Source organism: Paenibacillus catalpae, from assembly GCF_900112695.1.
Classification (GTDB): Bacteria; Bacillota; Bacilli; order Paenibacillales; family Paenibacillaceae; genus Pristimantibacillus; species Pristimantibacillus catalpae.
In genome coordinates, this window is sequence record NZ_FOMT01000011.1 from 1 (window position 1) to 55,767 (window position 55,767).

Here is a 55,767-nt window from a genome sequence, read left to right on the forward strand (position 1 = left end):
TTCTCTTTTATGAGAGCCATTAGCTCAGTTGGTAGAGCACCTGACTTTTAATCAGGGTGTCGAAGGTTCGAGTCCTTCATGGCTCACCATTTATTTAAACGTCCAACCCGCAGACTTCGGTCTGCGGGTTTTTTGATTCTTTCTATATAGAAACTAAAACAAGAAAAGCTTGAAGGACCATAATCCTTCAAGCTCTTTATTATTACTTAAGTTTACGAATACGAAGCTCTTCGACAATCTCGGCAACTGATCCGTCCAGGCGTTGTTTAAGCTCATCGTTCAGCTCGAATTGGGATTCGCCAACGCCGGCATCTACACGGGCGATCTGTGAATCAATTGCGTATACACCGCTGCCGAAATGCTTGGCATTCAAAGCAGATAGAACAGGTTTAAGCGAGTAATCAATGGACAGCAGATGGGCGATCGAACCGCCAATGAACAATGGCGTTACGAACTTGTCGGAAAGTCCCTTTTGCGGGAGAAGATCAAGGAATGTTTTGAGTACGCCGGTGAAGGAAGCTTTATATACAGGGCTTGCAATAATGACAATATCTGCGGCTTCTACAATAGAAGCTGCCTCTACAATGGCAGGGCTGTCGAATCGTGCATGGATAAGGTCTTCAGCTGGAAGGGAAGCGACAGTAATATGGTTGAAGGAGATGCCTTGCTCCGAGAGATGCGCTTCTACATATTGCGTAATACCTGTTAAACGTGAACCGGGATTAGGGCTGCCAGACAAAATAACAACTTGAGACATCATTATCCACTCCTTAATTATCTTTAATTCCGATATGTTAACTTTGAATTAATCCTAACATGAACGTTTTCAGTCGTCAAACACATTATAACGCCGTCGCCGAAGATTTTAATCATTTTTTTCCTCATGGTAGGGAACAATGTTGAACAGTTATAACAAATGATGTGACTGACAAAGGGGAACATTCGAATGACGTATTGGCTGGCTGTTGGAATGAGTGCTGTTTTGACGATTTTATTTGTGCCCGTTATGCAGAAGATTGCTCTTAAATACGGAATTGTTGACCGCCCAAATTGGCGCAAAATCCATAATCGTCCGATCCCGTTAATGGGCGGCGCGGCATTGTATATCGCTTGTATCCTCACGATTATCGCTTTTCAGGGGATAACCTCGCTTAGCTTATGTATTATGGTTGGCGGAGCGCTGCTTGTGTGTATCGGATTAATGGATGATGCATCTAAGGCGAAAGGAAAGGACTTTCCGGTATGGCCAAGGGTTATTATCTACTTAGGGGTATCCACTATCCCACTCTTATTCGGTATTCATATGGACGGCGTGACGAATCCGGCTAATGGTCATTTTTTCGGCTTTCCAATATGGTTTGATGCGATCGGAACAATTATATGGGTATTTGCCCTTATTAATATGATCAATTTCATTGACGGGGTAGATGGACTGGCTTCCGGGGTATGTACGCTGTCGTCCCTTACCTTGTTTGTCACGGCCCTTATCAAGGGTCAGGCGGATATTGGAGTGACTGCGATTATTATCGGCGGCGCTTGTATCGGGTTTCTGATTTATAACTTCCACCCTGCGAGAATTTTTATGGGTGATGCCGGAGCAACGTTTTTGGGTTATACGCTTGCTGTGATTGCAATAGATGGTGCTTTCAAAAAAGCGACGTTTATTACGATTCTGGTTCCTTTGCTCGCATTAGGCTTGCCGATTCTTGATACGGTTATTGTTATGCTTCGAAGGCTTGCTACGGGGAAGGGGCTTCATCAGGCGGATAAGCTCCATACCCATCATGCCCTAATGCGATGGGGGCTTACTCAGGTGCAGACGGTCTCCTTCATGTATCTCATTGCGGCGCTGTTCTCCCTGCTGTCAATTCTGCTGCTTGTCATGAAAGGCTGAAAGGAGCAGCCGTTTTGTGATACAATGACGAAAAAAAAGCGTCATTCTTTGAGCTGGAGATTGGAGTAATGTAAAAATGAGCACGACAGATTGGTTAACCCCGCTGCAGCACATTTTGAACTGTCAGGTTCGGTTCATTACGTTCTCATTATCGGATTGGAAGGGCCTTGTTCAGCAAGCGGATACAACGTGGGCTCACGACGATAACCGCGATAAGATTACGGAAGGCAATCGCGCAGCGAATAACGGAAAGACATGGATCGTAGCCAGGGTGACGGGCAATGAACTGGAAGCGATCGAGATTGAAGGAGAGCTGAAGCAGGCAGAAGCAGAGTTGCTTACATGGACGCTGCAATGGAATCAAGCCCAACAGCAGGCCGTTAAGCCAGGTGCATTGTCTGAAAGTGAGTCATTTGCTTTAAAATTAAGTGAATGGATTCAGCAGCAGCTTGAATCCGAGGAGCCTTCTTATTCGATTCCTGATCATCTTACTGCCGGCGGCAAGTTGTTTGCAGAGATGATTCCTTTCTTATTAGTGACAGAGTATACGAATGGCAAGCAGGCATCATACCCTGAACTGGAAAAGCTTCTTCGCTCCTTCCTGGCCGAGGATATTTTGCTTATTCCGCTAAAGAACCAAGAGTGGCTCATTTGGGGACCTGTCTCCTTGTTAAAAGAAGCCGACAGCGAATTTATGGATGATGAAGATGAAGAAACGGTTGAAGACAGCTTGTCATCAATCTGTCATGGCCTACACGAGATGCTGGCAAGTGAATGGATCGGCGAATGCCATCTGGCTGTCGCTCATCCGGTATGTCCGGCCAAAGGAATTGTGGAGACTACCGTACTGCTGCGCGAGACCATAAATCTTGGCCGCAAATTCCATGTCGGGACAAGTATTCATCTGCCTTGGATGCTTCAGCTCGAGCGGCTCCTGAATGCGATTCCGGAAGTCCAGCGTTCCCGTTATTTGGAGCATGCGCTAAAACGGACTGAGCTGTTCGTAGAGTCCGAAATGCTCGCCACACTGGAGACATTCTTCTCTCTTGACTGTAATGTCAGTGAAACGGCAAAGAAGCTTTATATCCATCGGAATACATTATTATATCGTTTAGATAAATTAAAACAGGAAACCGGACTTGACGTCCGGCAGTTCCGAGATGCTGTATTAGTCAAAATTATTTTACTATTGTACAAAGTTACGAAAAGGAATTAGTTTTTTTGTAAAGTTTGTGCATAGTCACAAACGAGCCCGTGAGATAAGATATACCCATAAGAAATTTTCTTTTAGGGGGACATTCAAATGGCAGGCGTACGTTTAGAAGGCATTTACAAAAAATACCCGGGTTCCGACAAAGCATCGGTAACTGATGTTAACCTTGACATTAAGGACAAAGAGTTTTTGGTACTGGTAGGACCTTCCGGCTGTGGTAAATCGACGACTCTTCGTATGATCGCAGGTCTTGAAGAAATCTCCGAGGGCAAGCTGTACATCGGCGACCGCGTCGTAAACGACGTAGCACCGAAAGACCGCGACATCGCGATGGTATTCCAATCCTACGCGTTGTATCCTCACATGAACGTTTATCAAAACATGGCATTCGGCCTTAAACTTCGTAAATTCAAAAAAGCAGACATCGACAAACGTGTTCGTGAAGCTGCTAAAATTCTTGATATCGAGCATCTGCTGGATCGTAAACCAAAAGCTCTCTCCGGCGGTCAACGTCAACGTGTAGCTTTGGGACGCGCTATCGTTCGTGAACCACAAGTATTCTTGATGGACGAACCACTTTCCAACTTGGACGCTAAACTTCGTGGTCAAATGCGTGCTGAGATCAGCAAGCTGACTAAACGTCTTGAAACAACTACAATCTATGTAACGCATGACCAGATCGAAGCAATGACAATGGGTGACCGTATCGTTGTTATGAAAGACGGTTTCATTCAACAAACAGCTTCTCCTGAAGAGCTGTACAACCACCCAGTAAACATCTTCGTAGCTGGCTTTATCGGCGCACCTTCGATGAACTTCATCACTGGTACGCTTACTGACCAAGGCGGCACAATGAAATTCAAAACAACTGGCGTTGACGTTGCAGTACCAGAAGGTAAAGCAGCTTCCCTTCGCTCCAAAGGTTACCTTGGCAAAGAAGTAATCCTGGGCATTCGTCCGGAAGATCTTCACGAAGAGCCGGTGTTCCTGGAAGCTTCCCCGAACACTATCGTTAATGCTAACGTTGAAGTAGCTGAGAACCTGGGTCATGAAATGTACCTGTACCTGAACGGTATCGGTTCTGACACAGTAATCGCTCGCGTTGACGGTCGTTCGACTCTGCGTGACGGTTCCACTGTTAAGCTTGCTCTCGACATGAACAAGGTTCATATGTTCGACAAAGAGTCCGAGCTGAACATCTTCGAAAACTAATCCTTACATTTACAACAAGGCTGTCTTCCGATAGGGAGGCAGCCTTTTTTATGTTTCTATAAATAAAAAAACCGAAATGGCTGATGCGGCGTCTAATACATAACGAAGTGTCTGGAATGGAATTGGAGGGGGATATGGAGAGGGACGAATATGCTGCGGCTGCTATAAAAGGGGACGACGATGCGCTTATTATGCGCATCCAGATGGATCAAAGCCGCCTATACGGCATTGCCTATTCTTATTCGCGTAATGAGACGGATGCGCTCGAGGCGATTCAGGAAATGACATTCCGGGTTTGGAATAAGCGCCGTTCTTTGCGTGATCCAAAATTTTTTACGACCTGGATGACACGGATTCTTATCCGGGTCTGTCTGGATGAGCGGAAAAAGCGGCGTCGTGAACAGCCACTTACCAATGAGCTGATGGAGAGGGATACGCTGGCAGCTACGGAAAATGGGATAGACAGAATGGATATGGCTGTTCTGCTGCAGAAGCTGCCCTCAAAGTACCGGATGGTCATTGTACTGAAATATTATCGGGACATGACGATTCCGGAGATTGCTGAGCTCCTGGAGAAGCCGGACGGAACGGTAAGGACCTGGCTGCATCAAGCCTTGAAGCGATTAAGGAGTAACGATTCATATGGAAAGGAGGGGATGAAGATTGAGTGGGAATAGATCCGAATTTGAGCAAGGACTGGCGGAAATGTTGTTGGAGGATAAGGAAAACGTACAACGGGTTTTGGAAAGTGCGTCAGAGGAATCTATTGCCTCAACGATCCGAATGGGTGTGGAACAAGGACGACAGCAGGTAAGGAGAAGAAAAAGCAGACTGGCTGTTCATATGACAGCTTCAGCGGTTATCGTGCTTGTTCTACTTACGGCATGCATTCGGGTATCCCCTGCCTTTGCGGAACTTGTGCGTGAGATTCCGGGTCTAACCGGGGTCGTGGAATTGATAAAAGGCGATACTACGCTGACAAGTGCAATCAACCATGAGTTTATACAACCGGTGAATAAGTCAGTTAGCAAGAACGGCTATACGCTCACAGTCGATGGCGTAATGGCTGATCAGCAGCGAATTGTGATTTTTTATACAGCAGACGGGCAAGGCGTAAGCGAGGATATGGACATTACGGATTACAAGGTTACCGATGGATATGGGGAGCCTTTGGAAGCCCTGATCGGCAGCAGCTATTATGCTATCGGGCATACGGAGTTGGAGAAGGATGACGCGACAAGTATCCATGATATGATGGATATCATGTTAGGTGAAGGTGTTCCAGTGCCGGGAGTGATCAGGTTCAGTCTTAAGTTAGGCGGCGAGTGGCATGAGGTTGATATTCCGGTTGATCATAGCCGGTTTGAAGAGTTAAGGGAAGAAATTACGCTGAACAAAGAATTCGAGGTTGGAGGACAGCGTTTCCTCATAGAGAAAGCTCTTGTTACTCCGCTGCAAGCGTCTGTAACAATCCGAAGGGAACCGGACGCAAGGATACGTGCCAATTCTTTTATTAAGCTGGCACTAGTGGATGAGAAGGGGCGGCGATGGGAGACAAAAGGCGGTTTTGGCATGCTGGATGACGGAACGACGACGCTGACATTCCAGAGCAATTACTTCGAGAAGCCAGAGCATCTTCGTTTGGTAGCCGATGGGCTGCTATTATCGCTGAAAGACCAGAAATTTGTTATTAATACCGAAACGGGAGACACGCTTGAAACACCCGATGATCGGATTCGATTAACGAATGTCCAGTCAAGCTCGTCAGCTATTGAATTGTCAATTGAAGCAACGCGGCTGAATGAGCTGGAACAGTTTTATGGCTATTGGTTATTTGACCACAAGGCGGTATTCCATGACGCTTCGGGGACGGAGTATACGCTTCTAGACCATGATGGTACACAAAGCACTTCAAGGGGGGATGCAGACGGTTCGGGTTTCATGTACGAAGCTTACTACTCGATTCCGAACAAACCGTACAAACAACCGCTAACCTTTGAGCTGTATCAGTACCCGGGATATGTCGAAGAACCGGTGAATGTGGTTATAAAATGACGAAAAGCGCTGAGCGACGGAGAAACGTTGCTTTCGGCGCTTTTTTCCTTTACGATGAAGCTATTGGTAATGGATTACACCCTTCATATAACTTAATTGGGAATGCAAGTGAGGAGGCCGTTCGATGGCTAAAAAAGTGAAAGTATCGGAGCTAGTGCAACATTTCTCAATGGAGATCGTATCCGGCGAGGACGGCTTGAAGCGTTCTATTCTGGTTGATGATCTGTATCGTCCGGGCCTGGAGATGGCAGGATATTTCGATTATCATCCGCATGAGCGCGTACAGCTGCTCGGCAAGACGGAGCTTACCTTCATCAGCACGCTGACGAGTGAAGAGCGCAGATGCCGTTTTGAACAGCTGTGTCACGAGAACACGCCTTGTATTATTTTGACTCGCGGACTGGATGCTCCGGATGAGCTGGTCGAGTACTCGAATAAGGCACAAATTGCAGTGCTGCGCAGCAATGTGGCGACAACGATTTTACAGAGCCGGATTACGGACTTCCTGGAGAAAAAACTCGCTCCAACCGCTACGATTCATGGTGTTCTGGTTGACGTCTATGGCGTGGGCATGCTGATCACCGGCGGAAGCGGAATTGGTAAAAGTGAGACTGCCCTTGAACTCGTTAAACGCGGCCATCGTCTTGTAGCCGATGATGCGGTTGAAATTCGTCAGACATCGGATGGACAGCTGTTCGGCAGCGCGCCGGAGCTGATCCGTCATCTGCTTGAGATCCGCGGCCTCGGGATTATCAACGTAATGACGTTGTTTGGTGCGGGTGCAGTACGTACAAGTAAGCGTATTACGCTTGTTATCAAGCTCGAGAACTGGCAGCAGGACAAACAGTATGACCGTCTTGGACTCGATGAGGAGAAGACGCGGATTATTGATACGGATGTGCCGCTTGTTACGGTACCGGTTCGCCCTGGACGAAACTTGGCAGTCATTATCGAGGTGGCAGCGATGAACTTCCGTCTGAAGCGTATGGGTTACAACGCGGCTCTGCAATTTACGAATAAGCTGACGGAAACGATTGCCGAGGATACAGATGATTTTGATTGATCGTTATAGGCATGGAATGCAGGAATAGACCTACTATAGAAGGAGCACGGAACAATGAATCTGTTGATTGATCCAACGGCATTTTCCATTGGGGATATCCATGTACGTTGGTACGGAATTATTCTGGGTACGGCCGCGCTGGTCGGCTTGCTTCTGGCGGTACAGGAAGGGAAAAGATTCGGTATCAAGCCGGAGTTTTTCATGGACCTGCTGCTGCTTGGCGTGCCGTCAGCCGTTATTTGCGCGCGTATTTATTATGTGGCGTTTACTTGGGATGAGTATAAAAACAATTTGGTGGACGTCTTCAAAATTTGGAATGGCGGGATTGCCATCTATGGCGCCTTAATTGGGGCTTTTTTATGCGGGTACTTCTATTTCCGTTATAAAGGATATCCATTCTGGAGGCTGGTAGATATTTGTGCACCGGGTCTGCTTGCCGGCCAAATGATTGGCCGCTGGGGGAACTTCATGAACCAGGAGGCCTACGGCGGTCCGGTGGAAGAGAGCTTCCTGCGGAATACGCTGCATCTGCCTGATTTTATTGTAAATCAAATGTATGTTGCGAGCGAAGGACTCTATCACCATCCGGCATTTTTGTATGAGTCGCTGTGGAGTTTGGTTGGCATTATTATACTGCTGGTTATCCGCCGTCAGAAATTCCTGCGGGCTGGCGAGCTGGTTGCAATCTATTTCATCTGGTACTCGATTGGACGCTTCTTTATCGAAGGTATCCGTACAGACAGCTTGGCTTTTGAGGGTCCGGGCGCACTGGGTTCCCTGATGGATGCTCTATGGACACCGATGACCTGGTTCGGCTTCGAACAAGGTTTCCTTGACCCGGCTTACGGCGATGTGCGGATTTCCCAGCTGTTGGCGGTTCTGCTGGTTATCGCGGCCATTATCTTTATCGTAGTACGCCGTACAACAGGAGCGGCATCTGTGCATTACAATGATCCGATTGTATCCACGAAGGAGACAGCAGCACCTGTGACGGATGCTAAAACGGACAACCTGTAAGTCTTAACAGCAGTAGGAGTGAAAGCCAGTATGACAGGCAATATACGAACGATGCTGTTCGATCTGGACGGCACGATAATGGACACCAATGAGCTGATTATTCGCTCGTTCATGGAATCGCTGAAAGGCCTAGTACCCGAGGACTTCGGAAGAGAGCATATTATTCCGAGCATGGGACTTACGCTTCAGGCGCAATTTCAGAATTTTACGGGCCTTGCGGATGTCGATCATCTTATAAAAGCCTACCGCACGGTAAATACAAAGCTTCATGACGAGCTGCTCCGGCCGTTCCCTTATACGAATGAGGTCATGAAGAATTTGCATGAGCAAGGTATTCAGATCGGCGTTGTGACGACCAAGATCCGGATGTCGACGGAGCGGGGTATGAAGTTTTGCGGGCTGTATGATTATGTCGATGCGTTTGTCACGGTAGATGACGTGGTTAATCCTAAGCCTCATCCTGAGCCGGTGCAGATGGCTCTCGAAAAGCTTGGTGCGGATCCGGCAACAACGATTATGATTGGCGACAGCACAGTCGACATGATCTCTGCCAAGGAAGCGGGGGTAATCCCCGTTGGCGTTGCCTGGTCACTGAAGGGCAAGCAGCTGCTGATGGAGAGTGGTGCTCAGTATATCATTGATGATATGCGTGAGTTGTACGCATTCGCAGGAATGGAGCGATAGCCTTAATGCGGAACGTAGAGCGTTATCCGGTTCAGGGGCCAAATGCACTATGGCAGATGTACCGAACGGTAAGCCGGTTCAAGGCGGTGCGTAATTTTATCGCCATCCAGCTGGCCCGGTACTGCCCGGAGCTAACGGTGAAGAATTGGATTTACCGCCGGATTCTCGGCATGAAGGTCGGGAAGCAAACGGCTTTTGCATTGATGGTCATGGTAGATGTATTCTTTCCGGAACGGATTGAAGTCGGGGATAATACGATAATCGGCTATAATACAACAATCCTGACGCATGAATATTTGATTAAGGAGTACCGGCTTGGGGATGTGAAGATTGGCTCAAATGTGATGATTGGCGCCAACTCCACCATTCTGCCTGGTGTAACGATAGGAGATCATGCGGTTATCGCGGCAGGTTCTATCGTCCATAAGGATGTGCCGGCTTACACGTTTGTAGGCGGCAATCCGATTCGGGAGATCAGGCGGACGGATGCCGGGGAGCAAAAGGATGACGATAAGTCGGTCCATCTGTTGAAATCATAAACAGCAGGTTCCCGTTAACGATCCAAGAGGAAAAGCCTCACTATTCGCGCTCGCCAATGAGCACGGATAGCGGGGCTTTCTTGCTGAAATCAAACGGCTGGAAGACAAGCCCAGTTATCTTGACGGAAACGAATGTTCATGCTAATATAACGACTAACTCTTTATTTTGTTAGTATGGTAACATGGTAGTACTTTAATATACTAAAGTATCTGAAGGTGAATAGTGATGTCCAAACCAAAAGTTTTTGAGAAGCCGATTGGCGTTAAAGATTATCTTCCGGGTGCAGTAGCGAAGCTGCGCCATATTGAACGTGATGTGCTCGCCTGCATGAAGGGCTGGGGCTACGAACAAATTATTACACCAACGATGGAATACTACGATACAGTAGGTGTCGCGAGCTCGACATCGGATCAGAAGTTATTCAAACTGCTCAACAACCGGGGTACAACGCTTGTGCTGCGTTCGGATATGACAGCTCCGATCGCACGCGTAGTGTCTTCGCTCCTGAAGGAATCGCAGTTCCCGCTGCGCCTGTCCTATCATAGCAACGTGTTCCGTTCCATTGAAGAGGAGTCGGGGCGTGAGGCGGAGTTTTTCCAGACTGGTGTAGAGCTTGTTGGTGATGCGTCTGCTGAGGCTGATGCGGAAGTGGTAGCACTCGCTATCGCTTCGCTAAAAGCAGCAGGTGTTGACCGGTTCAAAATCGCAATCGGCCATGTGGGATTCCTGAACGGCTTGTTCGAGGAGACATTGGCTGGACGCGAGGAAGCGCAAGAGCAGTTGAAGGCTTGTTTGCTGAACCGTGACTATGTCGGTTACCGGGAAAGCCTTCGCGAACTTAAGCTCCAAGAGCCGGTACAACGCGAGTTGGAGGGCATTCTCCGTCTGCGCGGAGGACAGGAGATTTGCGAGCAGGCGCTGCAGCTGAGCGCCGATGCGACAGCGCAGAAGTCGATCCGCCATCTGTGCGAAATTTGGGATGTGCTGAAGGCATACGGCGTATGTGAGCATGTGCTGATTGATCTGACGATGATTGGCGATTTCTCGTATTACACAGGCATGACGTTTGAGGGCTATGCAGCGGACCTTGGGTTCCCGGTGGCGAGCGGCGGACGTTATGATAATCTGCTCAGCCAATTCGGACGTCCTGCGCCGGCTACAGGCTTTGCGCTTAAGACAACGCGCATTCTGGAGCTGGTAGGCGCTGAAGAGGATACAGAGGGCAATGAGCGGGTCCTGATCGGTTATGACGGCGTAGGCCGCGCAGAAGCGCTGGCAGCGGCACAGCAGCTTCGTGAGCATGGTACAGCGGTTGTTACCGAGCGTATGACGGCAGAAGACTGGAATGGGCTTGAAGAAGGCTCGTTTACTTATAAAGGCGTGGCGTACACGAATGGACTGCCGTTTATCAGCGGCGTAGAGAAGAGAGCAGGAGGCATCGGACAATGAGCGAAGCAAAAAAAGACATTTTAAAAGTTGCGATGCCGAAAGGCCGCATCTATAAGCAGGCGTCTAAGCTGTTCCGCGAAGCGGGCCTGCCGATTCCAAGCGACTTTGACGATACACGCAAGCTGATTATCGAGCTTCCTGAGGTCGGCATGGAATTCATTATGGCAAAGCCAGTTGACGTTCCAACGTATGTGGAATACGGCGTTGCCGATATCGGGATTGTAGGCAAGGACGTGCTGATGGAAGAAAACAAGGACGTCTACGAACTGCTGGATCTTGGCATTGCAAAATGCCGGATGTCCGTTATTGGTCTGGGCGACTGGAAACCGGTTATTAACCCGCGGGTAGCGACGAAATATCCGAATGTGGCATCGCAATATTTCCGCGAGCTGGGTCAACAGGTGGAAGTCATCAAGTTGAATGGCTCGATTGAGCTGGCACCGCTGATTGGTCTGGCTGACCGTATCGTCGATATGGTGGAAACGGGTCAAACGCTGCGCGAGAACGGTCTTGTAGAGATGCAGTCGATCTTCCCGATCACAAGCCGCCTGATTGCGAACCGCGTCAGCTACCGGATGAAGAACGAAGCGATTCAAAGTCTATGTGACCGTCTGCAGGATACGATTGCGGCAAAGGTATAACACGATAGACTGAAGTGATAAAGGTGAGGAAGGGGACTTTAGGCTTATGCGGATTATGAAGGCGGAGCAGTTTGGGCTGCAGCGCGAGGTGGAGTACGGAACACCGGAGCAAAACGAGACGGTACGTCAAATCGTGGAAGCGATCAAGGCGGAAGGGGACGCGGCGCTGCTGCGATATACGGAGCAGCTGGACCGCGTCCAGCTTGAGGCGTCATCGCTGCGCGTGACGCAGGAGGAGATCCAGGCGGCGTATGAGAAGGTCGACGCCGAATTCCTCACGGCGATCCGCGAGGCAGCCGTGAACGTCCGGGTATTCCACGAGAAGCAGAAGCGTAACTCGTGGATGGATCTGCAGCCGGACGGTACGATGCTCGGGCAAATTCTCCGGCCGCTGAAGCGGGTCGGCGTATATGTGCCCGGAGGTAAGGCGGCGTACCCGTCGTCCGTGCTGATGAACGTGATTCCGGCACAGGTAGCCGGCGTGCCGGAGATTGTGATGGTAACGCCGCCGGCAACAGGAGGCAAGGCAGGCATCGACCCGTATATTCTTGTAGCCGCTGCAGAAGCGGGCGTGAAGGAGATGTACCGGGTCGGGGGCGCACAAGCAATTGCCGCACTGGCCTACGGCACAGCTTCGATTGCTCCGGTCGATAAGATTTGCGGTCCGGGCAACATTTATGTGGCGCTGGCGAAGCGCTCGGTATTCGGCGCTGTTGATATCGACAGCATCGCCGGACCAAGCGAGATCGTTGTGCTGGCGGACGAAGGCGCGAATGCTTCTTTCATCGCCGCCGATCTGCTGTCGCAAGCGGAGCATGACGAGATGGCATCCGCGATTCTCGTAACGCCTTCCGAGACGCTTGCAGAAGCGGTTGCAGCAGAGGTGGAGCGTCAGCTTGCTACACTGCCGCGCGAAGCCATTGCGCGCGCTTCGATCGACAGCTACGGCGCTGTGCTGCTTGTTGACTCCATCGAAGCGGGTATCACTGTCGTAAATAAGCTGGCGCCGGAGCATCTGGAAGTGCTGACGGCTGATCCGATGAGCCTGCTGGGTCTTATCGAGAATGCCGGTGCGATATTCCTAGGACCATACAGCTCGGAGCCGGTAGGCGATTATTTTGCCGGACCTAACCATATTATCCCGACAAACGGGACCGCGCGTTTCTCCTCGCCGGTGAACGTGGATGATTTCCTGAAGAAGTCGAGCCTGATCTACTACAGCAAGGAAGCCCTGTTGAAGAACGGCAACAGCATTATGACGCTGGCGCGCCATGAGGGGCTGGAGGCGCATGCCCGCGCGATTCAGATCCGTTTGGAGCAGGAAGGCAAGTAAAAGGCAATAGAAAACCATTCATTATAGAAAGAAGGAATTATAAGTGGCTGAACGGAAAGCGGAAATTGCGCGTAAAACAAATGAAACAGACATTAAGCTTAGCTTTGCGGTAGACGGTACAGGCGAAGTGAAGCTTGAGACGGATGTACCATTTCTGAATCATATGCTTGACCTGTTCACGAAGCATGGCCAATTCGACCTGACGGTTGAAGCACGCGGCGACATTGACATCGATGATCACCACACGGTTGAGGATATCGGCATCTGCCTCGGTCAAGCGTTGCGAGAGGCGCTTGGGGACAAACGCGGCATTAAGCGTTATGCGAGCGTATTCGTACCGATGGATGAGGCACTGGCGCAAGTCATCGTCGACGTCAGCAACCGTCCGCACTTTGAATACCGAGCAGAATATCCTTCGACGCAAGTCGGCAGCTTCGAGACGGAGCTGGTGCATGAGTTTCTGTGGAAGCTTGCGCTGGAAGCGCGTATCACCCTGCACGTCATCGTTCACTACGGCAAGAACACGCATCATATGATTGAAGCGGTGTTCAAAGCTTTGGGACGTGCGATCGACGAAGCAACAAGCATCGATCCTCGTGTACAAGGAGTGCCTTCAACGAAAGGAGTGCTGTAGCATGATCGCGATCATCGATTACGGCATGGGCAATCTTCACAGCGTCAGCAAGGCGGTAGAACGCCTTGGCTATGAAGCGGTGGTAACGGCTGATCCGGCCGTTATTGCATCGGCAGACGGCGCGATTCTACCGGGTGTCGGCGCGTTTGGCGACGCGATGGAAAACCTCCGCGAGACCAAGCTGGATGAGGCAGCAAAAGCCTATGCGGCTTCCGGCAAACCGCTCATGGGCATTTGCCTTGGTATGCAGCTGCTGTTCAGCCAAAGCGAGGAGTATGGCGTAAACGAGGGACTTAACCTGCTTCCGGGCAAAGTCGTCCGTTTCCAAGGCGATTACAAGGTACCTCATATGGGCTGGAACAAGCTGAGCTTCCTGCAGACGGACAGCCCGCTGTTCAAGGACCTCGAGGAAGGCCATGTGTACTTCGTGCACTCCTATCATGTAAAGCCAGAGATGTCTGGCGACCTTCTGGCTACAACGGATTATTATCAGCAGGTGACGGCCATTGTCGGCCGTGACAACGTATACGGCATGCAGTTCCATCCCGAGAAAAGCAGTGAGCTCGGTATGCAGCTGCTGGGCAACTTCCTGGCTCTGACGGGAAGTCCGGTTGTGTAGCGATAAATAAATAGATCAGATTTTTAGCGTATGAACGAGAGGGGAGCGTGCACGAAATGCTGGCGAAACGTATTATTCCATGTCTGGACGTAAAGGACGGGCGGGTTGTAAAAGGAGTCAACTTCGTGAACCTGCGCGATGCGGGGGACCCGGTTGAGCTTGCGTCCACTTACGATCAGGAGGGCGCCGACGAGCTGGTCTTCCTCGATATTTCGGCTTCGGTCGAAGGACGCGCAACGATGATTGAAGTCGTGAAGCGGACGGCCGGAGAGATTACGATTCCGTTCACGGTTGGCGGCGGTATCTCCCATGTCGACGATATGAAGCGTCTGCTCCGCGCAGGCGCGGACAAAATCGCCATCAACACGGCGGCGGTTCTGAATCCGTCACTTGTCAGGGACGGTTCCCGCAAATTCGGCTCGCAATGTATTGTTGTAGCCATTGACGCGAAGTACAACGAAGCATGGGGCGAGTGGGAAGTATTCACCCATGGCGGCCGCAAGGAAACCGGCATTAAAGTGCTTGAATGGGCGCGCGAGATTGAAAGCCTTGGCGCAGGGGAAATTCTGCTGACGAGTATGGATGCGGACGGTACGAAGGACGGCTTCGACCTGAAGCTGACCCGTGCGGTATCGGACTCCGTAGGTATCCCGGTTATTGCTTCCGGGGGAGCGGGCCGCATTGAGCATTTCTCCGATGTTTTCGCGGAAGGGCATGCGGACGCAGGCCTTGCGGCGACGATTTTCCACTACAAAGAAATGACGATCCGCGAAGTGAAGGATGATCTCAGACAGAAAGGCGTGGAAGTGCGATGACGGAATTGGCAGAGCGCATCAAGTGGAGCGAGGACGGCCTTGTTCCGGCCATTGTACAGGACGCGCAGAGCAAGGAAGTGCTAATGCTTGCTTATATGAACAAGGAGTCGCTGCAGCTGTCGGTTGAATCGGGCGTAACCTGGTTCTGGAGCCGCTCCCGCAATGAACTGTGGAATAAAGGGGCAACCAGCGGCCATACACAGCAGATCCGTTCCATGTCGTATGACTGCGACGCTGACACGCTGCTGGTCCGTGTGGATCAGAAGGGGCCGGCCTGCCATACAGGCGCCTACTCCTGCTTCTTCAATGAGATTGAGGTTGCGGACGCGGATAAGGACGACGCTGGAGCCAGTGCATCCGCGGGCAACCGCTTTGCGATTCTCGGCGAGCTCGAGAGTGTAATCGCGCAGCGTTATGCGGAGCGTCCGGAAGGGGCTTATACCACGTATTTGTTCGAGAAAGGTCTCGATAAAATATTGAAAAAAGTCGGGGAAGAAGCGACCGAAGCGATTATCGCTGCCAAAAACAACGATAATGACGAGCTGCGCTCGGAAGCTAGCGACCTGCTGTTCCATCTGCTTGTGCTGCTGCGCGAGCGCGGCTTGCCGCTTGACGATGTCATGGCTGAGCTGCAAGGCCGCCACGGCAAACCTGCTGCGAACAATGCGATGAGAAGAGAGCAGGCAGGTAAATAATTTTTTATAAGAAAGGCCGGTATGCAAATGTTTATCGATTATCATACCCATCATGCCCGCTGCGGACATGCTGTCGGCTCGCTGGAGGAATACGTGCAGAAGGGGATAGAGATCGGTCTTCAGCAGATCGGTCTTTCTGACCATATGCCGCTGCTTCATGTGGATCCGGCAACGTATTATCCGGAGATGGCCATGCCGATGGAGGAGCTCCCGCGGTATGTGGAGGAATGCCTCGCTCTGAAAGAGAAATATAAAAGCCAAATTGACATCCGAGTTGGTCTTGAGGGCGATTATATCGAAGGCCAAGAAGAAAAAATTGAAACGATCATTAACGCTTATCCGTTTGATTATGTGATAGGATCCGTGCATTTCTTGGGAGAATGGGACATTACGGACTTCCGTCAAACCCATGGCTGGGAAGGCAAGGACCGGATGAAGGTCTATGAGCAGTATTACGACGCGGTGGCGAAAGCGGCAGCAACCGGCTTTTACGACTACATCGGACATATCGACGTCATCAAGCGGTTCGGCTTCAAACCGGGTGGCGATGTTACGCATCTGGAGGACGCCGCGCTGGAAGCGGTGAGGCGCCACGGCATGGCGATCGAGCTGAATGCATCGGGGCTTCGGATGCCGGTGGAAGAGATGTTTCCAAGCCGCAGAATGCTCGAATATGCCAAACAATTGAACATTCCGATCACGATTGGTTCGGATGCGCATTCGCCTCAGCGGCTGGGACAATACTTAGATCAAGCGCGTGCGATGTTGAAAGATGTCGGTTTTTCTCAGCTGGCGACGTTTGAACGGCGAAAATTGGTACTAGTCGATTTTTGAATTATGGTAAATTAGATGTATAATGATATGGAACAAGCATGGCGCGGTATGAAAGCGTCAGGCAATTGACTGTAGGCTTTGCCTCGCAGCGAAGTCAGGAATTCATGTCAAATTATTGGTTTAAAACGCTCAGGAGGGTATCATGTTTAGCGACAAGTTGCGTATTTTTTCGGGTTCGTCCAATCCAGCATTGGCTCAAAAGATCGCCGGTGATCTGGGATTGACACTCGGCGCCATCAAAATGTCCCGTTTCAAGAGTGGGGAGATTTACGTCCATTATGAAGAAACCATTCGTAACTGTGATGTATTCCTCGTTCAATCGTTCTCGCATCCGATCAACGAGCATTTTGTCGAATTGCTCGTCATGATTGACGCAGCGAAGCGGGCATCCGCGAAAACGATCAACATCATCATGCCGTATTACGGCTACGCGCGCCAAGAGCGCAAAGCAGCTCCGCGGGAGCCGATCTCCGCGAAAATGGTGGCAGACGTACTCACTACGGTTGGCGCAAACCGAGTCATCACGATTGACCTTCATGCGCCAGCTATTCAAGGCTTCTTCAATATTCCGGTAGACCACATGACAGCGCTGGATCTGATCAGTGACTACCTGAAGTCGAAGAACATTCAGAACCCGGTAGTCGTATCTCCGGACGCTGGCCGTGCATCTACGGCAGAAAAGCTTGCAAATAACCTGGACACATCGTTTGCTATTATGATCAAGAAGCGCCCTGCGCATAATGAATCTTCGATTACTCACGTAATCGGCGATGTAGAGGGTCAAACCGCTATCATTATCGAGGATTTGATCGATACAGGCAGCACGATTGTCAATGTTGTTGAGAGCTTGAAGGAGCGCGGAGCGGCAGACGTCTACGTATGCGCAACTCACCCGCTGTTCTCGGGCAATGCCATTGAGCGTTTGAATCATCCTCATATCAAAGAAATTATTGTGACGGACTCGATCTCTCTACCAGAGGAGCATCCGGAGAAGTTCACCGTATTGTCGGTAGCTCCGCTTCTGGCGGAAGCAACCCGCATTATCATTGAAGGCGGTTCGATCAGCACCCTCTTCAAGACGAACGGCGGCGTTTAATCGAATAGGCAATGACAGAAAATCGCGGGCGTTTTACCTAACGTTCGCGATTTTCCCACATATTCTTTCGTGTTAGGATAGGCATTGCTATGGTATAATCGTAGAAAATCAAGTTCCGGGAGGTGCCTTGCCAGGTGAAAGAGAAGAAACGTGAAGCCATAGAACAGACAGCCAAGATCATACCGATACAATGGGACGCCACTTTCTTTTTCGAGCGGGCAGTTCGCTCGTTGGATCGTTACCACTATGACAAGGCACTTAAGTATTTCCGGCGTGCCGTGGAGTATGAACCGGAAAATCCGGTCAATCATTGCAACATGGCAGGCATCATGTCGGAGATGGGCAATTATGAAGAATCCAATCGGATTTTGAAATGGATTGTCGATGAGCTGGATCCGACGATGACAGAATGTCATTTCTACATGGCCAATAACTTTGCCAACATGGAAATGTACGAAGCAGCAGAAGGTGCGCTTGTTCATTATCTGGAGGAAGACGCGGACGGACAATACCTCGACGAAGCCGAGGAAATGATGGAGCTCCTCCATTACGAACTGGATCGCCCCGCGCCGCTGACTAGCATTAAAGCGCGCGAAGGCATGGTCGAGCATGACCAGGCCCGCAAGCTGCTGGAAGAAGGCAAGTTTACGGAAGCGGTCCGTATTCTTGAGAAGATTATTCAGGACCAGCCGGAGTTTCTTGCGGCCCGTAACAATCTGGCGCTGGCCTATTATTATATGGGTATGTTCGACAAGGCAATGGCAACGATCCGGGAAGCACTGGAGCTCGAGCCAGGTAATTTGCATGCCCTTTGCAATCTGGGGATTTTCTATCAGCATGCGGGGGATAAGGAGAGTCTTACACCGCTGCTTGATCTGCTGCGCAAAACAGCGCCGTTCCATCAGGAGCATGTATTTAAGCTTGCAACAACGATGGGCATCCTGGGCGAGCATGAGTCGGCTTACCGCCACTTCACCCGTCTACTGAAAGACGTGGAGCTCAATCTGGATCCTTGCTTATATCATTATGCGGCAGTAGCCGCGTGTCATATCGGCCGGTACGTGGAGGCTGAGCGCCTCTGGAAGCAGGCTGCAAAGCTTGATCCGGAGTCGGATATTCCGCGTTACTACATGGAACAGCTGTCCCTTATCAAGGACGGTGACCAGAACGCATCGGTGAGTTACCATTACCATTTGCCGTTTGAGGAGCAGTTCAAACTGTGGGAAAATTCCTCGGATGGGCTTCCCGAGCATCTGAAGCGTGATCCGCTCGTACGCTCGTCGTTCTTCTGGGCGCTCCGTCATGGTGACCAGAACACAAAGCTGCAGGTGATCCAGGCGCTTGGCATGATTGCCGATAATGAAGTGAAGGATGTGCTTCGCGCGCTTCTCCTTGAGGCGGACGAAGACGATTACTTGAAGCGGATTGCCGTCTTTGTGCTCCGTACGATGGGCGTGCAGGAGCCGCTGCATGCTGTGCTGGAAGGCAAGGCTACGGTGATTGAGCCAAACCGGGTTCCTTCGCGCCTTCCCGTGTGGGAAGACAAGTGGCAGGAAGTTGTGGAAGCGGCATTGTCCCGCGTGAACAAGCGTTTCGACCTTGTCCAGCAATATGACTTGATGACGCTGTGGGTTGAGTTCCTCTCGAGGCTCTACCCGGATGTACCAAAGCTGACCAAACCCGAGGGCTGGGCAGCGGCGCTTGAATATTTGACGGCCAAGATGCATCGCCGGACGACGTCGTATCCTGAAATAGCGGAGCGGTATGGCATCTCCATTGCGACAGTCAGCAAGAACGCCAAGAAAATTGACGAGGTTTGCGGAATCAAGGAGAAGATGAAATCGATCAATTCGGTATTCTCCTTGGACCATCTCGAGTAGGATTTTTCCAATATGATTTGTCATCAAAACGCACTGAAGGATATGGTTCCCTAAGTGCGTTTTGTCTTTATCGGGCAAACTTATATATAATAAGTATAGATGCACTTGTCATTTGTTTCTTTTCCTTACCCAACCACCTTACAGTGGTTGAACGACTTGAAATTCCTGCATGTTGATGGTGGCTCGTGCTCGGAGTGAGCGAAGCGGAAATAATGTACTGTAGAAGCGCAGCGATCGCCTTTGTCCCTTAGTTTCAACCTCTAAAGGTTAAGTGGAATAAAGAAACTAAGGGGCAACAGCGATCGAAGGGACGTTATTTTCGCGCAGCGATGTAAGAAGCACTTAGACGCAATCAGCAACTTGCATACTTTTAGGAGGACAACCATGTACAAATCCATCATTATTGGTACCGGCCCTGCCGGTCTCACAGCAGCAATCTATATGGCACGTGCGAACATGAAGCCCCTCATTATCGAGGGACCTGAGCCGGGCGGCCAACTGACAACAACAACGGAAGTCGAGAACTTCCCGGGCTTCCCTGAAGGCATCATGGGTCCTGAGCTCATGGCTAACATGCGCAAGCAGGCTGAGCGTTTTGGCGCGGAGTTTATTACGGGCTGGGTGAACAGCGTAGACATGTCGGAGCGTCCGTTTAAGCTTCAAGTAGAAGGAAAAGGGGAGATCGTTGGGGAGACGATCATTATTTCGACTGGCGCATCAGCCAGATGGCTGGGTATTCCAGGCGAGAAGGACAATGTCGGCCGCGGCGTAAGCACGTGTGCAACTTGTGACGGCTTCTTTTTCCGGGGCAAAAAGATTGTTGTTGTGGGCGGCGGCGACTCCGCGATGGAAGAAGCAAACTTCCTGACTCGTTTTGCCACCAATGTAGAGCTTGTGAACCGTCGTGATGAGCTTCGTGCTTCAAAAATCATGCAGGACCGTGCGCGCGAGAACGAGAAAATCAGCTGGAGCCTAAACCGCACGCCGGTTGAGGTTGTAGCGGGCGGCATGGGCGTTACGGGACTTAAAGTCCGCAACAATGCAACGGGCGAAGAAGAAACGATCGAAACGGACGGCGTCTTTATTGCAATTGGCCATACGCCAAACACGAAATTCCTGAACGGTCAGATCGATACCGATGAGCATGGCTACATCAAAGTGAAGCCGGGAAGCTCTGAGACGAACGTACCAGGCGTATTTGCTTGCGGTGACGTACAAGACAACAAGTACCGTCAGGCGATTACAGCAGCGGGCAGCGGCTGTATGGCGGCGCTTGACTGCGAACGCTTCCTCGAAAGTAACGGTACGCATTAATACGGCCGGTTAGAGTCAGCCCTTTCCTGCTCTTGGAGAGGGCTTTTTAGTGCCAAATGCCGACCGCTGTAGGGAAACACTGGGACGGCGATTATCTTGACCGGAATTGGGCATTCGCTTATAGTTGGTAACAGAGTAGATAACATATTAATGAGGTGGACTAGTAATGTCTGAGAAGATTTACGTTGGAGTCGATGTCGGCGGCACCGCTATTAAAGTTGGGATTTGTAATGTGGACGGCGATTTGCTCCACACTTATGAAGGGCCGACGGAAACGAGTAAAGGTACGGACACCATCCTTCATAATATTGCGCAGTATGCGCGCAACATCGTTGCGGAATCATCGTTCGAATGGGAACAAGTTGAAGGCGTTGGCGTAGGGATCGCCGGCTTCCTTGATATCCCGAACGGTATTGTGAAGTTTTCCGGCAACTTGAAGATTGAGAATGTTAACTTGAAGGGGTACCTCGAGAAGGAGCTTCAGGTTAAAGTACTTGTAAATAACGACGCAAACGTTGCTGCGCTTGGCGAAGCATGGGCAGGTGCCGGCAAAGGCATTGATAACTGCGTATGCTATACCCTTGGTACCGGCGTTGGCGGCGGTATTATTATCGGCGGCAAAATCGTGGAAGGCTTCGCCGGTATGGCTGGCGAGCTGGGCCATATCGCCATTGTGCCTGATCTGGAAGCGATCCAATGCGGTTGCGGCAAAATGGGATGCCTGGAGTCGGTGTCTTCTGCTACGGGCATTATCCGTATGGCGAAGGACGCAGTTGAACGCGGTGACCGCACAACCTTGACGCAAGTTGAAAATATTATGGCAAAAGACGTTATTGACGCTGCAAAAGCCGGCGACGAAGTAGCGGCCCGTATTGTCAGCCGTGCGGCGTATTACCTTGGCAAGTCTATGGCTTTGATGGCTGTTGTGCTTAATCCGGAATGCTTTATTATCGGCGGCGGCGTGTCGAAGGCAGGCGATTTCCTGTTCGACCAAATTCGCGAAGTATTCGCGAAATATACGCAGAAAGAGGCGCAGGAAGGCGTGAAGATCGTTGCAGCTACACTTGGCAATAACGCCGGCGTAGTAGGCGCAGCAGGCCTTATTTTGCGGTCCTAGTAAGAAAAATGTACAGCTTTACGATGGGGAAAGAGGGTGCAGCAATGGAAACGGGAGCGATGTCAAAGCTTGTTATCATTACAGGGATGTCCGGCGCGGGCAAGACGATTGCCGTACAGAGCCTTGAGGATCTTGGCTTTTTCTGCGTTGACAATTTACCGCCGGTGCTTATCCCTAAATTTGCAGAGCTGATTGAGCAGTCCAATGGCAAGATCGGCAAAGTAGCCCTGGTGATTGACCTTAGGGGACGTGAATTTTTCACTGCCTTATCGGAATCATTAAGCTTTATTAAAGAGCATTTCACGATCAGCTGCGAAATTCTGTTCCTCGATGCGACAGACGAAGTGCTTGTCCAGCGTTACAAGGAAAGCCGTCGCCGTCATCCGCTTGCTCCTGAAGGCATGCCGCTTGAAGGCATCCGCCTTGAGAGAAGAATGCTGGAGGACCTGAAGGGTTCGGCTTCCCAAGTTATAGATACAAGCAGCATTAAGCCGACACAGCTGAAGGAACGTATTATCTCCCGGTTCACCAATTTGGAGAATAACAGCCTTTCGGTGAATGTGACCTCCTTCGGTTTCAAATACGGAATTCCGATTGATGCAGATTTGATCTATGACGTGCGGTTTTTGCCTAATCCTCATTATGTGGATCATTTGCGCCCGAATACCGGGCAAAATCCGGAAGTTTATGATTATGTGATGAAATGGCCGGAGACGCAAGCCTTTCTGACCAAGCTGCTCGATATGCTTCAGTTTCTTCTTCCTCTTTATCATAAAGAAGGCAAGAGCCAGGTTGTAATCGGCATCGGGTGTACGGGCGGCAAACACCGCTCGGTTGCGATTGCGGAATATTTGGGTCGCATGCTCGGCAGCAGTGATACGGAACGGGTACGCGTCAGCCACCGCGATGCTGACCGTGATAAGCATTGACGGGGTGATAGGATGCAGAGTAGGCATAAAATAATTAGGCGACCAAAGATCGTCGTTATCGGGGGCGGAACCGGCCTGTCGGTGATGCTGCGCGGGCTTAAGGAGAAGCCGCTCGATATTACAGCGATCGTGACCGTCGCCGATGACGGCGGCAGCTCGGGGATTCTGCGCAATGAGCTGCAGATCCCGCCGCCGGGCGATATCCGGAACGTCATCATGGCGCTAGCGGACGCGGAGCCATTATTAACAGAAGTACTTCAGTACCGTTTCTCCAGCGGCACTGGACTTGCCGGACATAGTCTGGGCAATCTTATGCTGGCCGCAATGACGGATATTGCAGGGGATTTCGTAACGGGTATCCGCGAGCTCAGCAAGGTATTGGCTGTACGAGGCCGTGTGCTGCCTGCAGCGGGCCGTGCGATAGTGCTGAAGGCCGAGATGACCGATGGTACAATTATAGTCGGAGAATCGCTTATTCCGAAGGCAGGCAAGAAGATCAAACGGGTATTCGTTGAACCGGATGATGTGGAGCCGCTTCCGGAGGCTATTGAGGCGATTGAGCAGGCCGATGCGATCCTGATCGGTCCCGGCAGCTTATACACGAGCATCATACCGAACTTGCTCGTGCCTAGGCTGGCGCAAGCGATCGTGGATTCGACTGCCGTTAAGCTGTTTGTATGCAATGTGATGACACAGCCAGGCGAAACGGATGGTTATTCGGTCAGCGACCACCTGAGAGCGGTTCAAGACCATATCGGTCATAGCCTGTTTGACTACGTGCTGGTGAATGATGGAGAAATTCCTCCGGATGTGTCGGAAAAGTATGCAGAGTTGGGTTCAACTCAAGTGAAGGTGGACGTTGACGAAGTGACCCGGATGGGACATGAAGTAATTTCCGACCGTCTCGTGCTGTACCGGACATTCCTGAGGCATGACGCAGAACGGCTTAGTCATCATATTTATAAGTTAGTGGAAAACTGGATGTTAAGAAAGAGGTGAACAAGCGATGTCATTTGCGGCGCAAACGAAGAAAGAGCTGACAATGATTGAGGCGGACACCTGCTGCGAGCGGGCTGAATTGTCTGCACTCATTCGAATGAACGGCTCCGTCAGTGTATCCAGCCGCAAAGTCGTCCTCGACATCTCAACCGAAAACGCAGCAATTGCCCGTCGAATTTATACCTTGATCAAGAAACATTTTGCAGTGCATACGGAACTGCTCGTCCGTAAAAAAATGCGGCTCAAAAAAAATAATGTATATATCGTCAGAATTCCGACGAGGGTACAGGAAATACTAAGTGAGCTTCGAATTGTTTCTGAGGGCTTTGTGTTTAATTTGGGTATTGATAAAGATATCATCAGGAAGCCTTGCTGCAAAAGATCCTATCTGCGGGGAGCATTCCTTGCCGGCGGTTCGGTCAACAATCCCGAGGGTTCATCTTATCATCTTGAAATTTCATCGATGTATGAGGAACACTGCTCGGCCTTGGTTGACCTGGCGAACAAGTTCGATCTGAACGCAAGATGTATCGAGCGGAAGAAAGGCTTCGTGTTCTACATCAAAGAGGGCGAGAAAATAATCGAGCTGCTGAACATTATCGGCGCTCACCAAGCTTTGTTCAAATTTGAGGATGTCCGGATTATGCGCGATATGCGTAACTCGGTTAACCGGATCGTGAACTGCGAAACGGCTAATTTGAATAAAACGATTGGTGCGGCCGTTCGGCAAATTGAGAATATCAAGCTGCTGCAAAAGGAAATCGGGCTAAATAACCTCCCGGATAAGTTAAGAGAAGTGGCCGAAATCAGACTACAGCATCCCGATATGAACCTGAAGGAAGTTGGCGAAATGCTCAAAGGCACCGTCAGCAAATCAGGGGTCAACCATCGGCTGCGGAAAATTGATGAACTTGCGGAAAAAATACGCAACGGCTAAACTTTTAACCTAGTGCATCAGATGGTATAATGATATAATATGAACAAAAAGTCTTATACAAGCGTAAACAGGTGGGCCGACTTTAAGAGGGGCAGCATACGTTTCGCGGATGAAATATAAGCACAGTATAGCGAAAATTTATACTTTCTTATATTTTTTAAAGGTATTAGTCATGTCAGGCTGAGCATGAAGCAAATTGCCAGACTTATTATAGTACAGGGGGTATGGTTACCATGACAAGGCTACCGGTTGTCGTTCGTCTTAAAACAGGTTTGCACGCAAGACCTGCCGCATTATTCGTTCAAGAAGCGAACAAATTTTCCTCCGAAGTATTTGTTGAGAAAGACGACAAAAAAGTAAACGCAAAATCCATCATGGGTATTATGAGCCTTGCGATCAGCTCGGGCACAGAGATTCACATCAGTGCAGAGGGTTCAGATGCAGAGCAGGCTGTAAACGCTTTAGTCGCACTCGTCAGCAAAGAAGAGCTGGAGAACCAATAAGAGCTTATATGAAATGACAAAAAAGCGCCCCGGCATTCAATTGAATGCCGGGGCGCTTTTTCTTATTCATTAGATACGTTCGATAACTTTATCGACCAATCCATATTCTCTTGCTTCTTCTGCGCTCATGAAGTAGTCGCGGTCGGTATCCTTCTCAATGCGCTCCAAAGGTTGTCCGGAACGTTCAGCCAGGATGTTGTTCAGCTTATCGCGCATCTTAATGATGCGGCGAGCGCGGATCTCGATGTCGCTTGCTTGACCTTCAGCGCCGCCAAGCGGCTGATGGATCATCACTTCACTGTTCGGAAGCGCGTAACGTTTGCCTTTGGCACCGGCAGTGAGCAGGAAAGCGCCCATCGATGCAGCCATGCCTACGCAAATCGTCGAAACATCGGGTTTAATGTATTGCATCGTATCATAGATAGCCATGCCTGCTGTAATGGAACCGCCAGGGCTGTTAATGTAGAGAGAAATATCTTTTTCGGGATCATCTGCTGCAAGGAACAGCAATTGGGCGATAATGGAGTTGGCCACTACGTCATTTACGCCTGACCCGAGGAAGATGATGCGATCCTTCAGAAGACGGGAGTAAATGTCATAAGCGCGTTCTCCGCGATTGCTCTGTTCAATAACCATAGGAACGAAATTCATATCCAACCAAGTCCCCTCCTCAAAATAAAAAAGATGGTACTGCAATAATCTCATCATAGCGGATTGCAAATCAAAAGTCAAAGAAAGTCAAACTCGGTTTTTCTAAAACCTAAATATGAAGTAAAACTAAAAACCGCCCTCCTGAGGAGGGCGGTTAATGTTTATGTATAGGCGATAATGTGAATTTGAATGGCGCGCCCGCTAGGAATCGAACCTAGATCTCAGGCTCCGGAGGCCTACGTCATATCCATTGGACCACGGGCGCATAATACAGTGTCAAGCAACAGCAAAACTTAGTATACGCGATTCACTTCTAGAAAGCAAGATAGATGAGAAAAATAAATTTGATCAAATCGTGAATACAAACGCTTACATGAACGATTGCTTACTTGCCATGTGAATTGTTTTTAGTTAAAATAAAGGTGGGACTTAAAGTGAGTATGCGGGACGTTTAACGTCCATCCCCTGAAAGCCCATTACGCCTATGACGGGTGGAGTGAAAAGTAGAGGATGCGCCACATTATTGAGCTGCAACAGCAGCTTCTCCCAGATTTGCTTGACGTAATGAAGAAGCGTTATTCGATATTGCGCCAAGTCATGTTGTCTGATCTGATCGGCCGGCGGACACTCGCGAATTCCTTAGGGATGACGGAACGGGTGCTGAGGGCGGAGACGGATTTTCTGAAATCGCAAGGACTGCTTGAGATTCATACGGCGGGAATGCGGATCAGCGAATCAGGAAAGCAACTGCTTGAACAATTGGAGCCCTTCTACAAGACGTTATTCGGCTTGTCCGATCTGGAAGAGAAGATCAGGAGTCACTTCGGTTTATCGCAGGTAGTTGTTGTTGCAGGCGATTCCGAGGAGTCAGAGCAATCGAAGCGAGAGCTCGGAAGAGCGGCTTGCCAGGTGCTTCAGAAAGTCATGGAGCCAAGTGATGTCGTTGCGGTAACCGGCGGTACTACAATCGCTCAGGTAGCCAATCAGTTAACTTCGGCAACGCCGCTGAAGAACAATTGGTTCGTACCGGCAAGAGGCGGACTTGGTGAAAGTCTTGATTATCAGGCCAATACCATTGCATCTACGATGGCAAAGCGTACAGGCGCCAATTACCGGATGCTGCATGTACCGGATCATCTTGGCGATGAAGCTTACGCCTCCATGATGCAAGAACCGAATATCCGCGATATAGTCGAGGTTGTCCGAAGCGCCCGAATTGTTGTACACGGGATCGGGGACGCTATGGTGATGGCCCGGCGCAGAAAGCTGAATCCCGAATTGGTGTCGGCGATGGCGGCGGATGGGGCATTGGCAGAAGCTTTTGGCTTTTATTTCGATCGTAACGGCGAAGTAGTTCACAAAATGCAGACCGTAGGATTACGACTCGAAGATATTGTGAAGACTGAAGTTGTTATTGGTGTCGCAGGCGGCAATAGTAAAGGCGAAGCTATAGCGGCCATAATGAAATTTGGGCATGATGATGTACTTATTACGGATGAAGCGGCTGCCCTGGAAATATCCGCGATCATCGACGCACAGCAGCAATCGTTATCTTAACGATTTGCGGCAAGTCTTGCTGCAGACCGTTTTGAAATATATACCATAGTCATTTAAAAAAGCTTAGGAGGAATTTAAAATGGTTAAAATTGGTATTAACGGATTTGGCCGTATCGGCCGTAACGTGTTCCGCGCAGCGCTGAACAACCCTAATGTAGAAGTAGTAGCGGTGAACGACCTGACTGACACTAGCACTCTGGCTCACCTGCTGAAATATGATACAACTCATGGCACTCTTGATGCTACAGTTGAAGCTAAAGAAGGCGCAATCGTTGTTAACGGCAAAGAAATCAAAGTATTTGCTGAGCGTAACCCTGAGAACCTGGCATGGGGCTCCGTAGGCGCTGAAATCGTTGTTGAATCGACTGGTATCTTCACAGCTAAAGAAAAAGCTGAGCTTCACCTTAAAGGCGGCGCTAAAAAAGTTATCATCTCCGCTCCGGCAACTAACGAAGACATCACTATCGTTATGGGCGTTAACGAAGACAAGTACGATGCTGCATCGCACACAGTTATCTCGAACGCTTCTTGCACAACGAACTGTCTGGCACCATTTGCAAAAGTATTGAACGACAAATTCGGTATCGTAAAAGGTATGATGACTACAATTCACTCGTACACTAACGACCAATCCGTTCTGGACGTTCCTCATAAAGACCTGCGCCGTGCTCGCGCAGCTGCTGAGAACATCATTCCTTCGTCGACTGGCGCTGCTAAAGCAGTATCCCTGGTTCTGCCAGAACTGAAAGGCAAACTGAACGGCATGGCTATGCGCGTTCCTACGCCTAACGTTTCTGTAACTGACCTGGTTGCTGAACTGAAAGTTAACGTAACAGTTGAAGAAGTAAACGCAGCTCTGAAAGAAGCTTCCGAAGGCGCTCTTAAAGGCATTCTGAACTACAACGAACTGCCATTGGTATCGAGCGACTACAACTCCGATCCAGCTTCCTCTACAATCGACGCTCTGTCGACTATGGTAGTAGAAGGCAACATGGTTAAAGTTATCTCTTGGTACGACAACGAGTGGGGCTACTCGAACCGTGTAGTTGACCTCGCAGCATTTGTTGCATCTAAAGGTCTGTAAGATAATCTAGCATTCCCCACAATGGCATGGAGGTCCCGGGGTTAATGCCCCGGGATACGCTTAGTCTGCGGCTCCACTTGGGTGGAATTTAAGGCGAAGGCGTTCCTTCCTGCGAGAAGGGGCGTCTTTTTTTGTATGCTGTCAACTTCATAATCAGGGAGGCAACACCAATGAATAAGAAAAGTGTTCGTGACGTAGAAGTAGCAGGCAAACGCGTATTTGTACGCGTCGATTTCAACGTGCCATTGGAAGAAGGCAAAATTACGGATGACAAACGGATTCGCGAAACGCTGCCAACAATCAACTTCTTGATCGAAAAAGGCGCTAAAGTTATTCTCGCGAGCCACCTGGGCCGTCCAAATGGTGAAGTAGTTGAAGAACTGCGCCACACGGCTTCTGCCGCTCGTCTCTCCGAGCTTCTGGGCAAACCGGTAGTGAAAGCTAACGATTCGGTTGGGGAAGAAGTAAAAGCACAAGTAAACGCTTTGAACAACGGCGACGTATTGCTGCTTGAGAACGTTCGTTTCCACGCTGGCGAAGAGAAAAATGATCCGGAACTGGCGAAACAATTCGCTGAGCTGGCTGACCTGTACGTCAACGATGCATTTGGCGCTGCACACCGTGCACACGCTTCGACAGAAGGCATCGCTCACTACCTGCCTGCAGTATCCGGTCTTCTGATGGAGAAAGAGCTGGATGTTCTCGGCAGAGCGCTGAACAATCCTGAGCGTCCTTTCACAGCAATCGTAGGCGGTTCGAAAGTGAAAGACAAGATCGACGTTATCAACAAAATGATCGAGATCGCTGACAACATCATCATCGGCGGCGGTTTGTCTTACACCTTCTTCAAAGCACAAGGCCATGAAATCGGCCAATCGCTCGTTGATAACTCCAAGCTGGATCTGGCTCTTGAGTTTATCGAAAAAGCGAAAACGCTCGGCAAAAACTTCTACATTCCGGTAGATATCGTAGTTACTGACGAGTTCAGCAAAAACGCGAACACAAAAATCGTTGACGTTGACGGCATCCCTGCTGATTGGGAAGGTATCGACATCGGTCCAAAAACGCGTGAAATCTATGCTGACGTAATTAAAAACTCGAAGCTGGTTGTATGGAACGGGCCAATGGGCGTATTCGAAATCGAGCCTTTCTCCCATGGTACTAAAGCAGTTGCTGAAGCATGTGCAACTACTGAGGGTTACACCGTAATTGGCGGCGGCGATTCCGCAGCAGCAGCTGAGAAATTCGGCCTTGCAGACAAAATGGATCACATTTCGACTGGCGGCGGCGCTTCCCTGGAGTTCATGGAAGGCAAAGCACTCCCAGGCGTTGTGGCTCTTAACGATAAATAAGAAACTGATAGAAAAGAGGGACTAAAGATGAGCAGAACTCCAATCATTGCTGGAAACTGGAAAATGTTCAAAACTGTTTCCGAAGCTGTATCGTTCTTCTCCGAAGTAAAAGGCAAAGCTGAAGTTGCTGGCGTAGAGAGCGTTATCTGCGCTCCTTACACGACGCTTCCAGCTCTTATAGAAGCAGCAAAAGGCACGTCGATTGCAATCGGCGCGCAAAACCTGCACTTCGAGGATAACGGTGCTTTCACAGGCGAGATCAGCGGCGTTATGCTGAAGGATCTTGGCGTTAAATATGCGATTATCGGACATTCCGAGCGCCGTGCTTACTTTGCGGAGACAGACGAAATCGTCAACAAAAAAATGCATGCGGCATTCAAACATGGCATCACGCCAATCGTTTGCGTAGGCGAGAAGCTTGAAGAGCGCGAGGCAAACCAAACGAAAGATGTTTGTAAAGTGCAAACAGAAGCGGCTTTCCAAGGCCTTTCGGCTGCGCAGGCTGCTGAAGTGGTTATCGCTTACGAGCCTATCTGGGCGATCGGCACTGGCAAATCCTCGACTTCCGAAGACGCACAAGACGTTATCGGCTACATCCGCAGCGTAGTAACTGATCTGTACGATGCAGCGACAGCTGATGCCGTTCGTATCCAATACGGCGGCAGCGTAAAACCTAACAATGTAGCAGAATACATGGGACAAGCAGACATCGACGGCGCCCTTGTCGGCGGTGCATCGCTTGAACCGGCTTCCTATATTGCACTAGTTGAGGGGGCCAAGTAAGATGGCTCCGAAACCAGTTGCACTTATTATTCTTGATGGTTTTGGCCTTCGCGACGATGTAACGGGCAACGCAGTTGCTCAAGCGAAAAAGCCAAACTATGACCGTTACTGGTCGACTTATCCGCACACAACCCTGACTGCTTCCGGTGAAGCAGTAGGCTTGCCGGACGGCCAAATGGGCAACTCCGAGGTTGGTCACCTGAACATCGGCGCTGGCCGTATCGTTTACCAGGACCTGACCCGGATCTCGAAGTCGATCCGTGACGGCGAGTTCTTTGACAATGAAACGCTTCTTGGGGCAGTTCGTCATGCGAAATCGAACGGCAAGAAGCTTCATCTGTACGGCCTTCTGTCCGATGGCGGCGTACACAGCCACATCGCTCACCTGTTTGCCTTGCTGGAACTGGCTAAGAAAGAAGATCTGAATGAAGTATTTATTCACGCCTTCCTTGACGGCCGCGACGTTGCTCCAGACAGCGCGAAGGGTTACCTGGAACAATTGCAGGCGAAGATTGAAGAAGTAGGGGTTGGTCAAATTGCAACGGTTCAAGGCCGTTACTATGCAATGGACCGCGACAAGCGCTGGGAGCGTACGGAGAAGTCGTACCGCGCTATGGTCTATGGCGAAGGCCCTAAATATACGGATCCAATCAAGGCTGTTGTTGAATCCTATGAAAAATCCGTTTATGATGAATTCGTTATGCCAACGGTTATCGTAGGCGAGAATGAAGAGCCGGTAGGTTTGGTTGAATCGGAAGATTCGATTGTCTTCTACAACTTCCGTCCTGACCGTGCGATTCAGCTTGGCCAAGTATTCACGAACGAAGATTTCCGTGGCTTCGACCGCGGTGAGCATCCTCCTAAGAACCTGCATTTTGTCTGCCTGACGCTGTTCAGCGAGACAATTGGCGGTTATGTGGCTTACTCGCCAAAGAACCTGGATAACACGCTGGGTGAAGTGCTTGTTCAAAACAATAAAAAACAACTGCGCATTGCGGAAACTGAGAAATATCCGCATGTTACGTTCTTCTTCAGCGGCGGCCGCGATGTTGAGCTTCCGGGCGAGACACGCGTTCTGATCAGCTCACCGAAAGTCGCAACTTATGACTTGCAGCCAGAAATGAGCGCATACGAAGTTGCGGCAGCAGCGGTGAGAGAGATCGAAGCCGATAAACATGATGCGATCATTCTTAACTTTGCGAACCCCGATATGGTAGGTCACTCCGGCATGCTGGAGCCGACAATCAAAGCGGTAGAAGCAACTGACGAATGTCTTGGCCAAGTGGTAGAGGCTGTCCTTGCAAAAGGCGGTGTAGCGATCATTACGGCTGACCACGGCAACGCAGACATGGTATTCGACGAGAACGGCCGTCCCTTCACGGCGCATACAACAAACCCTGTTCCATGCATCGTAACCCGTGCAGGCGCCGAGCTTCGCGAAGGCGGCATCCTGGCTGACCTTGCTCCAACTGTTCTTGATTTGTTAGAACTGGCTAAGCCGGCCGAAATGACAGGTACAACATTGATTCAGAAGTAAGTTTCAAGGTAGAATCAATACAGCTTGTTTTCCATGCTTCAACCCTATAAATGACTAAAACTAAAATTTAAGGAGTGTTACTTAAATGTCTATTATCGTTGACGTGTACGCACGCGAAGTGCTGGATTCCCGCGGGAATCCAACTGTAGAAGTAGAAGTATCCCTGGAGTCCGGCGGCAAAGGCCGTGCAATCGTACCATCCGGCGCATCCACTGGCGCTTACGAGGCTGTTGAGCTTCGTGACGGCGACAAAGGCCGTTACCTGGGCAAAGGCGTAGAAAAAGCGGTTGAGAACGTAAACGCGATTATCGCTCCTGAAATCATCGGTCTTGACGCACTTGACCAAGTGGCAATCGACCGCAAAATGATCGAGCTTGACGGTACTCCTAACAAAGCAAAACTGGGCGCTAACGCAATCCTGGCTGTTTCGATGGCTGTTGCACGCGCTGCGGCTGACGCACTGAACGTGCCTTTGTACACATACCTTGGCGGCTTCAATGCAAAAACTCTGCCAGTTCCAATGATGAACATCATCAACGGCGGCGAGCATGCTGACAACAACGTTGACGTTCAAGAGTTCATGGTTCTGCCAGTTGGCGCACCTACATTCAAAGAAGCTCTTCGCATCGGCGCTGAAATCTTCCACAACCTGAAATCGGTTCTGAAAGACAAAGGCCTCAACACGGCAGTAGGCGACGAAGGCGGCTTTGCTCCTAACCTGGGTTCCAACGAAGAAGCAATCACTACAATCATTTCCGCAATCGAGCGTGCCGGCTACAAACCGGGCGTTGACGTATTCCTCGGCATGGACGTAGCTTCCACTGAGTTCTACAAAGACGGCAAATACCACCTCGAAGGCGAAGGCAAATCCTTCACTTCCTCCGAATTCGTTGACCTGCTTGCTTCGTGGGTTGAGAAGTACCCGATCATCACAATCGAAGACGGCTGCTCCGAAGACGACTGGGAAGGTTGGAAATTGCTCACTGACAAACTCGGCGGCAAAGTTCAACTCGTTGGCGACGACCTGTTCGTTACAAACACTGAGCGTCTGTCCGACGGCATTGAAAAAGGCGTGGGTAACTCCATCCTCGTTAAAGTTAACCAAATCGGCTCGCTTACTGAAACATTCGACGCGATCGAAATGGCGAAACGCGCTGGTTACACAGCCGTTATCTCCCACCGTTCCGGCGAAAGCGAAGACAGCACAATTGCTGACATCGCAGTTGCTACAAACGCTGGCCAAATCAAAACTGGCGCTCCGTCCCGTACGGACCGCGTAGCGAAATACAATCAATTGCTCCGCATTGAAGATCAACTGGGTTCGGTTGCTCAATATGCAGGCAAATCGGCATTCTACAACCTGAAAAACTTCAAGTAATTTCTTCTTCCAAGGTGAAATGGCTGCCACCGTTTGAAGGCGGAGTACATTTCATGCCGGAGAGAGATTGATAAACGTAAAAGGCATCCCGGTGAGGGGATGCCTTTTTTAATTTACTCGGGAATCAACCGTGTGCTCCGCCACCATTAACGGCGAAAGCTGTTCCATCTTGCTAAATGAAGGAAATTGTAGAGAATTTTGAAACTATTGAATTACTTGTCCGCCTATGATAAAATAAATTTATGTGTTTTACGGAGCTCCTATGCTGGAGGTGGATCAAATGGAAATCTTTTGGAAGATTTTGCTCGTTATTTTCGCAGTTGGCTTGATCTTGGTCGTATTGCTTCAAAAAGGGAAAAGCGCTGGTTTGTCTGGTGCGATCACTGGCGGTGCTGAGCATTTGTTCGGCAAGCAGAAAGCTCGCGGTCTGGACTTGTTCCTTCAGCGTTTGACTGTAGGGCTGGCAAGTGGCTTCTTTATTCTGGCTCTTGTTGTAGCATACGTTGTTAAAGTTTAATGATTATGATTCGTACTCGAAAACGGAGGGATACCTCCGTTTTTTGTTTTTTCGGGGGAATTACGGATGTTCGGGATTAAATTCGTGTATACTAAACCATATATGATAATCTATCAACCGGTAGCTGGATGGCGGTAGGGAAAGCCTCCGGTGTATGAGGTGACAAGGAAACTTATGATGCAAGAGCAGGAACTGCTTGATTTTATGCGGGAAACGGCTTATAAGCCGATGACTTATCAGGAGCTGGAGCAGCATTTCGGTATTAGCGATGCAGCTGAATTTAAGGAATTTCTAAAGATGCTTAATCAGCTCGAGGACGAGGGCAAAGTCATTCGGACGCGCAATGAACGCTATGGCGTTCCGGAGCGAATGAACCTGCTGAGAGGTAAAATCCAGGCGCACGCAAAGGGCTTCGCCTTTTTGCTGCCGGATGAGAAGGATCATCCTGATGTTTACATACATGCAAACGATCAGAAGAGCGCGATGAACGGTGATATCGCGCTGGTACGCATTACTTCGCAAAGCGAAGGCGGCGGCCGGATGGAAGGCGAAGTTGTTCGCATTGTGCAGCGAGCTGTTACACAAGTGGTCGGCACGTTCGAAAGTCATGAAGCCTTTGGCTTCGTTGTTCCGGATGACAAAAGGATTAACCGGGATATTTTTATTCCGAAGGGCGAATTTCAAGGCGCGGTAACCGGACAGAAGGTTGTAGTGAAGATTACTTCCTACCCGGAAGGACGTTCTGCAGCGCAAGGTGAAATTGTCGAAATATTGGGGCATAAGAATGATCCGGGCATCGACATCCTGTCTATTATCCGCAAGCATCAGCTGCCTGAAGGCTTCTCGGACGAAGTGATGGCAGAAGCGGAAGCAGCCCCCGATTCGATCAGCGATGAAGAGATTATTGAACAGGGCCGCCGCGACCTTCGCGGAGAAGTGATTGTAACCATTGACGGCGAAGATGCGAAAGACCTTGATGATGCCGTACATGTGAAACGGCTCGAGAACGGCAACTATTTGCTTGGTGTCCATATTGCCGATGTCGGTTATTACGTAAGAGAGCGCTCGGAGCTGGATCAGGAAGCTTTCCGCCGCGGATGCAGCGTGTATCTCGTTGACCGGGTTATTCCGATGCTGCCGCACCGGCTGTCGAACGGAATTTGTTCGCTTAATCCTCAGGTTGACCGCTTGACGCTTTCTTGCGAGATGGAATTTGATTCGAAGCTGAAGCGTGTGCGCCATGATGTGTTTACGAGCGTCATCCGGACGAAAGAACGTATGACCTACACGAATGTGCGTAAAATTTTGACTGCAACCGAAGAAGAGCCCGAGACGGAATTGAAGGAACGTTATGCCGACCTCCTTGATATGTTCACATTAATGGAAGAGCTGGCGATGAAGCTTCGCAATAAACGGATGAAGCGCGGCGCGATTGATTTTGACTTCCAGGAGTCGAAGGTCATTGTGGACGAGCAAGGCAAAGCCGTTGATATCGTGAAGCGTGAGCGTTCCGTTGCCGAGCAGATCATCGAGGAGTTTATGCTTGCAGCCAATGAGACGGTTGCGGAGCATTTCCACTGGCTGCGCGTGCCGTTCCTGTACCGGATTCACGAGGATCCGGATCAGGAAAAGCTGCTCCACTTCATGCAGTTCGCTTCGAACTTCGGTTACGTGGTGAAAGGCAAGGGCAATTCCGTTCATCCGCGTGCGCTGCAGACGCTGCTCGAAGAAATTCGCGGCTCGAAAGAAGAAACGGTTATCTCGACGGTGATGCTTCGTTCGATGAAGCAGGCGAAATACGATGCGGAGAGCCTTGGTCACTTTGGCCTAGCGGCGGAATTCTACTCTCACTTCACGTCGCCAATCCGGCGCTACCCGGATCTTGTTATCCATCGGGTTATCCGCGAAGTGCTCGAAAATGGCGGCGCGCTTCCCGAAGCAAGAACGGAAGCACTTGCTGCCCGGATGCCGGACATTGCCCAGCATTCGTCGGAACGCGAGCGTGTGGCGGTTGATGCAGAGCGGGATACGGATAAGCTCAAAAAATGCGAATATATGCTGGATAAAGTCGGTGAGGAATTCGACGGTATTATTAGCAGCGTGACAAGCTTCGGCATGTTTGTCGAGTTGAGCAATACAGTAGAGGGTCTGATTCGTCTAAGCGATTTGACGGATGACTATTACCACTTCCACGAGCTGCACATGGTGCTCATCGGTGAGCGTACCTCGAAGGTATACCGTATTGGTGATGAAGTGAAAATCCGCGTCTCGCGGGTGAACATGGATGACCATACGATTGATTTCGAAATGGTTGATATGAAGCCGAGAAGTGATTTCAAAGGTGTCGCGGATGCAGGCTTTGGCGCTGGGCGCAGCGGCGGTCGCAAGCGCAGCGGCTTTGGCCGAAGCGGCGAACGCGAAGCGGTAGTTGGACGCGGCGGGAAGACGGGCCGCGGCAAAGAAAGCCGCGGCGGTGGAGACGGGCGTGCCGAGCGAAACGGCGGGCAAGGTGGTTCCCGCGGCGGAGGCAAAGCCGGGCGCGTTCCGGCCGGCGAAGCCGGCGGTGCGAAGCGGAAGCGCGAAGGCGCTGACCGCGGAGCGGGGGAAGGCGCGAGCCGCGCAGCCGAAGGCGCGGCGGAGCAATCGCCTTGGCAAGATCCGGCGAAGCCGATCGAGCAAGTGCGCGGCGCAAGATCGCGCACGGATATGTGGGGGCTGCCGATTAGCGGCAGCCGCGGCAGAGATGCCGATACGGGCGAAGATCCGGATCAAGGCAAATCGATTGACGGCAACCGCAGCCGCGGAGGCCGCAGTGGCAACCGCAGTGGTGGCGGCCAGCGCCGCAGTGATGCAAATTCTTCAGGTGGTGTGAATAATCCCGGCGAAGAAGGGAAAAGTAAGAAGAGGAAAAGAAAAGGCGGCGGTAGTGGTGGAGGAAACGGCAACGCAACCGCAGCATTCGTTCGCAAGAAACGTAAATAAATATTTAACATAATTCGTTCTATAACCTGAAAATACGGTGCTGCCTGATACGGCGCGGTCTGCGGAAAGCAGCACCGTTTATTAGGATAAGCTTGGAAAATAATATTTAAGCTTGTCGCTTGCATTTTGATTTTGGGTATAGTACACTCAAAGCAATTGATGATATGAACCTGAATTCACATATTGAAAAGGGTGTCATTTAAGTCATGGACCTTTTTCAATGTGTGAATTTTTTGTTTCGTAACGAAATAGGCGCATATTAATACATTTTTGGAGGTAATACACATGCAACAAGGTACTGTTAAATGGTTCAACGCTGAGAAAGGTTTCGGCTTCATCGAAGTTGAAGGCGGCAATGACGTATTCGTACACTTCTCCGCAATCGTTGGCGAAGGCTTCAAAACTCTTGAAGAAGGCCAACGCGTTGAGTTCAACGTTGTTCAAGGCAACCGCGGACCACAAGCTGAGAACGTTGTTAAGCTGTAATAGCTTAATTTAACGAACGAAGACCGCCCTTAATGGGGCGGTTTTTTGTTTTATGTAAGCGATGTATTTCCGCGGAAGGCTCTCTTGATTTAGACTTATAAAGTTGTTACAATGAATTCCTAATAACGCATTCTGATACCGGAACGGCGTAAACGAAGATGAGGTGAATCGCTGTGGGTGCTAAGAGAAATGACGGCAAACAACTCGCTCAAAACAAAAAAGCTTCCCATGATTACTTCATTGAGGATACGTATGAAGCTGGAATCGTGCTGATGGGCACGGAGATTAAAGCGCTCCGTATGGGGAAAGCGAATATTAGCGATGCGTTTGCGACGATTCGAAATGGCGAGATGTTTATTCATAACATGCACATCAGTCCCTTTGAACAGGGTAACCGCCATAATCCGACTGATCCGACACGCGCTCGGAAGCTTCTGCTTCATAAGCAGCAAATTCATAAACTGCTCGGTCAGTCCAAGCAGGAAGGTTATTCGATAGTACCGCTCAAAATTTATGTGAAGAACGGTTACGCGAAGCTGCTGATTGGCCTTGGTAAAGGTAAGAAGCAGTATGATAAGCGCGAGACGGCTGCGAAGCGTGATGCACAACGTGATATTCAGCGTGTGCTGCGCGAGAAGCAGAAGGTTGCAAGATAATTGGTGTATGCTGCATATGCTGGCAGCAACAATTTGAGCAATTAGAACTCGGTCGTGTTATACTAAGGTAGCGCTGAGGGAAACGAGGCGCGGCTGCAACAAATGAATGAAGGTAGTACTTGCTTGTAATGATTAGCGCTTAAGTTGCGCTAAACCTCATTCCAGGCGTTCTTGAAGCTAATCGGTTGTAATAGACCGTTTATGCCTTATTGGGGGCGTTTATGGATTCGACGGGGATAGTACGAGCATGGGTTGCGGGTAGCAGGGAGTCGTCTGCTTCATCAACGCTAAAGCCTATTAAATGGCAAACAACAACAAACTTACGCTTTCGCAGCTTAATAACCTGTGAGCGTGCTCCTACCTAGCATCGCCCATGTGACTAGACTAGGGGCTAACAAGTAGTGGGATACGCCGCTTCGGTCTCCGCCTGGGGTCGACGGAAGAAGATAATCAGGCTGACCCAACGCGTAGTCGGTTACGGGACGACGCTCGGGTGACATCAATACTGTGACTACACCCGTAGAAGCCTGTGTGGCGTTGTCTTCGGACAGGGGTTCAAATCCCCTCGCCTCCACCATGTAAATCCACTACCGCATGAGGTAGTGGATTTTTGCTTTGTTTTTGATAGATAGAAATTCCTAATAATTGGGTGTTACTATTTAAATAAAGATGAATTTTTAATAATAGTTTAAGAAAGTCTAAGCTTTAACTGATTATGAAAGCGGGCAAAGCTCACAAATCATCATACGGTCGAGAAAATGATGTTTAGAGGTAAATGGGAGGTAGAAGGTTTCTTACGGGGGGCGTCAGAATTTTTCTGTCGACCTTTTTTATTTGAATTAATTTGGCACAGAAGCGTTGTAGTGCCTTCTGGAGCGGCGATATGATGGATTAGGGTAATAAGCGGCTAGAGCTCTACTCGGAGTTGTAGAAGGCGTTTATAATGGTTAGAGTGGGTCGAGGAATATTCTATTAATACATTCCAACTAACATGCGGGCATGGGGGAACTGGTATATTTGAGGATGATTGCCACGGCAAGTGACCGATTCGGTCCGCCAAGCATTCAGCAAGCGAACCGCAAGCAAAAAGAGGATGGATCGGCCATGGCCGATCCATCCTCTTTTACATTTACGTTAAATCCAATCCCAAGTGCCATGCCTCATTACTTCGCTGCCGCGATGCCTACCGTATAGATCTCGCACGGCCCGAGCTCCGTCGCGAACGAGCCGTTTGCGGCGCCTTCGCCGGATGGCTGCAGGCGTTCACCTGTCTGTTCGAGCACGTCGCTCGCGTACGCCACTGCGGCCGTGCCGATGTTCGGCTGCGCCTGCAGCTTCGCGGCTTCAGGCCGCATGTTGAACCAACGCAGCATGAGGTCGCCCGTCGCTTCGGCGATCTTGGCCGAGGAGAACGCAATGCCTTCCCCTTCCCATGCCAGGAACGAGTGCACCGGCGACAGCGTTCCAGCGTGTACGCCGGTCTGCGCGCTTGTCCACGGCGCTTGGAACTGATACGCGCCCGCGTATGCGCCTGTCGCGGCGCCATCGCCGCTATGCGGAAGGATCAACAGCTCGGTCGTATGCTCACCGAGGCATTGCGCTTCCGGCGTCGGGAAGACTCCCCAGTCGCCCAGCTCGGAGACGGAGCGAAGCAGCGTGACGGCAATCGTATTGCGGCCGTCGCGAAGTACTTCGTATTCGTTTAAGCCAAAGTTCGCGATTGTCAGGCCTTGCGTGCCGTCGCTGACATCTGCAAAGGCTTGCTGATGCTGTGCGTTGCTCGGATTCTCCCATTCGGCGGCCGGGTCGTTGCCCCTAACCGCCACTTCGAAGATCGCGTCGGCCCGATGAACGGACGCGATCAGGTCAGTCGGGAACAAGGCGCGCACGCGATGGTCCTTCGCTTGGTTATTAAACGTCGTACGGATGCCTACGCCGCGTCCGGAGCGCTCCAAGCTGACGACGGTGCGAATCGTGAACGGCACGAATGTTGTCGAACGGCCGGCTTTGCGCTCGGGATAATAGACGGCTTCTTGCTTCTCCTGCTCGAACAGCTCATCGGCGGATGCCGGGATCGACCAATGATGCACGATCTCGACCGAGGCGCGGTACGCGCTGTCTTCGATGACGCGGATTTCGGCGGCTAGGCCCTTGGTCGTGAGAACCGGCTCGCCGTCCGGCTGCTTGAACATGTACTCGTTGCCGATATCTCCGACATTTTCATAGATGAGCAGATCGCGGTACGTGCGTCCGCTGGCGATATCCGTTACCGCCAAGGTTCCATCCTCGGCAATTTCGATGCTCAGGTTGGCGTTCGCAAGCGTACGGGGACCGGTCACCATTGACGGCGACGAAGCGCCTTTTGCAGCTCCGAGCACCCAAGCGTAAGTTTTCAAGCCAAGCGCCGGGACAGCGGTCGCTTCAAACGTCAGCTTCACGCGGCGCGTCCAATACGGTTGACGGAATTTGTCATCCGGCAGTTCGTAGCCGAATTGCAAGCCCAAATCCTCCACCGTATGCGCGACGGCGTTGCCATCCGCATCCACGAGCGTGCGGCCCTCGATGGACATTTCCTTCATCATGCGAATCATGTCATTCGGGGCGATGCCTTCGCGGAAATACACGCGCGCAACGTCCAGCTCGACTTCCAAGACGCCGCTGCGCGTCCATCCCGTCGTATTGAACGCGACGAGCGGCAGCGGATCCTGGCCGTAGCCCGCGAATACGCTTGTATCGACCGTACCTGCGACCGCGTGTTTGCTGTCGTCGACGATCGTCTCAGCCACATGGCGGCTCTTATCGAAGCGGGTGACCATCTCGCGGTGCACCTCGTCAACGCTGCAGCCGCAGATGCTGTCGTGCGGATGATTCTGCATGAGCGTTTTCCAAGCGTACTTCAATAGATGATGCGGGTACTTGGCCTGGCCCGTCACATGCGCAAACGCGGCAAGCGGCTCGGCGACCTTCTCGAGGATCGTCTGGCCGACCTGGTTCATCTGTTTTAGATAGACGCGGGCGGATGCCGTATTCACGAGCGTCGACCAGCCGTCCGTCCGCTGGCTGCGCAGCTCGCCGCGCACGACCGACAACTGCTTGTCTTCGAGCGACGACTTCAGCGACGCCAGGTAATCCGGGAAATTCGAATGGACGAAGTCAGTATCCGGGTACAGCTTGCGCGCAACGCGGATCGCTTCAGCCAGATCCGTCTGGATCGGCTGGTGATCGCACCCGTTCATAAACAGCAGCTGTCCCGTCGATGCGTATTTACCGGCATCGGCCAACTTGCGGTCCCAGTACTCCTTGGCTTCCGCTTCATCTACGGGCACCTCATTGCCATTACTGTACCAGTTGGCGAATAGAATGCCGAGCACCTGCGAGCCGTCCGGTCCTTCCCATACGAGCTCCGAGAAGGATGACTCATAAGCGGAGTCCGAGACCATGTTATTGAAGCCCGTAGGCTTGACGCCGCGGCCGAACACCGCGTTGTCGATGCCCGCCTGCTTCATGAGCTGCGGCGCTTGGCCGATGTTGCCGAAGGTGTCGGGGAAATACCCGACCTTCGCGATCGTGCCGTAATGCGAGGCATCTTGGTGCCCGATCTGCAGATTGCGGACGTTCGCTTCGCTGCTCGTCAGGAATGCATCCTGCAGCACGTACCATGGACCGATATGAATGCGGCCCTCGCGGATCCATTTCTCCAGGCGCTCCCGTTGGTCCGGGCGTACTTGCAGGTAGTCTTCAATAATGATTGTCTGTCCATCCAGATAGAAGCTGCGGTATTCCGCATCGTTCTCCAGCGTGTCCAGCAGCGTATCCATGAGTGAGATAAGCCGCACGTGGTGTTTCTCGTAAGGCAGATACCATTCGCGGTCCCAATGCGTGTGCGAGATGATATGCGCCGTTTTTCTATGATTAGCGTTCGCCATGGCGATCGTCTCCTTTCAATTTCAAGCCTTCTTCGGCCGGCAGCTCCAGCACTACCACTTCGTCTGGGCGATAGACCGCCGTCACGCGGCCGGTCTGGTCGACGGCAAACAGTACCGCGCGCTCCCGTTCCAGCACGAATGAATACGTCGTTCCAGTCGCGGAGGACTTCACTTCGATCTGCGCGTCATGCGCGTACTCGGACACGAACACGAGGAGCTCGCCGTCCTTGAAACGAAGACTCCGGCCGTATACGCCGGCCAGGTCGCCGCCCCTCAGCCATTCCAATTCGCAGCGTGCGCCCGAAACCTCCAGCGCGTGCGCGTAGAGCGCCGCGACCGGTTCGGCGCGTTCGTTCAGCTCCACGGGCAGCGGGCACCAGATCAGGCGTCCTTGCCCGTAAGCTGCCTCCATGACTTGGTCCGCTCCCGCAGATGCGCCGTAGCCGGCTTCCTTGAATACTTCGGCGATCCTACGGTGACCGTACGAAACCGGATACGCCTTGTCCCCGATCGCGAGCCGTTCTTCCCGGACGACGTTAGCCGGCTTCCGCGGCCCAAACGTATCCGCGAGGCGGTCCGCTTCCCGCCAGTAGGCGTCGAGCCCGAGCGGGCCCGTGAACAAGAGCGTCGCTGCCGTCCGGTCCACGATGTCCAGCAGCCGCGTGAATGCTTCGTCGGCGAAGTTATGCGCGGAAGGCACGATAATCAGCTTGGCCGGCGCCGCCTCCAGCACGTCCAGATGGTATTCCGACACGCCGCGGAACGGCGTGTTCAGCTCGTAGCCGAGCACGCGCGTCAAGCGCGTCGTCGCGTCAAACGCCAGCTTGCGGTTGGAGAAGTCATTGGAGTACGGGAACACGGCGGCGACATCTTCCAGCTCGCGGTCCCGGAACAGATCGCGGATCTGCTCCATGAAGCTGCCGAACCGGTAGGAGACGTCCGCTTCCGGCTTCTCGGTTCCATCCGCCCGCAGTGCGCCGATATGGGATTCGTTCGCGTTGTCCATGTAGAAGTTGGTGTTCCAGATCCACTGCACGGCGCCAGCCCCGCCTGACGCGAAAGCATACGCGTATTTGCGCTCCAGCATCGCTCGCAGCTCTTCCTCGGACCGCTTCGCGAATCCGGCCGGCGTTTCCACGTACATGATACCCGTCTCCTGCACGACGTTTGGCTTGTCAGCCGTCTTCGCGAAGATGCCGTCCCACAGCAGATGGTCGTTCAGCCACCAGGAATGCACGGTCGTGTAGTCGACGGCTTCCCCGTAAAAGAACGGCGACGGCCGCTGCGCGCCGAGTGCTTCGTCCTGGCCGACCGTCACAAGCTGCGACGGATTGCTTTCCTTGATCGCATCGACGAGCTGTTTCGCCCAGCGGTTATGCATGTCCATGGAGAACAGCGCATAATCGAGCCAACGCGTACCCCGTTTGCCTTGGTGCATGTCCTGCACGTCGAAGTTGATGTCCTCCGGCTCCGGTATGGCAGCCGACGCGAAATCCGGCAGCTCGCTCGGGGTCATGCCCCAGCGCCCCTGCAGCTTCTCGATTGCGCCGTGGCGCTCCGCCAGCCATTCCGTGTAGGCCGCCTTCTCGAATCGGTCGCGGCTCGAGCGCGGACCGTCGGAGAAGATCCGCGGCGGATCGAACATCGACGGCTCGTTGATGAGGTCCCAATCCACGTTCGTCGTCTCGCGGTGACGGCTGACGATGGAGCGGATGAACCGTTTCTGCGCTTCCACGCTGCGCGGATCGAGGTACGGGTTCGTGCCTTCCCATGTCTCGGGAGTAAAGGAGAAGAAGGTAAACGTTACCTGCAAGCCGTGCCGCTTCGCGGTCATGAAGAACGCGTCGATCGAGCGCAGCACTTCTTCGGAGGCATGCCCGTCCACCTGCATGATGTTCCGGTACGCCGTCCAGATACCCGTGCGGATCCAGTTAATGCCCGCTTTGCGCATCTGCGCCATATCGCGATCCCATACTGAAACGTTCGGCAGGAACAGAAACTTGCGCGCGACGTCCGAGGTCATGTACGTCATGCCGACAACCGGCATCGGCCGGCCGTCCTTCTCGAAGTAATCCCGGCCGCGCGACAGCAGCCCGCCGGTGTTCAGCAAGTCGGCGTCCATGCCCCAGAAGCCTTGGCGAAGCAGGCGCGTCTCGCCGTCCGAGGACTTGGCGACGCAATCCACAAGATAATAACCCGCGTGGATGTCGCTGAGCAGCGGAATGCGCTTCAGCTCGAGCCCGGGACCGATTTCCGCCTCGTGGCGGAAGGTGAACACGTCCGAGCCTTCGACGCGGCGGACTTTAATGTCGAACTTCCAGTTCGTCTTGCCTGCCGTGCCGCGGCCCAGCTTCTGCGCCTGCAGCGTCAGCATCGGCCGCTCATGCAGCTCATAGGAAGCATAACCCGGCTTCAGCCACAGCTCGGTCACGCCTGCAGCGCAGAACGCCGCCCACGCTTGCAGTGCCTCGGCTCCTCCGCGTGCGAAGAAATCCGCGCCAAGCGGCTGGTTAACGAACAGCCAGCGTCCGCCGGCGAAATCGCCTTTCGTGTTTTCCCACAGCACGGCCGGTGCAGCCACTTCCCGTCCTTCGGCGGAGATACCCTTCAGCACGGGGTAAATATGCGCGTCCATCGGACCGGCTGAGCCCATCTGCAGCGGAAGGTCGCTCGATTTGGTCACATGCGGCACGAGGTTCCACGTATCCGCGACGTCGAGCAGAGCTTCACGACCCTTGAATAGCGGGATTTCCTCGACAGCAGCCAGCTTCGCGACTGGCGCCGCCTTCACTGGCAGCATCTCGTGAATGCGCAGCTGCCTGTGATACGCCGTTTGCTCCGGCTCTGCGAGCCATTCGCCCGCCTCTTTGCGAACAGGCACGCGGAAAGGCGCGCCGCCCAAGCTGATCAAGCCGCCGCCGCGTTTCAAGAACCCGAGCAGCGCTTCCCATGCATGGGCGGGAAAATATGGCGCGTGCAGCGACACGAATACGCCGCCGTCCGCATCTTCCAGCCTTGCCACAAGCGTTTCGGCGCCGCACACCTCGCCGACGCCCCGCAGCCGTTCCAATTCCGCTCCGTCAATGGCAGAGGCGCCCGGAAAGGCGCCATCGTAGAAAATAATCGTCTTATTAAGCATCGAGTAATCCTGCTTTCATCGCTTTATAGACCAGCTGCGAGAACAAGCTGTTGGACCAAGCGAACCATTTGCGGGTGAATACGGTTGGATCGTCCGAATGGAAGCCTTCGTGCATGAAGCCTGTGTCGGCGTCCGTCGCTTCCAAGACAGCGATCATGGCGAGTTTCTCCTCGTCCGTCTTGGCCGTCAGCCCTTGCATGGACAAGGCCATATGCCAGATATACCCCGGCGGCGTATGTGGGCTGCCGATGCCTTTCGCGGCCGTTCCTTCGTAATAGAACGGGTTTTCCTTGCTCAGCGCGAAACGGCGCGTGTTCTGGTAGATCGGATCGTCCCCGTCCACGTAACCGAGGTATGGAATCGAGATCAAACCCGGCGTACCTGCGTCGTCCATCAAGCAGTAGTTGCCGAAACCGTCGGTCTCGTACGCGTAGATCGGCCCGAATTCCGGATGCCGGTAGATGCCGTACAGCTGGATGCCGTGATTGATTTCGCGTTCCAGCTTCGCCATTTCCTGCTCGAACGACAGGTCGCGGAAGACGAATTCGGCGATCTCGCGCATCTGGCGGAGGGTAACAACCGCGAACATGTTGTCTGGGATGTTGTAATGGAAATCGCAGGCGTCGTCGCTCGGCCGGAAGCCGGACCAGACCATGCCCGTATAGTTGACCGGCATGCCGATGCCGTCATTCATAAGCGAATCGGTCATGATGCCGTTATCCCGCTCGAAGCGGTACGGCGAACGCTCGAAGTGGTGCTGCTCCCGTTTCCACAGGTCAACTGCGGCGCGCATGGCGATCTTGAAGTCCGCGTCAAAGATGTCGGCGCGGCCGGTTTCCTTCCAGTACGCGAACGCGAGGCGCATCGAGAAGCAGATGGAGTCAAGCTCGAATTTGCGCTCCCATACCCAAGGGGACATGTCCGTCTTGTCGTCGGTGTTCCAGTGCCAGTCGTTTGCCATCTCATTGAACGCGTTTGCGTAGGGGTCGATGACGATGTTGCGCATATGCAGCTTGATCAGGCCGCCGATGATCCGCTGCAGGTCGGCGTCGTCCTTGGCGAACGGTACGTAGTGCATGACCTGCTCGACGGAATCACGCAGCCACATCGCGGGGATATCTCCCGTAATGACGAACGTCGTGCCGTCGTTCAGCAGCTTGGTCGTCGTTTCCAGCGTATTTGGAAAACAGTTCTTGAACAGCTGAAGCAGCTTTGGACGGTGCGCAAGGCGCGTCTCCGCCTCCGCCAGCACCGCTTGCACGGATTGCGGCAGCGGCAGGTGCGGCATTTCAATTTTCGGCAATCTGAATTGTTCCATGGTGGTTTTCCCCTTTGTCGTTACTGTAATCGCGTCGTTATTTATGCACACCGCAAACGGCCCGTGGGCGGTTGTCCGCGCCGCGGGCCGCTTGCGGTGTGAAGTGTTTGTGATGATGTTGAGCTTTCGTTTCGTTAACCTTCGATGCAAATGGGCATTACTCTTTCACGGCGCCAACCGTCAATCCTTGCACAAAATAGCGCTGGAAGAACGGATACGCGAGCACGATCGGCCCGGTTGCAAGGACGACCATAGCCATCCGCGACGTATCCTGCGGCATCGATTGCAGCACGGACGTCCCCAAGGAGGCGTTATTGCTGTTGGCGAGAATGAACTGCATGCTGTTTTCGATCCGCATCAGCATCGATTGCAGCGGCACCAGGTCGGGGTTCTCGATGTACAGCAGGGCATTGAACCAGTCGTTCCAATAGCCAAGCACGTTGAACAGCGCGATTGTCGCGAGGCCCGGCAGCGCGAGCGGGACGATGAGCCGGAAGAAGATGCCGAATTCGCCGGCGCCGTCGATCTTGCCGGATTCGATGATCGCGTCCGGGATCATGGTCGAGAAGAACGTACGCATGATCATGATGTAGAAGGCATTGACAGCAAGCGGCAGAATGAGCGCCCACAGGGAATTCCCGAGGCCGAGCAGCTTTGTCGTCACGATGTAGGACGGCACGAGCCCGCCGTTGAACAGCATCGTGAAGAAAGCGAGGAACGAGAAAAATTTACGGTATTTGAATCCTTTGCGGGAGATTGCGTACGCGAAAAGCGAGATGAAGATCAAGCTGATCGCCGTGCCGACGACCGTGACGAGAATGGTCACGCCGTAGGAGCGCAATAGTTGGTCGCCCGCCTTGAACAGGTAGCTGTAGGCGTCGGTACTCCATTTGTTCGGAAATAACGAGTACCCGTCTTGCGCCAGCGTCTTCTCGTCCGTGAACGAGATGACCATGACGAGCAGAAACGGAAACACGCAAGCCAGCGCGAAGAGCCCGGCAATGAGGTTGAAGATGACGTTCCAGGCTGGCGTCAGTCGGTGGAAGTCCTTGGATTTCGTAAGGGATGCCATGATGATGCTCCTTTCTTTCTAATTGCTCTCGAAGCGGGTGAATGCCGCGTTTCCCTGTCGCCGACAAGGAACGCAAATGAATCGTCCAAGGTGAAACGGCTTCGCCGTCCTTAGGCGGCCGAGCGCGTTTCAATCCGGAGAATTCTAAGCCATGCTTATAAGGAAAAGACTTATAAACTCTTATCATTTTAAAATAACGCGTTGTCTTTATTGAAGCGACGGACGATCCAGTTGGACGTGATGACGAGCACGAAGCCGACGAACGATTGATACAGGCCGGCCGCGGTGCTCATGCCGATCTCCCCGGTTGTCTTCAGGCCGCGGTAGACGTAAGTATCGATAACGTTCGTGACGTTGTAGAGCGTTCCGGAATCGCGGGTAACTTGGTAGAACAAGCCGAAATCCGCGTAGAAAATGCGGCCAATGGCCAGCAAGGTCAAAATGGTCATGAGCGGAGCCAGCATCGGCAGCGTGACGTTGCGGATCTGCTGCCATTTGTTCGCGCCGTCGATCATCGCCGCTTCGTACAGCGATTTGTCGATGCCCATGATGGCGGCCAGATAGACGACGCTGTTATAGCCGAGCGACTTCCAAAGGAACACGATGACGATGATGAACGGCCAGTATTTCGGCTCCGAATACCATTGCTGCGGATCCATGCCGAATGCCAGGACGATCTTGTTCATCACGCCGCGGTCGTAGCTGAGGAAGCTATATACGAAGTAACCGACGATGACCCAGGACAGGAAGTAAGGCAGAAACATCCCTGTTTGGAACCATTTTGCCAGCCTTTTGTTTGCGATTTCGGAAAGGACGATGGCCATGGCTACTGCCAGGACCAGACCAATAATGATGAATACGATGTTGTAGAGCAAGGTATTGCGGGTGATGACGTATGCGTCTTCTGTGCTGAACAGGAACTTGAAATTATCGAAGCCGACCCAGCGGCTGTGGATGATGCTGGAGAGAAATCCGCCGTGCACGCGGTATTCCTTGAAGGAAATCACCGTGCCGAGCATAGGCAGGTACGAGAAGAAAATAAACCAAATGGTAGCCGGAAGCACCATCAGGAGCAGGGCAATATTACGGTTGATGTCTTTGAAGAAACGCCCAAAGGCCTTCATGGGGTTCACCCTTTCTAAGCGAAGTCGGTTCGCAGCGCCAAGGGCCTGCGGCAATTCGTCCAAGATGAAACGGCTGATGCCGTCCATTGGCGGCGGCGCAAGTTTCATCCCTTAGAACGAGAAACAACGTACAGGATTCCCATCCTGTTCGTTTCTCTGTTTTGAAAAAAAGGGCGAATGCCGAACATTCGCCCTTCGGTGCTATAAATGGTTTACTTGCCTTGCGTAGCTTTCCAAGCGTCGAGCTGCGTTTGCGCTTCGGTCAGAATTTTGCCGAGACCCGCGTCGTTCAGCTTCTTGATCGCTTGCGGCAAGTATTTGTCCGGATCGACGGTACCCGTCATGAGCGGCGCCCAGAAGGATTCCTTTGCGTTTTGCACGGCTGCGATCTCGCTCGACACTTTCGTCGGATCGAAGTTGAAGCCGAGTAGTGCCGCAGGTTTGCCGGCATCGTTGTATTTCTTGAACTGTTCCCATTTGTCGGCAGGATCGCCCGGGTTCAGGTGCGTGATCATAATGTTGCCGAGTGCAAACGTCGGCATGTCGTAGTTCTTGGACTCCGGCAAGTTCTCCATGTAATCGCCGTCAGTCACCTTGTAGTGCGTGCCTTCGATGCCGGAGTCGACCATGTTGCGAAGAACCGGATCGGTGTTCAGCAGGTTTAGGAATTCCATCGCTTTCTCTTTATGCTTCGAGTTCGCGGAGATGGCTTGCATGGAACCCATGACCGATGCGTTGTAGATCAGCTCGTCGCTCATCGGCGTCGAGACGATCGGGTAGCCGTAACTGGTCGACCATACGTTGTCCGCGAATGGCTGCGTCGTCGCTTTGTCGGCGAACCATTTACCCGTCGCCTGCACGTCCGAGGACGATTCCAGCGTCGCGGCTTCCGTCGGAATGTAGCCGGCTTGGTAGTATTTGTGCATCGTTTCGAGCGCTTGCTTCATTTCCGGCGTTTCGAAGACGTTTACAATTTTGTAGCTGGAGTCGTCGAGTTTCACGGCCAGCGGGAATTTCTCGATCAGGTAGTCGTATGGAATGTATGGCGTGAAGGTCTTGTCCACTTGCAGCGGAGTCACGTCCGGATTGTTTTGTTTAACCGTCTGGAGTAACGGCTCCAGGCTTTCCAGGGAGCGCACGTCCGTGATGCTCAGCTTGTTCTCGTCAAGGATGTTCTTGTTGAAGCGCCATACCTCGGATGTCGGAAGTTCTTTATTTGCCGGTACGCCGTAGTTTTTGCCGTCGACTTTGGAGCCGCTCAGGAAGGCAGGGTTCAGCGTGTCGGTAATGCCTTTGCCGTATTGCGCCAGCAGATCGTCGATTGGAGCGAAAGCCCCTTTGCGCGCGTTTTGCACGTAATCGAACGCCCATGCCGCAGTGAACATAATGTCCATGTCCGCGCCCGAAGCCGTCAGTACTTGCATCTTCTGGTTGTAATCGCCCCAGTCGATCATTGTCATTTTGACTGTTGCGCCGATTTTGTCTTTCGTGTAGGCGCTAACCGCTTCCATAACTTTGTCGACGTCTTTCTGCGGCGTGCCAATTGTGTACCAGTTCAATTCAACCGGTTTGCCGTTGTTGCTGCCCGCGTTGCCAGACGAAGACGTGTTGTTGTTTGCTGCAGTGTTGCCGTTGTTGCCGCCGTTGCTTCCGCAGGCGCTCAGCAAGAGCATGACGGCCATCGCGGACGTCAGGCCAATCGCTGCCTTTTTACGGATTCCCATTTGTGTTGCCTCCCTTTTGTCTGTGTAGCATTACATCAGTCGCGACTTCTTGCTACTTCATATTAGAAGATGAAAACATTTTCAAAAATAATAGAAAACAAAGAATAAGTGTACAAAATAAAGAAAGGAACCGCGAATGACGCCTCGGCGTCACAGCAGCTCCTTATAATCGCCCGGCACCATCCCGACATGCTTCTTGAACTGCTTGTAGAAGTAGCCTGTCTCCCAGTACCCGACCTGTCTTGCGATCTCGTTCACCTTGAGCCGGCTGTCCGCCAGCAGTTCCTTCGCTTTGTCGATACGAAATTTGTTCAGGTAGTCCGTAAACGTATCACCCGTCTGCTTATGAAAAAGCTGCCCAAGGTAATTGGGGTGAATGTGGAACTGCAGTCCGAGCAACTTGAGCGTCAGCGCCTCCGCGTAGTGCTCATGGATGTAGCGCAGCGCCAGCCTGATGACGGGACTCATGTCTTCCCCGGAGAACGAATCGGCCGCGAAGAAGGCAGCCGACCGTACGGCTTTCTCCACGCCCTCGAGCGTTGCCGCGCTCACCGCTTGGTCGAGCGCGCCTTGGAACACCTCCGCGGCATCCGTGCGTCCGAGCTTGTCGACTTCGATCTTCATCAGGATCATGAGCTCGATGGCAGCACCTTTTGCCCGGACGGGATCCAAGCTCTCAGCTATCCGTATAGCCGCGAAATCGCGTTCGATAACCTCCGCGAGCTCGTCCTTATCCTTGGCGAGGATGGGCTTGGCATACGCCTCCCATTCGAACAATCCTGAAGGAAGAGCCGCCGTTTCAGCGGAAATGTCCGCATAATCGAGCAAATGCCGATCATGACGCACCAGGAAAAACTGCTGCGCTTTGCGAGCCTCTGCGTAGCTTGCGGCGGCACCTTCCGTCGCCACGATTCCGCCGAGAGCGATGCGCGGGCCAAGCTGCCTGTTTTCCCATTTGTCCGCCACTCTTTCCAAGGCTTCCGTCATCTTAGCTTGATTCCGTTCGTCCCCGTTTATGCAGCAGGCGGCGACCAGCTCGCCCTCGTCGTTAAGGAAGGGAACAAGCGACAGGCCGTTCGTCTCCTCGGCGAGAAGATCCGCGATGCAGTCGTCCGGGTCGTAACCGGCGGCACCTTGCTCCGGGCGAAAACAGATGATCGCCAGCGCTACATACGGCTTCGAGAGATCGATGCCGAGGAGTGCCGTCCGCTCCGTCAGCTCGGGCAACGCGATCCGCCCGTTTACCCATCGGGTCATGACGTTATCTCGCAGAATGCCGATCTCGTCTTCCCCAAACGCCTGCGCCGGCTTGTCCGCCTCCAGCTTCCGTACCGTATCTGAGAGGGTCGCCTCCAGCTCCTCAAAGTTAATCGGTTTTAACAGGTAATTCTCGATGCCAAGGCGCATGCCTTCCTTCAGATAATCGAATTCGTTGTACCCGCTAAGGATGATTGCCTTCAATTGCGGCTGCAGCTCCCGCGCCTTGCGGATCAATTCGAGTCCGGTCATGATCGGCATGGAGATGTCGGTGATGAGCAGGTCAACCCCGAGCTCGCGCAGTCGCTCCAACGCTTCCTCGCCGTCTTCGGCGCTGCCGACGACCTCCAGGCCGAAGGCGGACCAATCGACGGCGTCGCTCAAACCTTCCGTGATAAACGGCTCGTCGTCCACGAGCAATACTTTATACATCGCCAGCTTCCTCCTGTTGTTCGGCCGCGGGCCAGATCACCGTCACCGATGTCCCTTTCCCCGGCGTGCTTTCAATGTTTAACCCATAGCCGGGTCCGTGCACCAGTTCGATCCGCTCGTGCACGCTGCGTAGTCCGAAGGACTGCTGTTCCTCGGTTTCCGGCATCTTCAGCCGGCGCATGATGAACGCGAGCTGCTCCGGTTCGATGCCTTTGCCGTTATCGCGTATCCGGACCCGGATCAGGCCGTGCTCTTGCACAGCTTCAATATTCAGGCGGTTGTTCTTGCGCCTGGAATCCATCCCGTGCACGATATAGTTTTCCACGATTGGCTGCAGCAGCAGCTTTGCAATCGGAACCCGCAGCAGCTCTTGGTCGCATTCCACCTCGTAGGCGAATTTATCTTTGTAACGGATCCGAAACAGCTCCAAATACAGCCTGCACATCTCGAGCTCCTCGCCCAGGGTGTTCTCGGCCTTCGCGCTGACGGAGTTGCGGAACAGCGCCGCGAGGCTGTAGATCATCTCGCCCACGTCGACCGCGCCCTGCGACATCGCCCGCATTCGGATGACCTCCAGCGTGTTGTAGAGAAAATGCGGGTTTACCCTGGCCTGCAGGGCGGCAAGTTCCGTCTGTTTATGCCGTATCTCCGCCTTGTATTCCCGGTCTATATGCCGGCCCAGCTCGTCGAGCATCTCGTTGAAGCTCTGGGAGATCTGCCCGAGCTCATCCTCGCGGGCGTCCTGCAGGCGGGCGGTGAAGTTGCCCCCCTCCACCTTCCGCATGAAGTGCACGATCCGGTTCGTCCGCCGCGAAATATTGACGATCAGGATGGACGGAATGATCACCGCGACGACGATGCAGATCGAACTGATCAGAATGATCGTCCGCTTGAGGCCCGCGTACGCCTCGGCCATCGCGCTCTTGGGCGTAATGCCGACGACGAAATAGCCGGCTTTGTTCTGCGTCAGCGTGGAGATGTACGACGGCTCGTCGAGCGCCTCGGATTCCTTAAGAGAGCCGATTTGCTTCATGTACGGGAAGATCTGTCCGTAGTATCGGTTCGCGGAATCGGACAACACCTGTCCGTCCTGAGACAGCACCAGGATCTCGCCCTTAAGCGGGGTCCGCTGCTGGTCCAGCGACCGGTTTACCATGCCGGAATCGAAATATACGAGCAGCTGTCCGATGTTCTTAAGCGTATTCTTATCGTTTACCTGGACGCGCATGGAATACAGCTGCGAGTTCCATTGACCGATAAGCCCGCGAATCCAGATGTTCGGCGTCGCCGCCACGGGCCCTTCCGCTGCCATGATCTCGGGAATGTACGAGCGGGTTGGATTGGTCTTGTACAGCCGTCGCGGACCGTTCCGATTAAAGGCATACAACTGCTGCATGTCCGTGCTGTACAGCAGCATGTTCTGGATGTCGGGATCGGCATCCATCCGGTCCGCGAGATAGCTCAGGATATCGACCGCGCTCTCGTTACCGCCCGCGTAGTTCTGGTCGAGCATGTACTGCGCGTATTCGCTGTAGGAATGCCGGAGAAAGTAGGACGCGTTGCTCGCGAGCAGGCTGTTGCGGTAGATGTCCTGCACCGTGTTCTGCACCCAGTCGTACTTCTGTTCCATATAGCGGTTCACCCGTTCCATCGCCTGCTTCTGGTTGTTCAGCTCGCTGTTCACGATGGAATCGGATATGAGACCGAAGAGCAGGTACGAGAGCGTGATGATCGTCAAATGCACGATGACCGCAAAGACGAGAATGACTTTGACGAACAGGTTGTTCTGTATATAGTTGCGGTAGATTTTCCGGAATCTCAAGCGCCCGTGCCCTCTCTCGTCGATAGTTAGGATTTGCCGCCATTATAACATTAAGGGCGGAGCCGCGCCTATTCGGAGGTCTATATGAACAAGGATTAGACTACTCCAATAATAATATTTCAAATAATAGGCGGTTTTGATGCCCCTCGACTCCCCAAGTAAAGCCACTACCGCATGAGGTAATGGATTTTTGCTTTATAAGCGTATTACAGAGAAATGCAAACACGAGAAAGAGCCCCATCCCTAGAGGGAGGAGCTCTTTTTCTTGTTTGGTTAGACGCATGTGAAGGATTGGATGGACTGTAAGCTCAGCCCCGTATACATCCAAAACCTTCCGTTCCACTGAAAACCCGCAACTGATGTGCGCCCTAAGAAAATCGGGAAAAACCAGAATTGATTTCCATTCACGAGCCAAATGTACGTATTTCTAAACAAGCAGCGGGAAATTGCTCCAGGGTCAACAGCAAAGGGCGAGACCGAAGGTTGTTGAGGGATGAATCCCGGCGGAGGTGAACTGGGTGCCATCGGCTGCCCCGATTGTCCCGGAGGTCCCGGAGGAGGCCCCGGAGGTCCCGGCTGTCCAGGAAATCCTGGGGGTCCAAAAGGTGGAAAAAATGACATGATCTTGTCACTCCTTATTTGATGGGCTAAAACAGTGTATGTAAGAGCGGAGATAAGGGGATGGGCGTATCCAACATTCTTTTTTAGCTTCTCGAAATGTAGGTTGCCGTGCTCTCCTCTCGAATGGATGGATGGATGGAGGTTGGCAGGTTCTTTAATGGAAAAGAGCTGCGTCCTGTTTTTAAAGGATTACATTCGACCTTACGCATCTTCCGGCCCGAATTGGTTATATAATTTAGGCGACTTTGGTTTTGCACAGCCGGAGCCCGCCTTCAAATGACCTTAATTATTTGTACACTATAATGAAGCAAATATTGAAAGATTGATTTCAGAGAGACACGAATTGGTTTTTGGTTAGACATATTCGAAAGCAATATCAGTTTTTTTGAAATAATGCTTGCCAATCGCATTTGAATTATGATATATTCTAATTCCGGCCGAGAGAGACACACGGTTGGGACGAAAAGCTGAATATCATCAGTTGATAGAAATTGAAATGGATGAGAAATAAAGCTTGACACCAAATTCGATAACGTGATAAGATATGCAGCGTTGTTGAAACAAATTGTTCTTTGAAAACTGAACAACGAGCAAAACTGCCCCGTTAGAAATAACGGAAAAAGCGAAAAAACAAGTTTGAGCAAGTCAAACAGAACCATTTCATGGAGAGTTTGATCCTGGCTCAGGACGAACGCTGGCGGCGTGCCTAATACATGCAAGTCGAGCGGATCTTGTCCTTCGGGACAAGGTTAGCGGCGGACGGGTGAGTAACACGTGGGTAACCTGCCCATAAGACTGGGATAACATTCGGAAACGAATGCTAATACCGGATACGCGAATTGGTCGCATGGCCGAATCGGGAAAGGCGGAGCAATC

47 protein-coding genes, 2 tRNA genes, 1 rRNA gene and 1 other RNA gene are annotated in these 55,767 nt (G+C 52.0%); 39 read left to right on the forward strand and 12 right to left on the reverse strand.

Annotation, left to right across the window (positions count from 1 at the left end; genetic code table 11):
- Positions 1-13 precede the first annotated feature (13 nt).
- Positions 14-89: transfer RNA gene (locus tag BM200_RS29220), tRNA-Lys, on the forward strand.
- A gap of 113 nt (positions 90-202) precedes the next feature.
- Here BM200_RS29220 and ssuE read toward each other — a convergent pair.
- A complete protein-coding gene (ssuE, locus tag BM200_RS29225; protein WP_175533078.1) occupies positions 203-757 on the reverse strand; it encodes an NADPH-dependent FMN reductase in 555 nt (184 codons plus the stop codon).
- Between the two features lie 189 nt (positions 758-946).
- On the opposite strand from ssuE, the gene BM200_RS29230 reads away from it, so the two are divergent.
- From BM200_RS29230 to BM200_RS29350, 25 genes are all read left to right on the forward strand, one after another.
- Positions 947-1,894: an MraY family glycosyltransferase gene (locus BM200_RS29230; protein ID WP_091190923.1), complete on the forward strand. Its 948-nt coding sequence runs from the start codon at positions 947-949 to the stop codon at positions 1,892-1,894.
- Positions 1,895-1,970: 76 nt separating this feature from the next.
- On the forward strand, positions 1,971-3,110 hold the full coding sequence (locus tag BM200_RS29235) for a PucR family transcriptional regulator (RefSeq protein ID WP_091190926.1): 1,140 nt from the start codon (positions 1,971-1,973) through the stop codon (positions 3,108-3,110).
- 87 nt (positions 3,111-3,197) lie between these two features.
- Entirely contained in the window at positions 3,198-4,319 is a 1,122-nt protein-coding gene (locus BM200_RS29240; RefSeq protein ID WP_091190928.1) for an ABC transporter ATP-binding protein, read from the forward strand.
- Positions 4,320-4,453: 134 nt separating this feature from the next.
- Positions 4,454-4,996: a sigma-70 family RNA polymerase sigma factor gene (locus BM200_RS29245; protein ID WP_175533075.1), complete on the forward strand. Its 543-nt coding sequence runs from the start codon at positions 4,454-4,456 to the stop codon at positions 4,994-4,996.
- Positions 4,983-6,374: a DUF4179 domain-containing protein gene (locus tag BM200_RS29250; RefSeq protein WP_091190933.1), complete on the forward strand. Its 1,392-nt coding sequence runs from the start codon at positions 4,983-4,985 to the stop codon at positions 6,372-6,374. The genes BM200_RS29245 and BM200_RS29250 overlap by 14 nt, the downstream gene beginning before the upstream one ends.
- Positions 6,375-6,498: 124 nt before the next feature.
- Positions 6,499-7,437, forward strand: a complete 939-nt coding sequence (gene hprK / locus BM200_RS29255) for an HPr(Ser) kinase/phosphatase (RefSeq protein ID WP_091190935.1) — start codon at positions 6,499-6,501, stop codon at positions 7,435-7,437.
- A gap of 54 nt (positions 7,438-7,491) precedes the next feature.
- Positions 7,492-8,454: a prolipoprotein diacylglyceryl transferase gene (gene lgt / locus BM200_RS29260; RefSeq protein WP_091190937.1), complete on the forward strand. Its 963-nt coding sequence runs from the start codon at positions 7,492-7,494 to the stop codon at positions 8,452-8,454.
- 30 nt (positions 8,455-8,484) lie between these two features.
- Entirely contained in the window at positions 8,485-9,138 is a 654-nt protein-coding gene (gene ppaX, locus BM200_RS29265; RefSeq protein ID WP_091190940.1) for a pyrophosphatase PpaX, read from the forward strand.
- A 5-nt stretch (positions 9,139-9,143) separates the two neighbouring features.
- Complete coding sequence (locus tag BM200_RS29270; protein ID WP_091190942.1) at positions 9,144-9,677, forward strand: acyltransferase; 534 nt, start codon at positions 9,144-9,146, stop codon at positions 9,675-9,677.
- Positions 9,678-9,903: 226 nt separating this feature from the next.
- Positions 9,904-11,127 (forward strand): ATP phosphoribosyltransferase regulatory subunit, encoded by a 1,224-nt coding sequence (locus BM200_RS29275; RefSeq protein ID WP_091190945.1) that lies wholly within the window; start codon positions 9,904-9,906, stop codon positions 11,125-11,127.
- A complete protein-coding gene (hisG, locus tag BM200_RS29280; RefSeq protein ID WP_091190947.1) occupies positions 11,124-11,768 on the forward strand; it encodes an ATP phosphoribosyltransferase in 645 nt (214 codons plus the stop codon). The genes BM200_RS29275 and hisG overlap by 4 nt, the downstream gene beginning before the upstream one ends.
- Before the next feature lie 46 nt (positions 11,769-11,814).
- Complete coding sequence (hisD, locus tag BM200_RS29285; RefSeq protein WP_091190950.1) at positions 11,815-13,101, forward strand: histidinol dehydrogenase; 1,287 nt, start codon at positions 11,815-11,817, stop codon at positions 13,099-13,101.
- 43 nt (positions 13,102-13,144) lie between these two features.
- The gene (gene hisB, locus BM200_RS29290) at positions 13,145-13,735 is read left to right on the forward strand and encodes an imidazoleglycerol-phosphate dehydratase HisB (RefSeq protein WP_091190953.1); all 591 of its coding nucleotides are present in this window, start codon (positions 13,145-13,147) and stop codon (positions 13,733-13,735) included.
- A 1-nt stretch (position 13,736) separates the two neighbouring features.
- On the forward strand, positions 13,737-14,354 hold the full coding sequence (hisH, locus tag BM200_RS29295; RefSeq protein ID WP_091190955.1) for an imidazole glycerol phosphate synthase subunit HisH: 618 nt from the start codon (positions 13,737-13,739) through the stop codon (positions 14,352-14,354).
- Between the two features lie 56 nt (positions 14,355-14,410).
- On the forward strand, positions 14,411-15,169 hold the full coding sequence (gene hisF, locus BM200_RS29300; RefSeq protein WP_091190958.1) for an imidazole glycerol phosphate synthase subunit HisF: 759 nt from the start codon (positions 14,411-14,413) through the stop codon (positions 15,167-15,169).
- Positions 15,166-15,864, forward strand: coding sequence for a bifunctional phosphoribosyl-AMP cyclohydrolase/phosphoribosyl-ATP diphosphatase HisIE (hisIE, locus tag BM200_RS29305; protein WP_091190960.1), 699 nt, complete (start codon positions 15,166-15,168; stop codon positions 15,862-15,864). Before hisF ends, hisIE begins: the two co-directional genes overlap by 4 nt.
- A 27-nt stretch (positions 15,865-15,891) precedes the next feature.
- The gene (hisJ, locus tag BM200_RS29310; RefSeq protein ID WP_091191020.1) at positions 15,892-16,698 is read left to right on the forward strand and encodes a histidinol-phosphatase HisJ; all 807 of its coding nucleotides are present in this window, start codon (positions 15,892-15,894) and stop codon (positions 16,696-16,698) included.
- Positions 16,699-16,840: 142 nt separating this feature from the next.
- Positions 16,841-17,794: a ribose-phosphate diphosphokinase gene (locus BM200_RS29315; RefSeq protein ID WP_091190963.1), complete on the forward strand. Its 954-nt coding sequence runs from the start codon at positions 16,841-16,843 to the stop codon at positions 17,792-17,794.
- Between the two features lie 134 nt (positions 17,795-17,928).
- Positions 17,929-19,674 carry a HEAT repeat domain-containing protein gene (locus tag BM200_RS29320; RefSeq protein WP_091190965.1) on the forward strand — a complete coding sequence of 582 codons (1,746 nt, stop codon included), beginning with the start codon at positions 17,929-17,931 and terminating at the stop codon, positions 19,672-19,674.
- A 384-nt stretch (positions 19,675-20,058) separates the two neighbouring features.
- Positions 20,059-20,988, forward strand: coding sequence for a thioredoxin-disulfide reductase (trxB, locus tag BM200_RS29325; RefSeq protein WP_091190968.1), 930 nt, complete (start codon positions 20,059-20,061; stop codon positions 20,986-20,988).
- 166 nt (positions 20,989-21,154) lie between these two features.
- Complete coding sequence (locus BM200_RS29330; protein ID WP_091190971.1) at positions 21,155-22,105, forward strand: ROK family glucokinase; 951 nt, start codon at positions 21,155-21,157, stop codon at positions 22,103-22,105.
- 44 nt (positions 22,106-22,149) lie between these two features.
- Positions 22,150-23,034: an RNase adapter RapZ gene (gene rapZ / locus BM200_RS29335; protein ID WP_175533076.1), complete on the forward strand. Its 885-nt coding sequence runs from the start codon at positions 22,150-22,152 to the stop codon at positions 23,032-23,034.
- 12 nt (positions 23,035-23,046) lie between these two features.
- Positions 23,047-24,033, forward strand: a complete 987-nt coding sequence (locus BM200_RS29340; RefSeq protein WP_091190974.1) for a gluconeogenesis factor YvcK family protein — start codon at positions 23,047-23,049, stop codon at positions 24,031-24,033.
- 7 nt (positions 24,034-24,040) lie between these two features.
- Positions 24,041-24,970, forward strand: a complete 930-nt coding sequence (gene whiA / locus BM200_RS29345; RefSeq protein WP_091190976.1) for a DNA-binding protein WhiA — start codon at positions 24,041-24,043, stop codon at positions 24,968-24,970.
- A 233-nt stretch (positions 24,971-25,203) separates the two neighbouring features.
- Complete coding sequence (locus BM200_RS29350; RefSeq protein WP_012772176.1) at positions 25,204-25,473, forward strand: HPr family phosphocarrier protein; 270 nt, start codon at positions 25,204-25,206, stop codon at positions 25,471-25,473.
- Positions 25,474-25,542: 69 nt separating this feature from the next.
- On the opposite strand, the gene clpP is transcribed toward BM200_RS29350, so the two are convergent.
- Together clpP and BM200_RS29360 are read right to left on the reverse strand one after the other, a co-directional pair.
- A complete protein-coding gene (gene clpP / locus BM200_RS29355; RefSeq protein WP_175533080.1) occupies positions 25,543-26,124 on the reverse strand; it encodes an ATP-dependent Clp endopeptidase proteolytic subunit ClpP in 582 nt (193 codons plus the stop codon).
- A 190-nt stretch (positions 26,125-26,314) separates the two neighbouring features.
- A tRNA-Arg gene (locus BM200_RS29360) sits at positions 26,315-26,389 on the reverse strand.
- A 245-nt stretch (positions 26,390-26,634) separates the two neighbouring features.
- Between BM200_RS29360 and BM200_RS29365 the strand changes: the two genes are divergently transcribed.
- The 12 genes from BM200_RS29365 (at position 26,635) to BM200_RS30190 (ending at position 39,650) form a co-directional block, all read left to right on the forward strand.
- Positions 26,635-27,681: a sugar-binding transcriptional regulator gene (locus BM200_RS29365; protein ID WP_091190980.1), complete on the forward strand. Its 1,047-nt coding sequence runs from the start codon at positions 26,635-26,637 to the stop codon at positions 27,679-27,681.
- A 79-nt stretch (positions 27,682-27,760) separates the two neighbouring features.
- Entirely contained in the window at positions 27,761-28,765 is a 1,005-nt protein-coding gene (gene gap, locus BM200_RS29370) for a type I glyceraldehyde-3-phosphate dehydrogenase (RefSeq protein WP_091190982.1), read from the forward strand.
- Positions 28,766-28,935: 170 nt separating this feature from the next.
- A complete protein-coding gene (locus BM200_RS29375) occupies positions 28,936-30,117 on the forward strand; it encodes a phosphoglycerate kinase (protein WP_091190984.1) in 1,182 nt (393 codons plus the stop codon).
- Between the two features lie 27 nt (positions 30,118-30,144).
- Positions 30,145-30,900 (forward strand): triose-phosphate isomerase, encoded by a 756-nt coding sequence (gene tpiA / locus BM200_RS29380; RefSeq protein WP_091190987.1) that lies wholly within the window; start codon positions 30,145-30,147, stop codon positions 30,898-30,900.
- 1 nt (position 30,901) lies between these two features.
- Positions 30,902-32,437, forward strand: a complete 1,536-nt coding sequence (gene gpmI / locus BM200_RS29385) for a 2,3-bisphosphoglycerate-independent phosphoglycerate mutase (protein ID WP_091190989.1) — start codon at positions 30,902-30,904, stop codon at positions 32,435-32,437.
- Positions 32,438-32,522: 85 nt separating this feature from the next.
- A complete protein-coding gene (gene eno, locus BM200_RS29390) occupies positions 32,523-33,815 on the forward strand; it encodes a phosphopyruvate hydratase (RefSeq protein ID WP_091190991.1) in 1,293 nt (430 codons plus the stop codon).
- 280 nt (positions 33,816-34,095) lie between these two features.
- Complete coding sequence (secG, locus tag BM200_RS29395) at positions 34,096-34,332, forward strand: preprotein translocase subunit SecG (RefSeq protein WP_091190992.1); 237 nt, start codon at positions 34,096-34,098, stop codon at positions 34,330-34,332.
- A 174-nt stretch (positions 34,333-34,506) separates the two neighbouring features.
- Positions 34,507-37,314 carry a ribonuclease R gene (gene rnr, locus BM200_RS29400; protein WP_091190996.1) on the forward strand — a complete coding sequence of 936 codons (2,808 nt, stop codon included), beginning with the start codon at positions 34,507-34,509 and terminating at the stop codon, positions 37,312-37,314.
- A gap of 285 nt (positions 37,315-37,599) precedes the next feature.
- Positions 37,600-37,800: a cold-shock protein gene (locus tag BM200_RS29405; protein ID WP_012772186.1), complete on the forward strand. Its 201-nt coding sequence runs from the start codon at positions 37,600-37,602 to the stop codon at positions 37,798-37,800.
- Between the two features lie 173 nt (positions 37,801-37,973).
- A complete protein-coding gene (smpB, locus tag BM200_RS29410; protein WP_091190999.1) occupies positions 37,974-38,456 on the forward strand; it encodes an SsrA-binding protein SmpB in 483 nt (160 codons plus the stop codon).
- Positions 38,457-38,667: 211 nt separating this feature from the next.
- Positions 38,668-39,033: a transfer-messenger RNA gene (ssrA, locus tag BM200_RS29415) on the forward strand.
- A gap of 440 nt (positions 39,034-39,473) precedes the next feature.
- Positions 39,474-39,650, forward strand: coding sequence for a hypothetical protein (locus BM200_RS30190; RefSeq protein WP_175533077.1), 177 nt, complete (start codon positions 39,474-39,476; stop codon positions 39,648-39,650).
- Here the strand turns inward: BM200_RS30190 and BM200_RS29420 are convergent.
- The 9 genes from BM200_RS29420 to BM200_RS30560 form a co-directional block, all read right to left on the reverse strand.
- Positions 39,620-42,382 carry an alpha-mannosidase gene (locus BM200_RS29420; protein ID WP_091191001.1) on the reverse strand — a complete coding sequence of 921 codons (2,763 nt, stop codon included), beginning with the start codon at positions 42,380-42,382 and terminating at the stop codon, positions 39,620-39,622. The two genes, BM200_RS30190 and BM200_RS29420, sit on opposite strands and share 31 nt — an antisense overlap.
- On the reverse strand, positions 42,369-45,521 hold the full coding sequence (locus BM200_RS29425) for a beta-galactosidase (RefSeq protein ID WP_091191003.1): 3,153 nt from the start codon (positions 45,519-45,521) through the stop codon (positions 42,369-42,371). The genes BM200_RS29420 and BM200_RS29425 overlap by 14 nt, the downstream gene beginning before the upstream one ends.
- Complete coding sequence (locus BM200_RS29430; protein WP_091191005.1) at positions 45,514-46,839, reverse strand: glycoside hydrolase family 125 protein; 1,326 nt, start codon at positions 46,837-46,839, stop codon at positions 45,514-45,516. Before BM200_RS29430 ends, BM200_RS29425 begins: the two co-directional genes overlap by 8 nt.
- A gap of 157 nt (positions 46,840-46,996) precedes the next feature.
- Positions 46,997-47,911 carry a carbohydrate ABC transporter permease gene (locus tag BM200_RS29435; protein ID WP_091191007.1) on the reverse strand — a complete coding sequence of 305 codons (915 nt, stop codon included), beginning with the start codon at positions 47,909-47,911 and terminating at the stop codon, positions 46,997-46,999.
- Positions 47,912-48,099: 188 nt separating this feature from the next.
- Complete coding sequence (locus BM200_RS29440) at positions 48,100-49,035, reverse strand: ABC transporter permease (RefSeq protein ID WP_091191024.1); 936 nt, start codon at positions 49,033-49,035, stop codon at positions 48,100-48,102.
- A gap of 212 nt (positions 49,036-49,247) precedes the next feature.
- Positions 49,248-50,759, reverse strand: coding sequence for an ABC transporter substrate-binding protein (locus tag BM200_RS29445; RefSeq protein ID WP_091191009.1), 1,512 nt, complete (start codon positions 50,757-50,759; stop codon positions 49,248-49,250).
- 150 nt (positions 50,760-50,909) lie between these two features.
- Complete coding sequence (locus BM200_RS29450) at positions 50,910-52,448, reverse strand: response regulator transcription factor (RefSeq protein ID WP_091191011.1); 1,539 nt, start codon at positions 52,446-52,448, stop codon at positions 50,910-50,912.
- Entirely contained in the window at positions 52,441-54,270 is a 1,830-nt protein-coding gene (locus BM200_RS29455; RefSeq protein ID WP_091191015.1) for a cache domain-containing sensor histidine kinase, read from the reverse strand. Before BM200_RS29455 ends, BM200_RS29450 begins: the two co-directional genes overlap by 8 nt.
- A 273-nt stretch (positions 54,271-54,543) precedes the next feature.
- Positions 54,544-54,891: a transporter gene (locus tag BM200_RS30560; protein ID WP_091191017.1), complete on the reverse strand. Its 348-nt coding sequence runs from the start codon at positions 54,889-54,891 to the stop codon at positions 54,544-54,546.
- 659 nt (positions 54,892-55,550) lie between these two features.
- On the opposite strand from BM200_RS30560, the gene BM200_RS29465 reads away from it, so the two are divergent.
- Positions 55,551-55,767 (forward strand): 16S ribosomal RNA (locus BM200_RS29465); the annotation flags it as partial.

Bases quoted from the DNA above. Each gene is read 5' to 3' on its own strand.
- BM200_RS29275 (WP_091190945.1), top strand. From the start codon at position 9,904: ATGTCCAAACCAAAAGTTTTTGAGAAGCCGATTGGCGTTAAAGATTAT.
- hisG (WP_091190947.1), top strand. From the start codon at position 11,124: ATGAGCGAAGCAAAAAAAGACATTTTAAAAGTTGCGATGCCGAAAGGC.
- BM200_RS29405 (WP_012772186.1), top strand. From the start codon at position 37,600: ATGCAACAAGGTACTGTTAAATGGTTCAACGCTGAGAAAGGTTTCGGC.
- hisF (WP_091190958.1), top strand. From the start codon at position 14,411: ATGCTGGCGAAACGTATTATTCCATGTCTGGACGTAAAGGACGGGCGG.
- hisH (WP_091190955.1), top strand. From the start codon at position 13,737: ATGATCGCGATCATCGATTACGGCATGGGCAATCTTCACAGCGTCAGC.
- BM200_RS29340 (WP_091190974.1), top strand. From the start codon at position 23,047: ATGCAGAGTAGGCATAAAATAATTAGGCGACCAAAGATCGTCGTTATC.
- secG (WP_091190992.1), top strand. From the start codon at position 34,096: ATGGAAATCTTTTGGAAGATTTTGCTCGTTATTTTCGCAGTTGGCTTG.
- BM200_RS29235 (WP_091190926.1), top strand. From the start codon at position 1,971: ATGAGCACGACAGATTGGTTAACCCCGCTGCAGCACATTTTGAACTGT.
- hprK (WP_091190935.1), top strand. From the start codon at position 6,499: ATGGCTAAAAAAGTGAAAGTATCGGAGCTAGTGCAACATTTCTCAATG.
- ppaX (WP_091190940.1), top strand. From the start codon at position 8,485: ATGACAGGCAATATACGAACGATGCTGTTCGATCTGGACGGCACGATA.
- whiA (WP_091190976.1), top strand. From the start codon at position 24,041: ATGTCATTTGCGGCGCAAACGAAGAAAGAGCTGACAATGATTGAGGCG.
- lgt (WP_091190937.1), top strand. From the start codon at position 7,492: ATGAATCTGTTGATTGATCCAACGGCATTTTCCATTGGGGATATCCAT.
- BM200_RS29245 (WP_175533075.1), top strand. From the start codon at position 4,454: ATGGAGAGGGACGAATATGCTGCGGCTGCTATAAAAGGGGACGACGAT.
- BM200_RS29330 (WP_091190971.1), top strand. From the start codon at position 21,155: ATGTCTGAGAAGATTTACGTTGGAGTCGATGTCGGCGGCACCGCTATT.
- BM200_RS29315 (WP_091190963.1), top strand. From the start codon at position 16,841: ATGTTTAGCGACAAGTTGCGTATTTTTTCGGGTTCGTCCAATCCAGCA.
- BM200_RS29365 (WP_091190980.1), top strand. From the start codon at position 26,635: ATGCGCCACATTATTGAGCTGCAACAGCAGCTTCTCCCAGATTTGCTT.
- BM200_RS29435 (WP_091191007.1), bottom strand. From the start codon at position 47,911: ATGGCATCCCTTACGAAATCCAAGGACTTCCACCGACTGACGCCAGCC.
- BM200_RS29240 (WP_091190928.1), top strand. From the start codon at position 3,198: ATGGCAGGCGTACGTTTAGAAGGCATTTACAAAAAATACCCGGGTTCC.
- BM200_RS29230 (WP_091190923.1), top strand. From the start codon at position 947: ATGACGTATTGGCTGGCTGTTGGAATGAGTGCTGTTTTGACGATTTTA.
- BM200_RS29430 (WP_091191005.1), bottom strand. From the start codon at position 46,839: ATGGAACAATTCAGATTGCCGAAAATTGAAATGCCGCACCTGCCGCTG.
- clpP (WP_175533080.1), bottom strand. From the start codon at position 26,124: ATGAATTTCGTTCCTATGGTTATTGAACAGAGCAATCGCGGAGAACGC.
- BM200_RS30560 (WP_091191017.1), bottom strand. From the start codon at position 54,891: ATGTCATTTTTTCCACCTTTTGGACCCCCAGGATTTCCTGGACAGCCG.
- BM200_RS29425 (WP_091191003.1), bottom strand. From the start codon at position 45,521: ATGCTTAATAAGACGATTATTTTCTACGATGGCGCCTTTCCGGGCGCC.
- hisIE (WP_091190960.1), top strand. From the start codon at position 15,166: ATGACGGAATTGGCAGAGCGCATCAAGTGGAGCGAGGACGGCCTTGTT.
- ssuE (WP_175533078.1), bottom strand. From the start codon at position 757: ATGTCTCAAGTTGTTATTTTGTCTGGCAGCCCTAATCCCGGTTCACGT.
- rapZ (WP_175533076.1), top strand. From the start codon at position 22,150: ATGGAAACGGGAGCGATGTCAAAGCTTGTTATCATTACAGGGATGTCC.
- trxB (WP_091190968.1), top strand. From the start codon at position 20,059: ATGTACAAATCCATCATTATTGGTACCGGCCCTGCCGGTCTCACAGCA.
- BM200_RS29440 (WP_091191024.1), bottom strand. From the start codon at position 49,035: ATGAAGGCCTTTGGGCGTTTCTTCAAAGACATCAACCGTAATATTGCC.
- BM200_RS29350 (WP_012772176.1), top strand. From the start codon at position 25,204: ATGACAAGGCTACCGGTTGTCGTTCGTCTTAAAACAGGTTTGCACGCA.
- BM200_RS29420 (WP_091191001.1), bottom strand. From the start codon at position 42,382: ATGGCGAACGCTAATCATAGAAAAACGGCGCATATCATCTCGCACACG.
- hisD (WP_091190950.1), top strand. From the start codon at position 11,815: ATGCGGATTATGAAGGCGGAGCAGTTTGGGCTGCAGCGCGAGGTGGAG.
- gpmI (WP_091190989.1), top strand. From the start codon at position 30,902: ATGGCTCCGAAACCAGTTGCACTTATTATTCTTGATGGTTTTGGCCTT.
- BM200_RS29450 (WP_091191011.1), bottom strand. From the start codon at position 52,448: ATGTATAAAGTATTGCTCGTGGACGACGAGCCGTTTATCACGGAAGGT.
- BM200_RS29270 (WP_091190942.1), top strand. From the start codon at position 9,144: ATGCGGAACGTAGAGCGTTATCCGGTTCAGGGGCCAAATGCACTATGG.
- gap (WP_091190982.1), top strand. From the start codon at position 27,761: ATGGTTAAAATTGGTATTAACGGATTTGGCCGTATCGGCCGTAACGTG.
- tpiA (WP_091190987.1), top strand. From the start codon at position 30,145: ATGAGCAGAACTCCAATCATTGCTGGAAACTGGAAAATGTTCAAAACT.
- BM200_RS29445 (WP_091191009.1), bottom strand. From the start codon at position 50,759: ATGGGAATCCGTAAAAAGGCAGCGATTGGCCTGACGTCCGCGATGGCC.
- eno (WP_091190991.1), top strand. From the start codon at position 32,523: ATGTCTATTATCGTTGACGTGTACGCACGCGAAGTGCTGGATTCCCGC.
- hisJ (WP_091191020.1), top strand. From the start codon at position 15,892: ATGTTTATCGATTATCATACCCATCATGCCCGCTGCGGACATGCTGTC.
- BM200_RS29375 (WP_091190984.1), top strand. From the start codon at position 28,936: ATGAATAAGAAAAGTGTTCGTGACGTAGAAGTAGCAGGCAAACGCGTA.
- rnr (WP_091190996.1), top strand. From the start codon at position 34,507: ATGATGCAAGAGCAGGAACTGCTTGATTTTATGCGGGAAACGGCTTAT.